This is a genomic window from Ruegeria sp. HKCCA4812 (genome assembly GCF_013034245.1).
GTDB lineage: Bacteria > Pseudomonadota > Alphaproteobacteria > Rhodobacterales > Rhodobacteraceae > Ruegeria.
In genome coordinates this window covers 113,319-170,647 of sequence record NZ_WQFQ01000008.1, presented here as the reverse complement: position 1 = coordinate 170,647, position 57,329 = coordinate 113,319, and the positions used below count along the sequence as shown (strand labels likewise).

Sequence of the window (57,329 nt, the reverse complement as noted above, 5' to 3'; positions counted from 1 at the left end):
TTAAGTTATGCGGCGTGATTCACGGTTCGAAAACGAGCGATTAACATGTCTGATCACTTCTGACTAACGGACACGCAGATGGCGCGTCTTGAGCCTTTCTTCCCGCAGTCCCACGGGAAACCTCGCGTCGATGACAGGCGTGTTCTGAGCAGGATTATATTCATTAATCGTAACGGGTTAAGATGGCGCGATGAGCTCAAGAAATACGGGCCACACAAGACCTTGTACAACCGTTGGAAGCGGTGGAGTGATAAGGGCATCTTCGCGGAAATGATGATGGGCCTGTCCGCCGATCACGGCGAAGAAATGACCGTGGTGATTGATGCGACCTATCTGAAGGCGCACCGCATGGCATCCAATCTTGGGGTCAAAAATGGGGGCGAGGACGACTGATACACTGCCTGGCAGGCGCATCTACAGGATGCTGCCGAGAGGGGACGCACCAAAGGCGGCATGAACACGAAGCTACATGCCATCTGTGACAGCCAGGGGCGCCCGTTGAACTTCTTTATGACCGCCGGTCAGGTCAGTGATGATACCGATGCAAAGGCCCTGCTAAACGGTCTGCCGGACGTGGATTGGCTGCCTGGAGATCGTGGATATGATGCCGATTGGTTCAGAGAAGCGTTACAAGACAAAGGCATAAAGGCCTGCACACCTGGTCGAAGACAGCGAAAGAAGCCCATCCGATACGACAAGCGACGCTACAAACGTCGCAACCGTAATGAGATCATGTTCGGCAGGTTGAAAGATTGGCGGTGAGTTTCAACGCGATACGACCGCTGCCCGAAGACTTTCCTGTAAGCAATCGCACTCGCGGCTATCGTCATATACTGCTTATGAGCTCTGAGGCTAGCGCTTGTAATTCCAACTCTCGAACCTTGCTAAGTTCCACCTCGCGTAACTTAGTCGTGCCGTGACTTTGTGCTAAACACCTCCAAGGCTTCTTGTGATGTTTCGACCAAAAGGTTTACCCGTCTCTGGATCAGTGGTGCCCTTTAAAATCTTGGGCGTAGACATCCTAACCCGCCAAGCTGTACCGGGTCCGCTTGGTTGCTCAAGGTTCCTATCATTACTCATGGCCTACTTTTCGTGTTTTAAATTCGTCGTGTAAGTCCACCACCCCCGTGACACCACGCACGCCAAATGATCACTAAAATAAAGACTTACAAAAACTGGCGACCCCGGCAGGATTCGAACCTGCAACCTGCCCCTTAGGAGGGGGCTGCTCTATCCAGTTGAGCCACGGGGCCGCGCCCGCCTTCTGTAACCGGGAATTTCCGTGTTGTCATCGCCTTTGCACAATTGTTGTACACACCGACCTGTTCGCGCTAGCATCGGACAAAACAACTACGCAGGTGCCTCCCGTGAACAGTGAAACCAAACGCCCGCTTACCCTTCGTGATGTGTCCGAGGCTTCCGGTGTCTCAGAGATGACGGTGAGCCGGGTTCTGCGTAACCGGGGGGATGTGTCCGACGCCACCCGCACCCGCGTTCTGGCCGCCGCAAAAGAGCTGGGATATGTCCCCAACAAGATCGCGGGCGCGCTGGCATCCAGCCGGGTCAACCTGGTCGCGGTAATCATCCCCTCGCTTTCGAACATGGTATTTCCCGAGGTGATGACCGGCATCAATCAGGTGCTGGAAGATACCGAACTTCAACCCGTGGTTGGCGTGACGGATTATCTGCCCGAGAAAGAGGAAAAAGTGCTGTACGAGATGCTCTCGTGGCGACCCTCGGGCGTAATCATTGCCGGGCTGGAACACACCGACGCGGCCCGCGCCATGCTGGATTCGGCGGGCATTCCGGTGGTCGAGATCATGGATACCGACGGCAAACCTGTCGACGCGATGGTGGGCATCTCGCATCGCCGCGCCGGGCGCGAGATGGCGCAGGCGATTCTGAAGGCCGGGTATCAACATATCGGCTTCATGGGCACCAAGATGCCATTGGATCACCGCGCTCGAAAACGCTTTGAAGGGTTTACCGAAGTGCTGGGCAAACACGGGATCGAGATCGAAGATCGCGAGTTCTATTCCGGCGGTTCTGCCCTGGCCAAGGGGCGCGAGATGACACAGGCCATGCTTGACCGGTCGCCCGATCTGGATTTCCTGTATTATTCCAACGACATGATCGGAGCCGGTGGCCTGTTGTACCTGCTGGAGCAAGGCGTGGATATTCCGGGGCAGATCGGTCTGGCCGGGTTCAACAACGTGGAACTTTTGCAGGGTCTTCCGCGCAAATTGGCGACGATGGATGCCTGTCGTCTGGATATAGGACGTCAGGCCGCGCAGATCATCGCTGAACGCCTGAAGGACCCGGATTCCGAAATCGAGACACGGGTCACGCTGACCCCCAAGATCAGCTATGGCGATACCCTGAAACGACGATGAATACGCCCCTGAAGCGGCTCGACAACCGGACGGCCCGCGCCATTTTTCTGGATCGCCATGCTTTGGCCGAACGGCCCGCGGGCGCGGCCAAGGGCGCCGAGCTTCTGGACCTTGTCCAGCGGTTGGGGTTCGTGCAGCTCGACAGCATCAACACGGTTGCCCGCGCTCATGACATGATCCTGTTTTCCCGACGGCCTGCGTATCGAAGCGCCAACCTGAAAAGGCTCTATGAAAGGGAAAAAGCGCTGTTCGAACACTGGACACATGATGCGGCCGTGATCCCGATGTCGTTCTATCCGCACTGGCATCTGCGCTTTCAGCGTGATGCGGATCTGTTGAAGGCCCGTTGGAAGAACTGGCGGCGGGATGGGTTCGAGCAACAGTTCGAGACTGTCTTGCAACACATCCGCGACCACGGGCCCGTGTGTTCGTCAGACGTTGGCAGGGATGAAAAGAAAGGCTCGGGCGGTTGGTGGGACTGGCACCCGTCAAAAACCGCATTGGAGTTTCTGTGGCGTTCCGGGGCCCTGACCGTTGTGGGCCGCGACGGGTTTCAGAAACGGTATGATCTGACCGAACGTGTGATCGAAACCCACCTGTGCCCCGGGAACATGGCCTGTGATGCGACGGCGACCGTGGATTGGCTGTGCAACGCAGCGCTGGACCGGTTGGGGTTTGCCACGTCCGGAGAGCTGGCCGCGTTCTGGGGCACGGTTACCGCCGCCGAAGCCAAAGACTGGTGTGCCACGGCGTTGGCTCAAGGAAATATCGAAGAGATCGAGGCCACTTGCGCCGATGGACGCCTGCGCAAAACCTTTGCCCGCCCTGATTTGATGGATCGGGCAACCGACTTGCCGCAACCGCCCGGTCGGATTCGCGTGCTCAGCCCGTTTGATCCCATGCTTCGGGACAGAAACCGGGCCGAGCGGCTGTTTGGCTTTCACTATCGTATCGAAGTTTTCGTGCCCGAAGCCAAGCGCACATATGGGTATTACGTCTTCCCCTTGCTTGAAGGCGATCGATTGATCGGCCGGATCGACATGAAGGCGCATCGCGATCGCGACCTGCTGCATGTCAAAGCTCTCTGGCCCGAACGCGGGGTGCGCTGGTCTGACGCCCGCACCCGACGCCTGAACGCCGAGCTGGACCGGGTGCGCCGGCTGGCAGGCGTTACCCAAGTGGAATTTGCAAGGGGCTGGCTGAAAGACCCTAAATAGGGCCTATTCCGCGTCCTTCAGGGTCAGTTTGATCGGTTCCAGTCCGTCAATCTCTCCTGTTATGATGTCTCCGGCCACAACCGGGCCTACGCCGGCCGGTGTACCTGTCAGGATCAGATCGCCTGGGCGCAGATGGTAGAAACCGGACAGATGGCTGACGATTTCATCGATCTTCCAGATGAGCTCTTCCAGGGTAGCGTCCTGACGTAGTTCGCCGTTCACGCTCAGCCGGATATGTTTGCCATCGTCCGGCGACCAGTCCGCGGCAGGGGTCAGCGGCGCGAAGACTGCTCCGTTTTCGACGTCCTTACCCAGATCCCAAGGCCGCTGTTTGTCCCGCTCGCGGAGTTGCAGATCGCGGCGTGTCATGTCGAGTGCACAGCCATAGGCATAAACCGCATCCCAAGCCTGCGCACTGGAGGCACGAATTACCGGTTTTCCGATTGCCAGCGCCAGCTCCATCTCGTGATGGTAATTCTTCGTCCCCGTCGGGTACGGAACTGTCGCGCCGGACAGGATCGCGTTTGGCGCGGATTTGGTGAAATAGAAGGGCGCATCGCGATCCACCTCATTGCCCATCTCTGCTGCATGCGCGGCATAGTTTCGCCCGACGCAGAAAATGCGCCCGACAGGGTACCCGGCCGTCTCGCCAACGACAGGAATGGTTATGGGATCGGGAAGGGAAAACAGGCTGTTTGACATTGTGGTTCCTGAATTTTTCATCGCTGCCATCTTACGCCTGCCAGAGCTGCCAGCAAGCCGGGAATGCACGCTGGATTTCGCCAATATCCAAGAGTTGTTTCAGCGCGAACCTGCTCAATTCTGACCTGAACGCCCAGTGCCGTTCCAATGCTGTTTCACATCCGTCTTTATTGATGCACCGGAACTTGGGCAGATCGGAATTTAACTTGGCTCTGGCGCAAGTCGGGCTAGGTCTCAAATAGGAATTGCGGTGCGCATCCAGCTTGAGGGGTGCGATGGCAGCAAATCACCGCGCATGCGGAAACACTCGGACAGAATGACGCCAAGTCATCCCTTGCGGGCCAGGTTTTCCTTCGGCAATTGCCCAAGACTGTTTCGGAGAGCATAGGTGCACGGCCTTTCCCCCAAAGGCCAAAAGGCCCTAATCAGAGCCACATTTCCGGCTCGCCATATACTCCGATGCGCAGGCCGGACCGTCAGGCAAGGCGTGACGCAACCGGCCTCAGGCCAGGCCAAACCCAAATCCAAGTCTGGCCACCCCGTCGGAGATCGCCCCTAAAATCTCCGGCGGGGTCCTTGCAAATGACACCCATGTTCTGCCCCCGGCATCAGGTATCCAGGTCGTTCAACTCGTTCAGAAGATCCAGCAACAATTCGTGTTTTTCCGGCCCCAGGCGGGAACGAATGCGTTCCGCCTGCGCCATGCTGGCGGGCTGATTGGCGTGAATGATCTGAACGCCACGCTCGCCGATCTCGACAATCTGGCGACGCCGGTCAGCCGGGTGGCATCGTCGGGAGATCAGGCCGCGATGCTCCAGTTTTTGCAGTATCCGTGTCAGGCTTGGCAACAACAGACAGGCGCGTTCGGCAATATGCGTCGGTTCCTGCGGGCCTTCTTCGTTCAACACGCGCAACACGCGCCACTGCTGTTCGGTGACACCGGCGTCGGCCAGCATTGCTCGGATGGGTCCCATAACCTTTTCCCGCGCCCGCAAAAGCGCAATGGGCAAAGATCGCGACGTCAGTGGGAGGTCGTCGGTCATGCCAAAATTATCGCCGAAATCCGTGATTTACGCAAGGGAACCCTCGGTCTTCGGTTTGAAGCACAAGAACCGCCGGGACGCCGCCGCCCTTGCGTGACGCGCCTTTGCCGCCGTCAATCCGATGACGCCAAATTGCATTAAAACTGGACAATTTCGCGCCACGTAAGAAGATGTGGAAACGGCCGCTTTCGCGACCACGTGGCGCCGAAGGTTTTGCAACAAAGGAAACAGTATGGCTGCGCAGCAGAACGCGTTCAAACAGGCTCTGAAAAAGGGAAAAATGCAGATCGGGTGCTGGATGAGCTTTGCGGAGCCTATAGCGGCCGAGATGATGGGAACCGCCGGTTTTGATTGGCTGGTAATCGATGGAGAGCATGCCGCAAACGATATCCGGTCGATCCGGGACCAGCTTCTAGCGCTTGCGGCAAGCGACTCTCATGCGGTTGTGCGGGTTCCCGTGGGTGAGACCTGGCTGATCAAGATGGTTCTGGATGCGGGTGCTCAGACCATTCTGGTTCCGATCGTGGAAAGCGCCGAGCAGGCGCAAGAGCTGGTTCGGGCCTGCCGTTATCCCCCTGCCGGTGTCCGCGGCGTGGGCGCGATGGCATCGCGGGCGACGATGTACGGATCGGTCGGAGATTATATTCAGACCGCAGATCAGGAGATATGCCTGTTGTTGCAGGTAGAAACCCGCGCCGGAATTGCTGCTCTGGACGACATTCTGGATGTTGAAGGCGTGGATGGCGTATTCATAGGCCCTGCTGATCTGTCGACCGATATGGGCCATCAGGGCAACAGCGCGGCACCCGAGGTGCGAGCGGTCATCCGGGATGCACTGACGCGGATCAAGGCCGCAGGCAAAGCGCCGGGCATTCTGGCCACAAATGACGAGGCCCGTCAGGCATATCTGGATATGGGCGCACAGTTCCTGGCGGTTGGCATTGATGTGATGCTGCTGACGCAAACGGCACGTGATCTCGCCGCACGATGGAAAGCCAACTAACCGCTCAACGGACCATGGCCGCTGCGGCCTGGGCGTAGCCGCCCGAGGCACCGTCAACGAAATGCACATGATCGTCCCGTGTGGCCGACGGGACGAAACAGGTCATCATCGCCTCGTCCTGCACGTGCAGACCGTATCGGATTTTGCCGCGCCCGCGTGCTTCTTTCAGCAAGTGTTCGATCTGTCGCAAAGTGGCCGGGTCACAATCCAACGTCATCTTCAGGCCGTCATCGAACTTGCGGAAATCGGCATTGCTGCTGACCATCATCCTGTAATGTTCGGGTTCGAACTGTCCCAGCTTCTTGCTTGTTTTGAACAATATCGCGATCAGCAGGTTCTGAAACAGAAGAACGAGCTTTTGCAGAAACAAATTCCGCCCGTTGCGCGAAACATGCGCGTCAATGTCGAGGCCGGGGGGCGGCCACGTCATGGGCGGACCATTCGTCGGCACCGGATGACCTGCGCGCTCCAGCTCTTCTGACGCGGACAGAACCGATTGCGCAAGGTCGGCAAAGTCGCGTTCAGTTGCCGACGCAGTGGGTTCAACGACCAGTGACACGATCTGACCGTGCCGCGCCGGGCTGTTGGACCATCTGCATGACAGGCCTGTCAGGTCAGGTTGCGCACCCGGTTCGGCAGGCGGGATCATATGATGACCCGCTTTCATCTCTGCCTCGGCCCAGGCCAAGCCTCCGCCAGAGAACATGGCATAATCCACCCCGGAAGAGGGCGCAAAACGAGCGACGCGCAAGTCCCTGCCGGCTTTTCGGATATCCGCCACCGACACCAGCGCCGCACGCAACGGCATGGAAAACTCTTCTTCCGCCCAGCGCCGCATGGCTGACAGAGTATCCCGCGCTGCTTCAACTTCGCTGGGGGGGATCGCAAACGCCGCCCCGTCGCCGCCAAAGACATAGGGAAACAACTTGCCGTCCATCGCGTTTATCATCGCCGAGATAACGGCAGCCCCCACGGTGTTGACGGTTTTGTATCGTCCGCGTGCGAGCTCGCCGGTTGAATCGACGATGTCGGCAACCCCCAAAAACCAGTCGTCGGGCACCGGCGAAAACTGCGCCGGGTCCGCCAGACGGGTGAAATCCCTCAACAGGGGCAGGTTTTCGTAAAATGCGGAATGGAGGTCTTTCATTTTCCCCCTCGAAATCAAACTTCTGGCAATAATAGCCGGAATGCGGCCCGAGTCCTCGTTTTGAAACATAGTACACATGCTTGTGCGTTGCATCATTGCGTGCCAAGCATTCCTTTCGGATGAGCGGAAAAGAGGCGGGATATGCAGGCGGGTTTGGTGGTTTTGTGCCTGGGCTATGTGCTCAGCCAGTTTTTCCGTGCATTTCTGGCTGTGCTCAGCCTGGATCTTGAACGCGATATCGGTGCTACACCCGAAGATCTGGCCTTTGCATCCGGCCTTTGGTTTCTGGTGTTCGCTGCAATGCAAATCCCGGTCGGCTGGGCGCTGGACAAGGTTGGGCCCAGGCTGACCGCAGCCGCGCTTCTTCTGGTTGGCGGCGCAGGAGGATCCGCAATTTTTGCGGTCGCGACCTCACCGTTGCATGTCAGTGTTGCCATGGGCCTGATCGGGGTTGGGTGCTCTCCGGTTCTGATGGCTTCCTATTTCATCTTTGCCCGCGAATACCCGCCTGCGAAATTCGCGACGCTGGCCGCCGTCATGCTGGGTGTTGGCTCGGTGGGCAATCTCGTGGCCTCTTATCCGACTGCGCTTGCGGTCGAATGGATGGGATGGCGCGCCACCATGGTTGGGCTGGCCGTGATATCTGCTGCGATTGCTTTGGGTATTTGGCTGAGCCTGCGTGACCCAGCAAAGGTTGATACGGAACACAAGGGTTCACTTCTGGACCTGCTGAAAGAGCCTGCACTGTGGCTGATCATGCCTTTGATGCTGGTGGCCTATGCGCCCTCTGCCGCGCTGCGCGGGCTATGGGCCGGGCCGTATCTGAACGATGTCTTCGGGCTCAGCACCACCCAGATCGGCACCGCGACTCTGGTCATGGGGTCTGCGATGATCGTCGGTACATTTGTCTACGGACCGCTGGATCGCGTCTTCGGCACTCGGAAATGGGTTATCTTCACGGGCAACGCGCTGGGTGTCGTGGCACTGACCCTGCTTTGCGTTTGGATCGACCATGCCACATGGCTGTCCGTTCTGCTGTTGGCCATCATAGGGTTCACCGGGGCCAGTTTTCCGGTCATCATGGCCCATGGTCGGGCCTTCGTTCCCCCCAATCTGGTGGGCCGAGGCGTAACCCTGTTGAACCTTTTCGGAATCGGAGGGGTCGGCATCGCCCAATTCGTCACCGGGCGCATTCATGCCGCCACTACCCAGGCCGGAACGACCGCGCCCTACACCGCGATTTTCGGGTTTTTTGCCGTAACCCTTGCCTTCGGTTGCGTGATATATCTATTCAGCCGGGATAATGTGGATTGAAGCAATTGCGGAGCAAGCCGTGCAGGATATCGAGGTTATAGCGCCGAACCTGAAACACAGCCTCTCCGGCGTCACCACAACCGTCATCCGCCTGTTGCCGATTCAAAAGCATATGATCAGGATCGTCGCCACGGGACCCGGACTGCCGGGTGATCTGCCCCATATCCGGTTGATCAAAATTCCGTTCCTTTCGAACCGAACGCTCCGGGTGTGGCATGCACGGCGCAACACCGAGATGCTGATGGGTTTGTTTCTGAAACATGTGCTGCGACGCAATCTGAAACTTCTGTTCACCTCGGCTGCGCAACGAAATCATTCGGGGTTCACTAAATGGCTGATTTCGAAAATGGATGCGCTGATCGCCACAACGCCGCAAGCGGCGTCGTTTCTGGAACATCCCGCAACCGTCATCATGCACGGTGTGAACACCGAACTGTTTCACCCGGCCGAGGACAAAACCGCCCTGCGGCAGAAGCTGGGGCTGCCAGAAGGGACCTTGATTGGGTGTTTCGGGCGTATTCGACCTCAGAAAGGTGTCGATCTTCTGGTGGATGCGGCGATCGAGGTTCTGCCGAACCATCCCGACGCCAGCATCGTGTTCACCGGGCGCGCCACCAAAGAATTTGAAGCGTTCCAACAGGAACAGGAGGCCAAGCTCAAAGCTGCCGGGCTGTCGGAACGGGTGCACTTCCTGGGCGAGCGTCCTTGGGAGGAAATCGTTGAAACCTACCGCGCTCTGGACCTGTTCGTGGCCCCGGCCCGCCACGAAGGGTTCGGCCTTACACCGCTTGAGGCGATGGCCTCCGGCGTGCCTGCAATCGCCTGCCACGGGGTCGGAGCCTTCAGCGCCCAGATCGAGGACGGGAAAACCGGCCGCTTGATCGAAAAGGACAACGCCGGGGCGCTGGCCGAAGCACTGGAACAGATGTTGAGCGATCCGGACAAGCTGGTGCAATCCGGTCAGGTCGCAAGACAGCGTGTCGAGCAGCATTTTCGAATCGAAGGTGAGGCCGAGGCCATCGTGCAGGTCTATCGGTCTTTGCTGAACACGGGTGAAAACGCGCATTCGGGTTAAAATCGACGTCAATTCGGCCAAATCACCCGTGATAGCCCTTTTTTCTTTGCTGCAACGCGGCTATGAACGCGCGTCCTTAACTTTGGAGACATGAAATGGGCTATCGCGTCGTTGTCGCCGGCGCCACGGGTAACGTGGGCCGCGAAATGCTGAACATTCTGGCGGAACGCCAGTTCCCGGTCGATGAACTTGCCGTGCTGGCAAGCCGTCGTTCGCTGGGTACGGAAGTAAGCTTTGGCGACAAGACACTGACCACCCAGGACATCGACGCCTTCGATTTCACCGGCTGGGACATGGCCTTGTTCGCCATCGGCTCGGACGCAACCAAGACCTATGCCCCCAAAGCGGCTGCGGCTGGCTGTGTGGTGATCGACAACTCTTCGCTGTATCGCTATGACCCCGACATACCTCTGATCGTGCCGGAATGTAATCCGCAGGCGATCCACGGCTACAAGAACAAGAACATCATCGCCAACCCGAACTGTTCGACCGCGCAGATGGTGGTGGCACTCAAGCCGCTGCATGATCGCGCCAAGATCAAGCGCGTCGTGGTGTCGACCTATCAGTCGGTGTCGGGCGCGGGCAAGGAAGGCATGGATGAACTTTGGGATCAGACCAAGGCGGTTTACAACCCCACCACAGACGTGCCGCCGAAGAAATTCCAGAAGCAGATCGCCTTCAACGTCATCCCGCAGATCGACGTCTTCATGGAAGACGGCTCGACCAAGGAAGAATGGAAGATGGTTGTCGAGACCAAGAAGATCGTCGACCCGTCGATCAAGGTCACCGCGACCTGTGTCCGCGTGCCGGTTTTCGTCGGCCATTCCGAGGCTGTGAACATCGAGTTCGAGGAATTCCTGGACGAAGACGAAGCCCGCGACATCCTGCGCGAAGCACCGGGCATCATGGTGATCGACAAGCGCGAAGCGGGTGGCTACGTCTCGCCGGTCGAATGCGCGGGCGATTTCGCCACGTTCATCAGCCGTATCCGCCAGGATTCGACCATTGAGAACGGTCTGAACCTGTGGTGCGTCAGCGACAACCTGCGCAAGGGTGCCGCCCTGAACGCGGTGCAGATCGCGGAACTTCTGGGCCGCGAGGTTCTGAAAAAGGGCTGACATCCCGATTTTCGTCAAAGCTTGAAAACCAGGAAACCCGCTGATCGTTCGGCGGGTTTTTTACGTTTCCCAATAGCCGGTTTACAGACGACGTGACGGTTCGATCAGGTTGCTGATGCCAACGGAAATACTGCATGGTAGGTGTCAAAGATGGGCCGGCCAACATCAACCAAGCACGATCCAATACCCTACGCCCTTGCCGGGGCGGGAGTGTTCTTTGCATCCATCTGTTTTGGCTTTGTACCCTATTTCAGCCGAGGTCTCACTGACCAGGGACTCGCGCCCTACGCAGTTGCGTTATATCGGTACATTTTGACGGCGATCCTATTGTTGCCCACCCTTTTTAAGCATCGTTCAAACCGGCGGGAATTAGTCTGGGGTATGGCTGCGGGGGCAGTCATGGGGCTTGGGTGGGTCGGATATGTTACCGCACTTGAAACAGTGCCTGCATCAACGGTGGGTGTTCTTTACATGACCTACCCGGTGTTTACGATCATCATCGCTTGGGCGATATTCGCCGATCCGCCGACGCGGCGCAGCCTTGTTGCGGCCGGTTTGATTGTTCTTGCGGCAGGCATTGCAGGGTCTCCGGCATCCGTACCGATTGACCAAATTCCAACGTTGCTTGTCTCTTTGGCTGCACCTTTCGGATTTGGCTTCGGCATATGCGTGCTTGTACACCGTCTTTCGCGAATTGCTCCTTTGGCCAGGATAGCGTCGGTTTCGTTGGGATCGGTCGTCGGGCTAACCCCTTTGATTATCTCTTCGGAAATTGACGAGGTCCTGCCAGCAGGCGGCAGTGACTGGTTTCTGATCGTCGGGATCGGTCTTATGACGGCACTGGTTCCCCAGCTGATTTACACCGTCTGTTCCCCTGTCATCGGGGCATCGCGCACGGCCGTTATCGGCAGCATTGAACTGCCGACAATGTTTGCCGTGGGCGTTTTTGCTTTCGGTGAAACAATCACAGGTGCGCAAGCAGTGGCCTGTGCCTTGGTTTTGAGCGCCATCGCACTTGCACAAAGTCGCGCAACACGAACCGTTACCACCGTGATCAGCAGTCAACGTCACAGGTGAGTCCGCGCCCGAGGTGGCCCGTCAATGCGCTCAGCAGAACCGGCTCGGATCACCTCTCCCACCAAACCGGCACCTTCTGGTCCATCACCTGCATCCATCATGGCTGCGCTATGAACCTCAGTTAGGGTACAGTCTTGCGCGCGGTGAAAATCACCAACCTGTTGACAAAACCAGAGCCGCTTGCCACCTAAAACTGAACCTTGTTCGTGGCGGATGCCGGAAGTCCGAATAAAAGTGTCTCGTGCAGGGAAAAAGAGGCAGGGCATGCACATTTCGACCAGACGCAGGATTGCCAGAACCCTGACCATCGGATGCACATGCATTCTGATGATACTGGTCGTCATTGGCTTTACGGGGCAGGTTTTTGCCGTAGGAGATTCAATCGCTCTGCTCCGGCCTCAGGCTGGTGTTTTGCTTCTCCCCTGCGCGGTAATTCTGCTTTTTATGCGCGCCAGATATCTTGCATTGGCCACCTTGCTCTTTTCCGGGGTGGCCATCGGGTCCATCGCGGCCAGCGTTGCCGCGCCCTCGGACGATTGCGACGACTCCTGCCTGACGCTATACCAGAAGAACCTCATGAGCAAAGCCTGGCCCCGGTATTCGCTGGCCGATGATATCCTTGAATCAGACGCTCAGATCGTGACATTGCAGGAAGTCTCCAGCCACAATCGCAAGTACATGAGCAATCTGTTCGAACATTACCCCGAACAGGCGATCTGTGAATTCCGTCCTGAACAAAACGTCGCCATCCTGACGACCTTGCCGATTGTCGAGAGCTCGGAATTCTGTCTGCAAGGTTATGGGCTTGTGGGGTTACAGGTCAAAGCGCCCGGCGGTGACTTGGTCTGGGTTGTTTCAGTTCATCTGAACTGGCCATTTCCTTACGACCAGTCCAGGCAAAGCCAGGTGATTGCCGACCGCATCAGCCAGCTTGAAGGACCGGTTCTGATTGCCGGGGATTTCAATATGGTGCCCTGGGGCGAAAGCGTCAGACGGATCGGAGCGGCCGCAAATAACCAGAGCTTTGGAACCGTCCTGAACACCCACAACCTCGGCAGTTGGAAAATCCCATTGCCGATAGACAACCTTTTGTTCCCCAAAGGCACAACCGGAACGGTTGAGCTGCGCCCCTTCATGGGATCCGATCACCTGGGAAAGCTTGCCCGGTTTCGACTGGGCTAGGACTTCGGTCAAGCACGCCGCCGCATGCTTCCCCACAAACAAGCGGCCTAGCTTTGGTTTTCAACCAGTGCTTTCAGATTGGTCAGACCACGGTCATAATCCTCGCCCACCCACGTATCCACCATCAACCCCATCCAGCGGGACATGGGGTTCAGACCCAGATCCGAGTCAAACCCCCAGGTCACTCTGGTTCCCGCCCCGTCAGGCTCAAGGATGAAGGACGCTGTGGCAGTACCCATCGGGCCGAAATCCAGCGCCGTTTTGACCCGTTGGTTTTCCACGCTCTCGACGATTTCCTGTGATCCCGTGCCGACCTGCGGGTGATCCGACGCCCAGTTCAGAGTGTTTCCGACCCCGGCGGCAGGGCCGGAATAAGTCAATTTGGTTTCGGGGTCCCGGTGCAGCCACGGAGACCACTTTTCGGTTTCCTGCATCGAATTCACGTAAGGAAAGATGGCGCTTGGCGGCGCGTCGATCGCGATGCTACGCGATACTTCCGCCTTTCCCGGCAACAGATAGGAAACCGCGACCAGAACCAGAATACAAACGACCAATCCTGCGAAGATGCGCTTGATGACTTTCATGGCAGGCTCCGATCTTCAGGTGTAATGGGTGGAGTATACCAAAAACGGCCCTGAATCAGAGCCGCCATTGTTGTTTCGGATTTCCAGCTCTGTCGCTTTCAGACAGGGACGAACTTTTTTTGGTAAGGATCATAGCTTTCAAGCCCGCCTGCGCCGATATCCGTCCACAAGCCGTGCAAGCTCAGCGCGCCTTGATCAACGGCTGACGAGACGAAGGGGAAGGTCATCAGGTTTTCCAGCGAAGCGACAACTGATTGACGTTCGAACTGCCGGGCCTGTTCGACACCGTCCTCGATATCCGCGACCAGTTCGAATTTCGGCTTCAGAATATCCATCCAGCGGCCAACAAAGCTGTCCTTGGCATCCAGCTGCGGCGCCTGCCCCTTGCACATGTCGATGCAGCCCTGCACGCCGCCGCATTGCGAATGCCCCAGCACGATCAAATGAGCGACCTTGAGCGCCGTTACGGCATATTCGATGGCGGCGCTGGTGCCGTGGTGGTCCCCGTCCGGAGCATAGGGCGGCACCAGATTGGCGATATTGCGGTGAATAAAGAAATCGCCCTGGTCAGCGCCAAACATGGACGTGACGTGAACCCGGCTGTCGCAGCAGGATATGACCATGGCGCGGGGGCGTTGCCCTTCATCGGCAAGACGGCGATACCAAACCTGGTTTTCCGAATATGTTGTGGCCTTCCATCCGTGATACCGTTTTACAAGGTAGCTCGGCAGAGGTTTGGCAAATTCCATTTCAATGTCCCCGTTCTTGTCGCTGACGGATGATCTAAACCGAATTCAAAGAAAATTCGAGCCATTATCCAGTTTCCCTGCAAGGTTTTGCAAAGGAATTTTCTGCCAGGATCGACACCGCGCCGTGGGGGCGTTTGAACTAGGGTGAATGTGGTGGAAAAGATTATCACGCTTGAACACAAGGAATCCGTCCGTCTGGACTCGGATCAATTAAGCGGGCTGTACCGGCAACTTGGCGACAAGAATGCGCTGGATGTTCTGTGTCGCACGGTCGAAGAGCTTGCCGTGCGCCTGTCAAACTGCGAACGCTACTGGCGTCGGCGCGAATGGGCGGACCTGCGCAAATGCGCCAGGTCACTGGTCGCTATATCCGAACAGATCGGGATGACGGCCCTGGCCCAGGTGGCGGGTGACGTGGCCCACACCGTCGATGCCGGTGACGCCGTTGCGGCGGGCGCGACGCTTGGGCGTTTGATCCGCGTGGGCGAACGATCGCTGACCGCCGTCTGGGACCAGCAGGACCTTTCCGTCTGACAGGGGTTGCGGGCAGATCATGCGCGGCTAGTCTGTGCGCAGAAACCATCAGCCGAGACGCCCATGACCCTGTCCTTCTCCCCATCCTCTGACCCGTCCATACCGCTTCATGTGATTGCGCAGCCGGATTTGGACAGTTGGTTGCAGGACCAGCCGGATACCGTCCGGGCCTGGGTTGCCGCAAACGGGTTTACAGGTGCGATGGGGCAGACCCTGCTGGTGCCAGGCGCGCTTGGCGCGGTTGATTTTGTGCTGGCCGGGTATGGAACAGAAGACAAGCGCGCGCGAAAAAGGTTCCCATTGGCCGCCGCAGCCATGGCATTGACCGAAGGAACCTATCATATCGCGTCCGGCATTCCCGCTGATCGTCTGGAGATGGAGTGTTTGGGCTGGTTGATGACAGGCTACGCCTTCGACCGCTACGCGTCTCAATCCGCTGGAACTGCGGCGCTGGTTGCGCCCGAAGGTGTCGACGCCAACCGTATCGAAACGATGGCCAATGCCGAAGTTCTGACCCGCGATCTGGTGAATACGCCAGCCTCGGATATGGGTCCTGAGCAGTTGCAGCAGGCGGCCGAAGCTCTAGCCAGCGAATTCGGTGCCGCGTGCAGCGTGATCAGCGGCGCGGCCTTGCTGGAACAGAATTTTCCCATGATCCACACCGTAGGGCGCGCCGCCGAACAGGCCCCCCGGCTGATCGAGCTGAATTGGGGCAGCAGCGGCCCCAAGCTGACTCTGGTCGGCAAGGGGGTGTGTTTCGATACGGGTGGATTGAACCTGAAACCGGGCGCATCCATGGGTCTGATGAAGAAGGACATGGGTGGCGCGGCCAATGTATTGGGGTTGGCGCGGATGATCATGCAGTTGGGTTTTCCTCTGCAATTGAGGGTCTTGATACCGGCGGTCGAAAACGCGCTTGCCGGAAATGCCTTCCGCCCTGGTGACATCCTGACCTCTCGCAAGGGACTGACGGTCGAGATCAACAATACGGATGCCGAAGGGCGTCTGGTGCTTGCTGATGCGTTGGCGCTTGCTGAAGAAGGTGAGCCCGATCTGGTGATCTCGATGGCGACGCTGACCGGGGCCGCCCGTGTGGCTGTGGGCCCCGATCTGGCACCGTTCTATACCGATGATCAGCGCTGCGCGTCTGCCCTGTCGCATGCCGCAGAGGCTTCGGCTGATCCGGTCTGGCGCATGCCGTTCCACACGCCCTATGAAGCGATGATTGAACCCGGCATCGCCGATCTGGACAACGCGCCGTCGGGCGGGTTTGCAGGGTCGATCACAGCCGCCCTGTTTCTGCGCAGATTCGTGGGCGCATGCCGCTACATCCATTTCGACATCTATTCCTGGCAGCCCAGCAAAGAACCGGGGCGCACCAAGGGCGGTCTGGGTCAGGGGCCACGTGCCGTTTTGGCGGCCTTGCCAGAGATATTGGGACTGTGACACGCCATCGAGTTTCCGCACCCGTTGTCGATTTGCTGCGCAGCCCAGACGGACCGCGCGACCGGCAATTGTTGTTCGGTGATACGGTTCGGATCGAGGAAACAAAGAGCGGCTGGAACAGGGTCATCGCAGACAAAGACGGGTATACCGGCTGGTTGCGATCAGATCAGCTGACGGCGGATGCGCCTGCGACGCATTGGATCACGGCGCCTGCAACGCATGCCTACCAGGAAGCGGATTTCAAAAGCCGCGATCTGGTGTCGCTGAGTTTCGGAAGCAAAATCCAAGCCAGGACCGAGACGGACCGGTTTGTTGAAACCGAACTGGGATATATCCCAATGGTACACACGGCGCCGATGACCGAAAAGCCTGACGACCCGGTCGAAGTGGCCCAGCTGTTTCTGGGCACACCCTATTTGTGGGGCGGCAACAGCCGGTTCGGCATCGATTGTTCCGGGTTGGTGCAGGCGGCGCTTTTGGCTTGTGGCCTGCCGTGCCCCGGCGACAGCGGCGATCAGGAACGCGCTTTGGGCAAAACCGTGATCGAAGGGACCCCTGCGCAACGGGGTGATCTGTTGTTCTGGAAAGGGCACGTGGCCTGGGTTTCGGGCCAAAACATGCTTTTGCATGCGAACGCCAGCCATATGGCCGTGGTTTTCGAACCAATGGATCAGGCGATCCACCGCATATTGGATCAGGGTGACGGGCCCGTCACGGCCCACAAAAGGCTCTAATCCAGGTTTACGGCCCGGATCAGCTTGCGTTCCAGCACCCGCAGGACTGCCCGCAGATCGTGGCCGCGTTTCAGGATGCGGCCATCCATTCCTATGACGGAATACATTCCCTGCCGGGACCTCAGGCGCGGGTGCTTTTCGACGCGGTAGATCGGATGTTCTGCGGTGCGCCGAAAGATCGAGAACACCGCCATGTCGCGCAGGTTGGAAATACCATAGTCACGCCATTCTCCGGCGGCGACCATCCGACCATAAACGGATAGGATTTGAGACATCTCATGCCGGTCGAAAGCCACGGGCATCTGCGCTGCGCTTGCCGAGAACCGGCTGGGAGGCTGCATATTCATACCTCCAGCCTTGCCGGAAATCGTGTTTGAATCAAGCCTGATGCGCAGTTGTCCGACAATTGCGACACAAGTGTTACCGTCGGCCGACCTGACGGCAGATCAGGATTACAGGCAACAGACCTACCGCCAGAATGACCAGCGAAGGCACGGCGGCGCCCTCCAGCCTCTCGTCCGAGGCCAGCCGATACGCCTGCACCGCCAATGTGTCGAAATTGAATGGGCGCATGATCAGCGTGGCGGGAAGCTCTTTCATCACGTCTACGAACACGATCAGCAGGGCCGTCAGCAGAGAGGGGGTCAGAATCGGCAGGTGAACCCGTCGCAATGTTCCCAAAGGCGTCTGACCCAGTGAACGGGCTGCGGCATCCATATTCGCATGTACAGTGCTTTGGCCCCCCTCATAGGCGCTGAGCGCGGCAGCCAGGAAACGCACCATGTAAGCAGCGACCAGCAGCCAGATCGAACCTGTCACCAACAGCCCCGTGGACACGTCGAAGGTCTGTCGCATCCAGACGTCCAGCGCGTTGTCAAAACTCGCAAAAGGGACGATCAAACCAACTGCAATGACGCCACCGGGAACGGCATATCCCAGACGCGCCATATATGCGGTCGCAGACGAAGCGCGCCCGGGCCTCAGGCGTTGAAAGAACCCGACACTGATCGCTGCAAAGACGGTGATGACCGCCGCCGTACCAGCAAGAATCAACGAGTTCTGGATGAAGCCGATATAACGCTGCGACAGCAGGTTCTGTTCGGAGTCCAGGCCCATCTCGACCAGAATGATGACGGGCAGCAAAAAACCGAAAAGAACGGGTATTGCACACAGCAGAAATGCCCCGCAGGCGCGCAGACCCGTCAGATTTGCCGCCGGTTGCGCCACATGCTGTTTCCCCGCCTGATAGTATTTTGCCTTGCCACGCTGGGTGCGCTCGGCCACGGCCATGATCAGGGCAAAGACCAGCAGGCACAGGGCCAGTTGTGCCGCTGCCGCGCGATCGGCCATGGAAAACCAGCTTGTGTAGATCCCGGTGGCAAAGGTCTGTACGCCGAAATACGACACGGTCCCGAAATCTGCGATGGTCTCCATGACGGCCAGCAGAACACCGCCTGCAATGGCGGGTCGCGCCATTGGCAGTGACACGCGCCGAAAAGCCAGCCATGGATTGTTGCCCAGCGCCCGCGCCGCCAGAAACGCGGTTGCGCTTTGTTGCAGGAACGCAGCCCGCGCAAGCAGATAGACATAAGGGTAAAGCACCAGGATCAACATGACCGCCGCACCCTCGGTCGAGCGGATTTCCGGGAACCAATAGTCGCGCGGGCCCCAGCCCGTTACATCACGCAGCGTGCTTTGAACGATGCCCGGGTGATCCAGAATGAAAGTGTAGGCATAGGCCAGAACATAAGCCGGAAAGGCCAGCGGAAGGACCAGTGCGATCTCTAGAAACCGCACGCCGGGAAAACGGGTCATCGTTACCAGCCAGGCCGCTCCGGTGCCGATGCTGAACGTGCCGGCCGCGACCAGGACCACAAGAATCAGGGTCGTCGCGATATAGCCGGGCAGCACCGTCTCCATCAGGTGCGAGATCGTGTCCGTTCCCCCGGTTACAGCCGCCAGGACCACGGCGATCATCGGCAAAAGGCACGCGGCAGCCACGACATAGGCGATCCCCGCCAGCAGTCGGGTACCGCGTACACCGCGATTGCGCGATCCGTTCTGTGAAAACTCGATTTCGGCCATCATCCCGGCTTGTGATTGGCAAAGGCGAAGGGTTCGCCTTTAATCGACCAAAAAGCTCGGAAACACCAGTGCATCGGTCAACAAATCTGCGGCGCAAACTGCCGCAGACCTGAAAAACACCGCTATTCGTAGACGCGCTGATCCTCGATCACCACCCCGTCCTTGGGAAGGGATCCGGGGGCCACGACCTCGATCGCACCTTTCAGTTTCAACACTTCGGTCACTGACTTGGCGTATGCCGGGTCGTCACCGCGTGGGCTTTCGATCCGGACAGTCATCGTGTCCATCTCACCCTGGCGGGCTGCGATGACGCGGGCTTTGACAATTTCCTCATGCTTGTCGACCAGGGCCGCAACCTGTTCCGGGCGTACGAACATTCCCTTGATCTTGGTGGTCTGATCGGCGCGACCCATCCAGCCTTTGATCCGGGTGTTGGTCCGGCCACAGGGCGAGACACCCGGCATGACGGCAGAAAGATCCCCGGTCGCAAAGCGGATCAGCGGGTAGTCCGGGTTGAGAGAGGTCACGACAACTTCGCCCACCTCGCCCGGCTCTACCGGCGTTCCGGTTCCGGGCGTCACGATTTCGACGATCACGTGTTCGTCGATGATCATCCCTTCCATCGCGGCGCTTTCATAGGCGATGTTACCCAGATCCGCCGTCGCATAGCATTGCAGGCACGAAATACCGCGATCCGCATATTCCTGCCGCAGGGACGGGAACAGCGCGCCACCACCAACAGCGGCCTTGGAGAAATTCAGCGAAACGCCCATCTCGTCGGCCTTGTCCAGGATGACCTTTAGATAATCAGGAGTGCCCGCATAGGCGGTGCAGCCAACGTCACGCGCGGCTGTCACCTGCAGTTCGGTCTGCCCGGTTCCCGCCGGCAAAACGGCAGCACCAACTGCGCGGGCACCGTTTTCAAAGATCATGCCAGCCGGCGTCAGGTGATAGCCAAAGCAGTTCTGAACAATATCGCCAGCTGCAACACCAGCGGCATGCAGGAACCGGCCCATACGCCACCAGTCGTGATCGGTGCTGCCCGGTTCATAGATCGGCCCGGGGGACTGGAACACGTGATGAAAGTGGCGCGCAGGCTTCACGGTGAAACCACCAAAAGGGGGGCGCTCCGCCTGCGCGCGGATCAGGTCCGACTTGCGCAGCACCGGCAGCATCGGCAAATCATCTGCCGAAATCACCTTGTTAGTGTCTGAATCAGAAAAATGTGCAGCAAACCCGGGTGCAGATGCAGCACGCTTGATCTGCTCTACCAGAGCTGCAGCCTGATCCGAAGCGCGTTCGTCCGCCGAGCGTGTTTCGAGTGCGTCGAAATAGGTCATCGCGATATCCTCCATCCGCTCACAGCCACCTCTTGCGGCGACGATAGGACCGCACATCGCGAAAACTCTTGCGGCCTTCGTCAGACATGCCGAGGTAGAATTCTTTGACATCCGGATTCTCGCGCAGTTCTGCGGCCGGGCCATCCATCACAACGCGCCCGGATTCCAAAATGTATCCGTAATGCGCGAACCGAAGGGCAACATTTGTGTTCTGCTCGGCCAACAGGAAGGAAACGCCCTCTTTCTCGTTGAGATCCTTCACGATACCGAAAATTTCTTCGACCAACTGCGGCGCCAGTCCCATCGAAGGTTCGTCCAGCAGGATTGTCTCGGGGCGCGACATCAGTGCCCGGCCCATGGCGACCATCTGCTGTTCACCACCCGACGTATAGCCTGCCTGCGAGCGGCGGCGCTCTTTCAGGCGGGGAAAGTAATTGTAGACCAGCTCCAGATCCTGCTGGATCGCTGCGCTGCCGTCCTTGCGGGTATACGCGCCCGTCAGCAGGTTTTCTTCAACCGTCAGGTGTTCGAAACAGTGACGGCCTTCCATCACCTGAATCACGCCTTTTTCAACCAATACGGCGGGGTCGCTTTCGTGTACGCTTTGGCCACGATACTTGATCGTGCCTTTCGTGACCTCGCCGCGTTCTGAATGCAGCAGGTTAGAGACTGCTTTGAGCGTGGTCGTCTTGCCCGCGCCATTGCCCCCCAGCAAGGCCGTGATACCGCCCTTGGGCACAGTCAGGCTTACGCCCTTCAGCACGAGGATCACGTGGTTGTAGATCACCTCGATATTGTTGACCTCAAGCAGGGTTTCCGCCTGCACGTCAGTGGTTTGTGCCGCATCAAGCATCAGCGCGTGTCCTCATGCCTGTCCCCTTCGGGACTGTTCGTGAGGAGCGGCGGCAAACCGCCGCTCCGGTTGTCTGCACCGCCCCGGGATTCCGGGGCGATCAGCTTGTCATTCACACCGCGGAGAGATGTTGTTTTCAGCCGCATATGCGCCCGAGTCTTCTTCGATCAGCGCGCTGATCACCTCGACATCGGTCGGTTTGAAATCCTGAACCGGGTTCCAGGTTCCTGCTGCCGCATCCCACTGAACGACGCCCACAAGACCGGGTCCGCCATGGTTTTCACAGCTTACCGCGAATTCGGGTCCAAAACCTGCCATGCCCAGACCTTCCATCTTGGCATTGGTGATCTCCAGCGCTTCCATTCCGTCACGCATCATCGATGCGTCGATATCGGCGGTTCCGTGCATCTCCTGCGCGGTCTTCACGGCTTCGGCCGCCAGCATCGCGGCATAGAGACCACGGTTGTACTGAACCGTTCCCAGCTGATCACCTGCGCCAGCGGCTTTGCCCGCATCCACAACGTATTTCTTCAGATCGTCGTAGACCGGATAGTCCATACCCAGGCCGGTGAAGGTCAACGCTTTGTAGCCATTGGCTTTTTCGCCTGCCGGCTCAACGTCGAATTCCGCGCCCGACCACCAGACACCGATGAAATTTTCCATCGGGAAGCGGATGTTGGCGGCTTCCTGAACCGCAACCTGGTTCATGACGCCCCAGCCCCACATGATGACATAGTCAGGCTTTTCACGGCGGATCTGCAACCACTGCGACTTTTGCTCCTGACCGGGATGGTCAACCGGCAGCAAGGTCAGTTCATAGCCATGCTTTTCGGCCAGGGTTTCAAGTGTGCGGATCGGTTCTTTGCCGTAGGCAGAATTGTGATAGACCAGCGCAATCTTCTTGCCGCTCAGATCTCCGCCATTTTCGTCCAGCAGGTAATTGATCGCGCCGGACGCACCGTTCCAGTAGTTAGCCGGATAGTTGAACACATGGCTGAACACCTTGCCGTTGGCAGCCGAAGTCCGGCCATAGCCCATCGTGTGCAGCGGGATACCGTCTGCCGTTACTTTCGGGATCAGCTGATAGGTGATGCCGGTCGACAGAGGCTGATAGACCAGGGCGCCTTCACCCTTGGTCGATTCATAGCATTCAACACCTTTTTCGGTGTTATAGCCGGTTTCGCACTCAATAACCTTGGCCGGAACGCCACCGATACCGCCATCGCGTTCGTTTAGCAGGGTGAAATAGTCCGCATAGCCATCCGCGAACGGAATGCCGCCCGCTGCGTATGGGCCAGTCCGGTAGCTGAGCGATGGGAACACCAGGTCGGCCATGACCGGACCTGCGGCCATCACGGCGCCCAGCGCCAGGGTTGCCAGTTTCTTGTTCATCGGGTGTGTCCTCCCTTGATTGATCCGATGTTGAGTTTCGGGCTTCGCACCCGTCTTTTCCTTGGGCCTGCCCCTTAGTGCGGGAACGGCCAGAGTCTGAGTTTCTCTTTCGCCACGCGCCACAGCTGTGCCAGCCCGTGTGGTTCTAGGATCAGGAACATGATGATCAGCGCACCCACGATCACCAAGTTAAGATGCGCGACGATGTCAGTGGGCCAGCCCAGCAAATCAACGCCGACAAGTTTCAGAACCACCGGCAGTAAAACCAGGAAAGCGGCCCCGGCAAAGGATCCGAAAATAGACCCTAATCCGCCGATAATGACCATGAACAAAACCAGGAACGATTTCTGGATTCCGAACACCTCGCCGACCTCGACCGCGCCCAGATAGACCGCGAAAAACAGCGCGCCCGCGATGCCCACGAAGAACGAGCTTACGGCAAACGCGGTCAGTTTCGCCTTGAGAGGGTTCACCCCGATGATCTCGGCGGCGATGTCCATGTCGCGGATCGCCATCCATGTCCGCCCTGTCGTACCGCGTGTCAGGTTGCGCGCAACGATGGCGCAGGCGGTCAGGAAAATCAGACAGAACAGATAGGTGGCCCAGGCCGATGCATTCGGACCGGTGATGATGATGCCGAACACATCGCGTTCCGGCGCGTTGATCTGCCCCGAAGCCGAGTAGTTGTAGAACCACGGCACCCGGTTGAACAGCCAGACCAGAAAGAACTGCGCCGCCAGCGTCGCCACCGCAAGATAAAACCCTTTGATCCGCAAGGATGGCAAGCCGAACAGCACGCCCACGATGGCGGTGATGCCACCGGCCAGGATCACGTGGATGAACATCGACACGTCTGGAAAGGCGGTCATCAGCTTGTAGCAGGCATAGGCCCCAACGGCCATGAACCCCCCGGTACCAAGGCTGACCTGCCCGCAATACCCCACAAGAATGTTCAGCCCAATGGCCGCGATCGCATAAATCAGGAAGGGCAGCAGAAGTGCATTGGCCCAGTAGTCGTTGATTATGAACGGGATGATCCCGAAGGCCACCGCCAGCACCACATAGTACCGATACCGATCGAACTTGATCGGGAAAGTCTGGCTGTCATCCACGTAGGAGGTTTTGAAATCTCCGGCCTCACGATAGAACATGTCTTACTTTCCCCATTGTTCCTGCGCCCGGTTCCGGGCTTCGGCGTCCAGTTGATTGGACCCTTTGGCATATCCGCTCGCCTCTGAGGCGCGCACCAGCTTCAAGTAGGCCAGAACCCCCATAATCAGCCCTGCAAAGGCCAGGATCGCTGCAATCGTCAGTTGGCCTTCGGTCAGATCGTCTGATGTGAGGGCGATGTAGCCAAAGGCCCAGAACCCCGCCCATGCGATCACGTTGATGATGGCGATCAGCTTGGTCATGCCCTATACCCTCTCGATGATCTTTTCTCCGAACAGGCCCTGCGGCCTGAACACAAGGAAGATCAGCGCCAGCACATAGGCAAACCAGTTCTCGGTTGCGCCGCCGACCATCGGTCCGATTGCGAATTCGAACAGCTTTTCACCCACGCCGATGATCAGACCGCCCACGATGGCACCGGGGATCGAGGTGAACCCGCCCAGCATCAGCACCGGCAGCGCCTTGAGCGCGATCAAAGACAGCGAGAACTGGACGCCTGATTTGGTGCCCCACATGATCCCCGCGACCAGCGCGACAAAGCCCGCGACCGACCAGACCATGATCCAGATAAAGTTCAGAGAAATGCCCACCGACAGTGCCGCCTGATGGTCATCCGCCACCGCGCGCATGGCCCGGCCCTGCTTGGTGTACTGGCTGAACGCCACCAGAGCGGCCACCAACAGCGCCGCAATGATCGTTGCCACGATGTCCAGATTGTCGATGAAGAAGCCATAGCCGAAGATGTTATAGGTCGTTTCGTCAATCCACAGGTTGATCCCTTGTGGCAGGCCCACATCCAGCGGCTTGATTTCAGACCCCCACATCAGGTCGGCCACGCCTTCAAGGAAGTACGCCAGACCAATGGTCGCCATGAACAGAATGATCGGTTCCTGCCCCACCAGATGGCGCATGACGAACCGCTGCACGGCCCAGGCCAGCAATACCATCACACCCATCGTCAGAATGATCGCGAACAGCGCGGGCACATTCCACCCGAAATAATGGATATGGGTGCCGAAAGTCGCGTTGATCAGATGGGCAAACGGCACTTGCCCATTCATGATCCCGACCAGCGTCATCGCCGCAAACAGGGCCATAACCCCTTGCGCATAATTGAAAATACCGGACGCCTTGTAGATCAGCACAAAGCCCAGCGCGACCAGCGCATAGAGCACCCCGGCCATCAGACCATTGAGGATGACCTCCATCGCGAAGATAAGTTGTTCAGGCATCCCAGCCCCTCCCCAATTCTGCCCAGAGCTTAATCATGGCTGACCCCCAGATAGGCGTCGATGACTTCCTGGTTGTTGCGCACCTCATCGGGTGTGCCGTCGCCGATCTTCTTGCCGTAATCCATCACGACCACCCGGTCGCTGAGATCCATCACAACGCCCATATCGTGCTCGATCAGGGCAATCGTGGTCCCGAACTCATCATTCACGTCCAGGATAAAGCGGCTCATGTCCTCTTTCTCTTCGACGTTCATGCCCGCCATCGGTTCATCCAACAGCAGCAGCTTGGGCTCCGCCGCCAGCGCCCGCGCCAGTTCGACCCGCTTTTTCAGGCCATACGGCAAGCGCGACACAGGCGTCTTGCGAATGTGCTGGATTTCAAGAAAGTCGATGATCTTCTCGACCGCCTCGCGGTTTTGCACCTCTTCCGCTTCGGCCTTGCCGCGCCAGATCGCCTGCTGGAGGATGTTGGTCTTCATAAAGTTCAGACGACCCGTCATCACGTTGTCCAGAACGCTCATACCCTCGAACAGGGCGATGTTCTGAAACGTCCGCGCGATTCCCTGCTGGGCGACTTCAAAAGGCCGCATCGGCGGGCGCCTGGACCCATGGAACCAGACCTCGCCTTCCTGCGGAACATAGAAGCCCGAGATCACGTTCAGCATCGAGGATTTCCCGGCGCCGTTCGGCCCGATGATGGCGCGGATCTCGCCCTCGCGGATATCGAACGAGATATCCTTGATCGCCACCACACCGCCAAAGCGCAGAGTGATGTTCTTCATTTCCATCACCACACCGCCGATCTTGCGACCGTCTTCGGTCACATATCCTTCGGAATTATCCAGCATCGGTCACTCCCTGACTTGCGCGAAAACGGGACGGCGGGCGGGGCGATGACCGCAGGTCGAGCGGCGCTCGTACGGCCCTCATTCTGCGGCAACCTTGTGTTGGGCGACGGGAACAACCGGCGCGTCAACGATCTCCAGCGTCGCCGAGATCGATCCCTTGCGACCATCCTCATAGGTCACCTCGGTCGTGGTCGAAACCGCCTTGGACCCGTCATAAAGCGCGGCAATGATGTCGCTGAACTTGTCCTCGACAAACCCGCGCCGCACCTTGCGGGTCCGGGTCATCTCGCCATCATCGGCATCCAGTTCCTTGTGCAGCACCACAAAGCGGTGCACCTGACAACCCGATAGCATCTCGTCAGCGGCGACCGACTTGTTCACCTCTTCCACATGGGCCTTGATCGTCTCTAACACGCGCGGATGTCCCGCCAGTTCCTGATACGAGGCATAGGCCACGTTGTTGCGTTCGGCCCAGTTGCCGACCGCGGTCAGATCGATATTGATGAAGGCCACGCAACGATCCTTGCCATTGCCGAACAGCACCGCCTCCAGAATATCCGGATAGAACTTCAGCTTGTTCTCGACATATTTCGGAGCGAACATCGACCCGTCTGCCATCTTGCCCACGTCCTTGGCGCGGTCGATGATCCGCAGATGACCCGAGCTTTCCTCGATGAACCCCGCGTCGCCCGTGGCCACCCAGCCTTCAGGGTCCTTGGTCGATGCGGTCGAGTCCGGGTTCTTGAAATATTCGACGAACACACCGGGCGAGCGGTAATGTATCTCGCCCTTGTCGTCGATCCTGATCTCGACATCGGGGGCCGGGACGCCAACGGTGTCGGCGCGCACCTCGCCGTCGGGCTGGACGGTGATGAACACGGTCGCCTCGGTTTGGCCGTACAACTGTTTCAGGTTGATGCCTAAAGAGCGATAGAAATCAAAGATCTCCGGCCCGATCGCCTCACCCGCCGTATAGCCCACCCGAAAGCGCCCATATCCCAGCGTGTCTTTGAGCGGCCCGTAAACCAACAGATTGCCCAGCGCATATTTCACCTTGTCGCCCAAGCTCACCGGCTTGCCATCCAGCAACCGGCCGCCGACCTTCTTGGCATGCGCCATGAAGTAGTGGAACATGCGCTGCTTGAGCTTGCTGGCATCCTCCATTCGGATCATCACATTGGTCAGCTGGGTCTCGAAGACCCGCGGCGGCGCGAAGAAATAGGTCGGCCCGATCTCGCGCAGGTCGGTCATCATCGTGTCGGCGCTTTCGGGGCAGTTCACGCAGAACCCGCACCAATAAGCCTGACCGATGGAAAAGATGAAATCCCCGACCCAGGCCATCGGCAGATAGGACAGGATGTCCTCGTTGCGGGTCAGGTGGTCGAATTCGGCTGAGTTCTTGGCACTTTCGATCACGTTGCGGTTTGACAGCACCACGCCCTTGGGCTTGCCCGTGGTACCCGAGGTATAAAGCATCACGCAGGTGTCGTCATAGGTGATCTCGCCGATGCGCCTGTCCAGTTCGGCGTCGAAACGCGCATGACCGGCGCTGCCCTCGGCCTTGATGTCGTCAAGGGCATTCATCTGGCTGTGGTCGTATTTCCGCATACCGCGCTTGTCGGTATAGAGGATGTGTTTGACCTGATGCAGGTTTTCCTGAATCTCGATGACCTTGTCGACCTGTTCCTGATCGCCGCAGACGACATATTTCGCCCCGCAATGCTCCAGCACATAGGCCATCTCTTCGGCAACCGCGTCTTGATAGAGAGGAACCGGAATGGCACCGACCATCTGCGCCGCAACCATTGACCAGTAATGTGCCGGACGGTTGCGCCCGATTACGGCGATGTGGTCACCCTTTTCAACGCCAAGTTCAAGAAATCCAAGCGCCAGCGCGCGGATCTCGGCGGCCGTTTCCGCCCAGGTCCAGCATTGCCAGATCCCGAATTCCTTTTCGCGGTAAGCCGGGGCATCCCCGAACTGCGTCGCATTGCGATGTAGCAGCGCCGGAAGGGAGTGCATCCCTTCGGCGCCCGACTGCGTCTGAGCCAATTCTATCTCTCCTCCCCATCCGGCGCCGGGTCGGGCCGGAACGGCGTCGCCGGGTCAGACCGGAACGCTGCTGCCCCGATTAAGGACAAGGAGGACGATCAGCGTCAACTTTTTCGTGATGTTTTCTCAATTCTTACGAATTGTAACAATGGAGGGGTGATCGTCTGATCCTGTTTCAAACCGCATATTCTAGTCGTGTTTTGTACTTTAACTGTCCGCTTTCAAACAGTCTTGGGCCAATGGGCGTGCCAATACAAATTGGCAAATGAACAAGGAGCTTGACATGACAACGCGAGGCAATTGCCTGTGCAAAAACACGAAATGGGAGTTTATCGGGGATGTGACATGGGCGTGCTACTGCCATTGCGATGATTGCCGTCGAAACTGTGCCGCACCCATAGTTGCATGGTTGGGTGTTCCGCTTCGGAACTTCAAATGGACTGCCCAAGCACCCAAAACACTGGAAAGCTCAAAAGGTGTATTTCGGCATTTCTGCCGCGATTGTGGTTCTCCAGTTGGTTTTGAAGCAGACCACTACCCTGGTGGGATGCATTTATATGCCGCTTCAATGGAACACCCAGAGGACTTTGTTCCGACCTTCCACGTCAACTACCAAAGCAAACTTCCATGGCTGCGTATCGAAGACGGTCTGAAGAAGTACGAGGGCACACTCCTTCACGCCCCAGAGGATTTGAGTGCTTATGACGATTAGGCCGCTTCAGGGTCTAAGTAGCGCCTAAAGCCAATCCCGTAAAATCGGAATCAGCGGCACATCGGCAGCCGGCATCGGATAGTTCCGCAAGTCATTCGCGCGCACCCATTTCAGCGCCTGACCCTCTTTCGACTGCGGGATGCCGTCCCATTTGCGGCAGGCAAACAGGGGCATCAGCAGGTGGAAATCATCATAGCTGTGGCTGGCAAAGGTCAGCGGTGCAAGACACGAGGCCCAGGTGTCGATGCCCAGTTCCTCGTGCAACTCGCGGATCAGGGCGGCTTCGGGGGTTTCGCCCGGCTCGATCTTGCCGCCGGGGAATTCCCACAGTCCGGCCATGGATTTGCCTTCGGGACGTTGGGCCAGCAGCACGCGGCCCTCGATGTCGATCAGGGCAACAGCAGAGACTAACACGGTTTTCACGAGCGATAATCCGCGTTGATCTCGATATAGCCGTGGGTCAGATCACAGGTCCAGACGGTGGATTTCCCCTCGCCCAGCCCCAGATCGACCGCAATCACGAGGTCCTGCCCTTTCATATAGGCGGCGGCGTCCTCTTCGCGGTAGTTGGGACTGACCCAGCCGTTCTCGGCCACAAGAATATCACCGAAGGAAATGCTGAGCTTGTCGCGATCGGCCGCCGCGCCCGACTTGCCGATGGCCATGACGATGCGGCCCCAGTTCGGGTCCTCACCGGCGATGGCGGTTTTCATCAGAGGGGAGTTGGCGATGGCCAGACCGTGGGTCTTGGCATCAGCGTCCGAGGCGGCTCCGGTCACGCGGATTTCCACGAATTTCGTGGCGCCTTCCCCGTCACGCACCACTTGTTGCGCAAGGTCCAGCATCACCGTTTCCAAAGCCCTTGCAAAAGCGGCATCGCCGGTGGCATCAACGCCCGAAGATCCGGTCGCACACAGAAGCAGACTGTCCGATGTCGAGGTGTCGCTGTCCACAGTGATGCAGTTGAAGGTGCGATCTGTCTGGGCACTCAGCATTTCCTGCAACGCCGATTGCTCAACCCGTGCGTCGGTGAAGATATAGACCAGCATCGTCGCCATGTCTGGCGCGATCATTCCAGAACCCTTAGCAATCCCTGCAATAGAGACTGTTTTGCCACCGATTTCGACCTGTGCGCTCGCCCCTTTCGGGAACGTGTCCGTCGTCATGATCGCCCGCGCGGCGTCTTCGATTGCGTGGCGGCTGAGGCCGGATTTCAACGCCTCAAGCTGCGAGATGATGCGATCATGCGGCAGCGGTTCACCGATGACACCGGTGGACGAGGTAAAGACCCGTTCGACCGGGACACCGGTCGATTTGGAAACGGCCTGCGTCACCTCGGCAACCGATGTCTGGCCATAATGCCCGGTAAAGGCGTTGGCGTTGCCCGAGTTCACAAGGATCGCCGCAGGTCCATCGCTGGGGCCGCCGATTTTCTCCTGACAATCCAGAACCGGTGCCGCGCGGGTGGCCGAGCGGGTGAAGACACCCGCCACCGACGTGCCCGGATCAAGAACAGCCAGCATGACATCCGTGCGACCCTGATAGCGCACACCCGCTTCGACGGTGGCAAAACGCACACCGTCAATCGCAGGCAGTTCAGGGAAAGACGCCGGCGCCAGCGGCGAAACCTTCGTGATCGTGGCCACTGGTCTTTACTCCTGAATCAGGTCCAGCTGGCGCATGATCTCGGGGCCTGCGCCTTCCAGCGCGGGGCGTTCGATCTGTGCCTGCTGCGTCAACTCGTCGATCCGCGCCTGAATGGCATCTTGCTGGATCGTTTGGGCCAGCTCATCGCGCACCGCGTCCAGTTCGGGGGCTTCGGTTTTGCGCTTGTCGTTCAGCTTGACCAGATGCCAGCCAAATTGTGTTTGCACCGGAGCCGACACCTGCCCTTTTTCAAGCGCGATCACTGCTGCCTCGAATTCAGGTACCATCTGGCCTTTTCCGAACCATCCCAGCGCGCCACCATTCGGGCCGGACGGACCGGTCGAGTTCTCGCGGGCAAGTTCCGCAAAGTCGGCGCCATCATCAAGCTGTGCCTTGAGCGCTTTGGCTTCTTCTTCCGATTCCACCAGAATATGGCTGGCGTCGAATTCGTCTTCACCCGCAAAATCATTGAAACGCGCATCGTAAGCGGCCTGAATGGCTTCCTCTGTGACGAGATCGTTGGTCAGAGCCGCGACCGTCTGAACCGCCTGAAGCGACCGCTTTTCATTGTCGAGTGTCAGCGCGTTTTGCTTGTTCAGGCCATCCTGTTGCTGTCCCAGCAATTGCTGCTGGATCAGCTGTTCCAGAACGAAATCGAACAGCACGTCGTCTTCCGCCTGCTGATATTGCGGTGGCAGAGAAGCGACGGTGGCGATCACGTGACCCAATGTGATCTCATCCCCGTTTACCCGAGCGACAACGGTCGACGCATCCGGCTGGGTTTCGGCGGCCAGCGGCAGGGCCATCACGGCGGCGAGGGCCAGCGATGGCAGAAAAGTGAGACCTTTGGGCATTGAATCATCCTATTTTCTTGCCGCGACAGGGCGCGGCGTTGACACTCTGGAACCTGCCGCTTACATCGCTTTGAAGCCTTGGACAGGGCCGCCTTTCACCCCCCGTATCTATGGGTTGCGCGCAAGGTGGGCAAGCCTGTCGCAACCACGAAAAGAACAGATCCTCTGGAGTGAACATGCTGGGACTCGGAACGCTCGCCAAAAAGGTGTTCGGAACACCGAACGACCGCAAGATCAAGGCGACCCGCCCTCTGGTCGAAAAGATCAATGCGCTGGAACCAGAGTTTGAAAAGCTTTCAGATCAAGATCTGATCGACAAGACCGAAGACCTGCGCAAGCGCGCACTGGATGGCGAAAGCCTGGACGACCTGCTGCCCGAGGCCTTTGCCAACGTACGCGAGGGCGCCAAGCGCGCACTTGGCCTGCGGGCCTTTGACGTGCAGCTGATGGGCGGCATTTTCCTGCATCAGGGCAACATCTCGGAAATGAAGACGGGCGAAGGCAAGACTCTGGTCGCCACCTTCCCGGCCTATTTGAACGCGCTGACCGGCAAGGGCGTGCATGTCGTCACGGTGAACGAATATCTGGCCAAACGTGACGCGGAATGGATGGGCAAGGTGTTTGCGGCCGTAGGCATGACAACTGATGTGATCTGGTCCGGCCAGCCCGACGCGGAAAAACTGGCCGCGTATTCCTGTGACATCACGTATGCCACCAACAATGAGCTGGGCTTCGACTATCTGCGCGACAATATGAAGGCGGATCTGGAGCAGGTTTACCAGAAACATCACAACTTTGCGATTGTGGACGAGGTCGACTCGATCCTGATCGATGAAGCGCGGACGCCGCTGATCATCTCGGGTCCTGCGCAGGACCGGTCGGATTTGTACACCGCCATTGATGCCCTTATCCCGACGCTGAGCGATGATCATTACACCCTGGACGAAAAATCGCGCAATGTGACCTTTACCGATGAAGGCAACGAATTTCTTGAGGCGCAGTTGCTTCAGGCCGGCCTGATTCCCGAAGGCCATTCCCTGTATGATCCGGAAAGCACCACCGTCGTGCATCACGTCAACCAGGCGCTGCGTGCACACAAGCTGTTCCAGCGCGACAAGGATTACATCGTGCGCGACGGCAACGTCGTTCTGATCGATGAATTCACCGGCCGCATGATGCCGGGGCGTCGCCTGTCCGAAGGTCTGCATCAGGCGATCGAAGCCAAGGAAAAGGTTCAGATCCAGCCGGAAAACGTCACATTGGCCAGCGTGACATTCCAGAACTATTTCCGCCTGTACGACAAACTGAGCGGCATGACCGGCACTGCTTTGACCGAGGCTGAAGAATTTGCCGAGATCTACGGTCTGGGCGTGGTCGAAGTTCCGACCAACCTGCCGATTGCCCGTATCGACGAAGATGATCAGGTTTATCGTACGGCCGCCGAAAAATACAATGCGATGATCGCCGAGACGAAAAAGGCGCAGGAAAAGGGCCAGCCGGTTCTGCTGGGGACCACGTCGATCGAGAAATCCGAACTGCTGAGCCAGATGCTGACCAAGGAAGGTATCAAGCACAACGTTCTGAACGCCCGCCAGCACGAACAAGAGGCACAGATCGTTGCCGATGCCGGTCGTCTGGGTGCGGTAACCATCGCCACCAACATGGCCGGTCGTGGCACCGACATTCAGCTTGGCGGCAATGTCGAGATGAAGGTGCTGAAAGCGATTGCCGATAATCCAGACGCAGATCCGTCCGAGCTGCGGGCCGCCGAAGAAGCACGCCACGCCGAAGAAAAAGAAAAGGTTCTGGCTGCTGGCGGCCTTTACGTCATGGCGTCGGAACGCCACGAAAGCCGCCGCATCGACAACCAGCTGCGCGGTCGTTCCGGCCGTCAGGGCGACCCGGGCCGAACGGTATTTTATCTGAGCCTCGAGGATGACCTGATGCGCATCTTCGGCTCGGAACGGCTGGACAAGGTATTGACCACGCTGGGCATGAAAGAAGGCGAGGCGATCATTCACCCCTGGGTGAACAAGTCGCTGGAACGCGCGCAGTCCAAGGTCGAAGGCCGCAACTTTGACATGCGTAAGAACGTTCTGAAGTTCGACGACGTGATGAACGACCAGCGGAAGGTGATCTTTAGCCAGCGCCGCGAAATCATGTCTGCGAACGACCTGTCCGAGATCGTCTCGGATATGCGCGAACAGGTGATTGACGACCTGATTGACGAATACATGCCGCCGAAATCCTATGCTGATCAGTGGGATACTGAGGGTCTGCACGAGGCGATAAAGGACAAGCTGAATTTGGACGTCCCGGTTCAGGACTGGGCCGCCGAAGAAGGCGTGGATGACGAGCAGGTGCGCGAACGTCTGATCAAGGCCGCGGATGAGATGATGGCCCAGAAGGCCGTCGCCTTTGGCCCTGAAAACATGCGCAACATCGAAAAACAGGTTCTGCTTCAGACCATCGACAGCAAATGGCGCGAGCATCTGCTGACCCTGGAACATCTGCGCTCGGTCGTGGGTTTCCGCGGTTATGCCCAGCGCGATCCTCTGAACGAATACAAGAACGAAAGCTTCCAGCTGTTCGAAAGCATGCTGGATTCCCTGCGCGAAACCGTGACACAGCAATTGTCACGCGTACGTCCGCTGACGGAAGAAGAACAGAAAGAAATGCTGGCGCAGATGGCAGGGCAGCAGGCTCAGGCGCAGGAGGCCGTGGACAAGGCCGCGAAGCAGGCCGAAGCCAAGGCCGAGGCTGCGGCTTCGGGTGATGCGCTTCCGGGGTTCGACGAAAGCGACCCGTCGACCTGGGGCAACCCGTCGCGAAATGATCCGTGCCCGTGTGGCTCGGGCAAGAAGTTCAAACACTGCCATGGCCGACTGACCTAACGTCACCCGCCGAATCCACAATGTGTTCGTCTCGCGGCCACAAATTGGCCGCGATTCGTGGCGAATGTGCGATTTGCTCCTTCAACTGGGGAGGGTGTCTTGTTTGTAGTTCGAAACTACGTGACCATGTGCGGCACGGTCGCTTGTGCTTTGGGCATAGGCTACCTGATGCAGAACGGACCAACCGCGCAGCCGGCGAACGCGGGGGATAGTGTTGATGTTGCCTCGGCATCTCAGCAATCTTCGGTTTTGTCGGGGTTGGATGCTATCGTACTGACTTCGGCTCCGGCGTCTGACGCAGATTCCGGGGCGGCAGCGCCCGAACCTCGCGCAGTTCCGTCAGCCCCGAAAACGACGGATTGCAACATCAGCGCGCGCGCCGTCGCCGTCCCCGGCGCCATGGCACAGCTGTCGCTGCGGGCACCCTGCCACCGAAACGAACGCGTTGAAATTCATCACAGCGGCCTGACGGTCAGCCAGAACACCGACGATTCCGGCGCCTTGGAAATGACCATCCCGGCACTGTCGGAATACGCGATTTTCCTGATTTCGTTCGAAGATGAAACGGGTACGGTCGCCACCACTCACGTGACCGACATTGCCGAATATGACCGCGTCGTCCTGCAATGGCAGGGTGAAACCGAGTTGCAGATTCACGCGCTGGAATTCGGGGCAAGCTATGGCAGCAGCGGCCACGTGTGGGATGATTCCTCGGCAAATGGCGCAGGAGAGGTTCTGCGCCTGGGCCAGACGGGTCTGGGTCGTGCCAAGAATATCGAAGTATATTCCTTTCCGACGGGCGCGTCGGATCGGTCCGGCAGCATCGACCTGACGGTCGAAGCCGAAGTGACCGAATCCAACTGTGGGCAAACGCTGAATGTGCAGGCGCTGGAACTTCTGTCAGATAGCCGCCTGCGGTCGCGCGACATGTCCCTGACCCTGCCGGATTGTTCACAGGCCGGTGAGTTTCTGGTGTTGAATAATCTGCTCTCAGACCTGACAATTGCGGCAAAGTAATCCGCAGGCAGGCTCGACGCTCTTATGACTTTCTTTCGTGCGGCTGTGACCGCGCTGTTTACCGTTGCAGGTGCGACCTGTGCAATGGCGCAGGACATCACGCTGACGTCTCATGACGGCAAGGTCGAAGTAACAGGCAACCTGCTGGGCTTTGACGGCGAATTCTACCGCGTCGATACGCAGTTCGGTGAGTTGACCGTTGATGGCTCGGGCGTCACCTGCGACGGACCTGCATGCCCCAGCCTGACGGATTTCGTAGCCGAGTTGCGGTTTTCCGGATCGTCTGTCATGGCCGAAACGGTCTTGCCCGCCCTGATCATAGGGTTTGCGCGGCAGGAAGGCCTGACCGCAACGCCTGCTCGCGTGGATGCGGACACCTTCGTCTATGAGCTTTTTCAGTCAGGCCGTGACGCCCCGTTGGCGCGGTTCTACTTTGACGTTGGGACCACGGATCGCGGCTTCGCCAAGCTGATCGGGGATCAGACAGATATCGTGATGGCCCTGCGCGAACTACGCGAGGCAGAGCGGGATGCAGCCGAAGCCGCGGGGCTGGGTGATCTGAAACGGGCCCGGCGATCCAGGGTTGTTGCATTGGACGCCATGGTTCCGGTGGTGGCACCCGATAGTGTGATGCGTCAGATTTCGCTGGCCGATTTGGCGCGCATTCTGTCAGGTGAAGTAAAGAACTGGGTGGACCTGGGCGGGCCGGATGCTCCGATCGCATTGCATGTGCCGGATCCGGGATCGGGGCTGGCGCAGGCTGTCGAGGATCAGGTATTGAAGACCGCTGGTGTGGAACTGACCGATACCGCAATCCGTCACATTCGAACGAGCGATCTGACCAAGGCCGTGGCCAGGGACCCGTTTTCCATCGGAATCGCCAGCAAGGCGACAGCCGGCGATACCCGAGCCCTGCCGTTGACCGGAGGCTGTGGGCATCCGCTGGCCGCCACTCGTCAATCGATTAAGACCGAAGACTATCCGCTGAATCTGCCGATGTTCCTGTATCTGCCCGAACGCCGCCTGCCACGGATCGCACGGCAGTTTCTGGCCTTTAGCCTAAGCCCCGGGGCCCAGATGGCCATTCGTGACGCAGGTTACGTGGATCAATCGCCCGAAACCTTGCCGGTTGGCATACAGGGCGACCGGCTTGCCAACGCCATCGCCACCGGAGGGCCCGAGGTTGGGCTGGGCGAGCTTCAGCGCATGATGGAAACCCTGCGCCCGCTGTCGCGCCTGTCCCTGTCGGTTCGGTTCGAGCCCGGATCATCCCGTCCGGATGCGCAGTCACGTTCCAATATTCAGCAACTGGCACATATGCTTGACGCCGGCACATTGAAGGCGCGCAAGCTGGTGTTCGCCGGATTCAGCGACGGGGATGGTGGGGCCGCCGCCAACGCCCGCATTGCCCTGCGACGTGCACAGACGGTACGAAACGCGGTTCTGGCCGCGGCCGAGACATCGATATCAGACAGTATCGAGGTGGTCGCGGAAGGGTTTGGCGAAGCAATGCCGATGGCCTGTGACGACACCGAGTGGGGCCGCAAGGTCAACCGCCGGGTTGAAATTTGGGTGCAGTGAAGCTCACAGATACCCTTCGGACCGAAAGCTCAACTCGGTCGATTTTCCAATGATCAGGTGGTCGTGCAGGGTCAGGCCCAGGGCCGAACAGGCATCCTGAATACGGTTGGTCATGTCGATATCCGACTGCGAGGGCGTCGGATCACCCGACGGGTGGTTGTGCACCAGAATCAGGGCCGAGGCATTCAGTTCCAGCGCTCGTTTGGCAACCTCGCGCGGGTAAACCGGCACGTGATCCACGGTGCCTTTGGCCTGTTCCTCATCCGCGATCATTACGTTCTTGCGATCCAGATAGAACACGCGAAACTGTTCGATTTCACGATGCGCCATGGTGGTGTGGCAATAATCCAGCAGCGCATCCCAGCCCGAGATCACATGCCGCTGCATCACCCGGGCGCGGGCCATCCTGTGGGCGCAGGCCTCAAGAATTTTCAGGTCGGTAACCACGGTATCGCCAACGCCCTTGATCTGGCGCAGCCGTTCCTCGGGCGCGGTCAGGACACGATTGAAATCACCAAAAGTGTCCATCAACGCCCGCGCCAGTGGCTTCACATCCTGCCGGGGAATGGACCGAAACAGGACCAGTTCAAGCAGTTCATAATCCGGCATCGCCGCCGATCCGCCGGTCATGAACCGTTCGCGCAGCCGCTTGCGGTGGTCTTTTATATAGGAGGGTAGCCGACCAGAGGGCAGCGGCTGCGCCGGGGCTTCGTCCGTATCAAACAGCATCGGGGCTTCGGCAAAGGCGTCCTGTGTCATGAGCGCACCCTGACCCAGAATCGGTTTCTGATTGGTTAACGCACCTCACCCGCCATGCGTGCCGTGGCCCGGCGGACAATCATGTGCAGAAGAATCGAGAATACGCCCAGGGTCAGCATCGCGGCAAACATGAGATCGGTCTTGGCACGTCCATTGGCCAGCAGCATCAGGTATCCCAACCCCTGCGACGAGCCGACCCATTCGCCGATCACCGCTCCGATCGGGGCATAGACCGCCGCCAGCCGCATCCCCGACGCCAGCGACGGCAGAGCGGCCGGAATACGGATATGCCACAGCACGGCGCGCTTGCTGGCCTGCATCGTTCGGGCCAGATCCAGATACCCCGACGGGGTGCGCATAAGCCCGTCAAAAAAGGATGAGGTGATCGGGAAATAGATGATCAACACCGCCATGGCGACCTTGGACCACAGCCCATAACCCAGCCACAGCGTCAGCAACGGCGCCAATGCGAATACCGGCAGAGCCTGCGTGAACACGAGCATCGGCTGCACCAGCACTCGCGCCGCCCGCGAATTCGCCAGTTGCAGCGCAGTAACGACACCCAGCAGTGTTCCGCATGCCAGACCGATCACCACTTCGATCGCGGTGATCCAGGTATGCTCGGCGATCACCCAGCGGTTCTGCCACCAGGTCTCGGCCACGACGGCGGGCCCAGGCAAGATGAACTTCGGCAGCCCGGTCAGGGTCACGATGCCCTGCCAGATCAGCAAGGCAAACAAAGTTGCGGCCAATGCAGAAAAATACTTCATGCCGCGCCCTCGCGGAGAAGACGCAGCAAGGCACCCTGGGTTTCCAGTGTCTCCAGATCATCCACGCGCCGCGGGGCCGGGGCCCGGGGCGGATCGCAGGGCGTCAATCCGTGCTGCGTCATCACTACGATGGATTGCCCCAAACGCGCAGCTTCGGCCGGATCATGGGTCACAAGAAGGACGGTGCGCCCGTTCAAAGCTTCGGCGGCAAGATCCTGCATGTCAGCTCGGGTGCGGGCATCAAGCGCCGAAAAGGGTTCGTCCAGCAAAACAACGGGACGATCTTCCATCAAGGTCCGGGCCAAAGCGACACGCTGGCGTTGCCCACCGGACAACGCGTTGGGCTTCTTGTTCATGTGATCCTGCAACCGCATACGTTTTATAAGGCGGTCGCGTCGATCAAGATCAACGGTTTCACCACGCAAACGCGCGCCCAGCGAGACATTCTGCGCGACGGTCGCCCAAGGCAACAGAAGATCATCCTGCGCCATGTATGAGACACGCTCGGATACCGGCAAGCCATCACTGGCCGTGATATGGCCAGCGAAGGCGGCCCCGGTCTCGAGCCCCGCAATCAACCTCAGAACCGTGGTTTTTCCCACGCCCGAACCGCCCAGCAGGCATGTCCACGCCCCGGCCCCAAGGGTCAGGGTCAGCGGCGCAAACAGGGTCGCGCCGTCGATTGTGGCAGTGCCGTTGATGGTCAGTTCGGGCGCAGGGGTCATGGCGTCAAACCCATCTGCCAGAAGTCAATCTCAAGCTCTGTCGCCTTGCGGAAGGTCTGGCACAGTCGATCCCAGCGTGGCGAACCCTGATAATCTGCCCCAATACGTCTTGTTAGAGCCTGATCCAGCAACTCGCCGACCGCCACACATGCGCCTTGGTAATCTTCACCGGCATATGTGTCGATCCAGCCGCGATATGTCCCGGACGTTGCCTCGGCGGACAGCCGCGTACCAATCTCGCCATATCCCATGACGCAAGGAACAAGCGCCGCCAGCAGATCCAGAAGGTCTCCGCTGTAGCCTGCTTCCAGGACAAACCGGGTATAGGCCAGATTCTCGTGACGCTCTGGCGTGTCAAACAGCTCTGCCTGCGAGATGCCTTCTGCCGCGCAGATACCGATATGCAGTTTCATCTCTTCGCTGATCAAACCGTTCACGGTTCGCGATGCGGCAAGCATTTCTTCATGCGTTTCCGATTTCACCACCGCCAGGGCCCACGCGCGGCTGAAGTGGATAAGGAACACATAATCCTGCCGCAGATAATGCAGAAACGCCTCGCGTGGCAGCGTTCCGTCTTTCATGCCCTCTACGAAGGCGTGGCGGGTATAATCCCGCCACGGCTCCGCCGCAGCATCGCGCATCAGCGCAAAGGCTTTGCCATAATTGCTCATTGCGCGGTCACGTCGATGGTGATGTCACTGACCGGAAGGACGCTGTCGATCATCCCGCTTTCGTTCAGGAAGGTTTCGAACCGGGCATAACGACCGGCATCAAAACCTGCCGGGCGCAGCGCAAAGCGCGGCAGTGTATCGACCCAGGCGCGGGCATTCAGCTCGTCCTGAAGTTCCGGCGAGGTCGCCGCGAAGATTTCCCAGCTTTTTTCCGGGTTGTTGACGATATATTGGGTCGCTTTTTCAGTCGCGGCGAGGAACCGGGCGATCTTGTCCTTGTCCATCGTTTCAGGATTGGCGACATAGATCAGTTCATCGTAGGACGGAACGCCCTCTTCCTCGATATAGAAGCAAGTGCCGGGACGACCTTCGATATCCATCTGGTTCAGTTCGAAGTTGCGATAAGCGCCAATCACCGCGTCCACCTGACCGGTCATCAGCGACGGCGAGAGGGAAAAGTTGACGTTGATCAGCTCGACATCGCCCAGCGCAACATCATATTTGCCCAGAACGGTGCCAAGGATGGCTTCTTCGACCCCCGCGACCGAGAAGCCGATTTTTTTACCCTTGAGGTCAGCAGGCGACTTGATCGGCCCGTCTTCCAGCACCAGAAGGCAGTTCAGCGGCGTCGCAACCAATGTGCCGACGCGCTTCAGCGGCAGGCCCTCGTGAATCTGCAAGTGCAATTGCGGCTGGTAAGACACCGCCAGGTCGGCTTGGCCGGCAGCCACCAAACGGGGCGGGGCGGACGGGTCGGCGGGTGGAACGATCTCGACCTCAAGCCCTTGTTCGGCAAAGTAGCCGTTTTCCTGCGCCACGATGATGGGACCGTGGTCAGGGTTGATAAACCAGTCCAGCAGGACGGTCATTTTGTCTTCGGCCCATGCCGGCCCGGCGGCCAGAAGGGCGATGGCTGTCATCAGCTTTTTCATGTCTCGCGTTTCCCTTTTCTTCACGAGGTTGAGGCCGCGACGAGGACAATTTCGCCCGGCCAATCTGGTTGAATCTGTTCGGCGGCACGCCATGCCCGCAAACCGGTGGCACAGCAAAGAGCCAGCCTTTTTCCTTTGTTAGGATCTATTCTACGCAAGTTATCCGGTGAAATGCGCGTCGCGTTCGAATGGATGGGAACAGGGGCTTCCTGCGAACTGCGCAGCTCGATGATCTGATCCGTGTCCTTCAGCTGGCTTGCGGACAGAAAGCGAAAGCAGTTGCCGGGCTCGGGTGCGTCATCAAAGCGAAACCCGGTGCTGCGCAGGGTTCTTGCGTCATATTGAACCAACTGCCCAAGGGGCGAGGGATCAAGTCCAAGGATCAAGCTGAGCGCCATCTGCGCCTGCATCGCCCCCATCACGCCAACCACGGGGCCCAGAACCCCCGCAGTGGCGCAGCTGGCACCACTGTCCGGTGCATCGGGAAATACAGCGCGCAGCGATGGGCTCCCGCCGCAGAACCCGCCCACATAACCCGAAAGCCCCAGCACCGAGGCGCTGATCAAAGGCTTGCCCTGCGCCAGACACGTGTCCGACAGGATGTAGCTGGCTGCGTAGCTGTCGGCACAATCCAGAATGATATCGGCTTGCGACACCGAGCCAGGCGCATTTTCACTGGTCAGAGCCTGATTCAGACCGATGACATCAGTTTCACCATTCAGCGCGCGGCAGCGCGCGGCGGCGGTTTCCGCCTTGGAGTGCCCGCAATCGGCCTCGGAGAAAAACGTTTGACGGTGCAGGTTCGACAGATCGACAGTATCACCGTCCATGACCGTGATCCGCCCTACCCCGGCCCCTGTCAAAAGTGGCAGAACCGGTGCAGCCAGACCGCCCGCCCCGACGACCAGAACACGGGCCGCCGACAGGCGAGCCTGCCCCTGCGCCCCGACTTCGGGCAGAAGCGTCTGTCGGGCATATCGGCTCATCGTGTGACCTCGATCCACGCGCGCACCCGTGCTTCGGGGTCGGGGTTCAGTGTGATATCCGTGACCGCCGAGACGATGTCCGCCCCGGCCTTCAGCACACCGGTCGCGCGCTCGACACTCATCCCGCCAATACCGACCAAGGGAATATCACCAACCCGCGCCTTCCATTCCGTTACGCGGGGCAGGCCCTGCTGATGCCATTTCATCTTTTTCAGAATAGTGGGGTAGACCGGGCCCAATGCCACGTAATCGGGATCCATGGCCAGCACACGCTCAAGCTCATCATCGTCATGGGTGGAAACGCCCAGTTTCAGACCCGCTTTTCGGATGGCTTTCAGGTCGGCGTCGTCCAGATCTTCCTGCCCCAGATGTATCCAGTCGCAGCCCAGATCGATCGCGTGTTGCCAATAGTCATTGACCACCAGAACCGCCCCATGGTCGCGGCACAATTCGCGTGAGACGGCAATCTGGTCGCGCACCGCATCGTCTGGCTGATCCTTGATGCGCAGCTGCACCAGTTTGACACCCAGCGGCAACATCCGCCGCAGCCAGTCCGAGTGATCAAAGATCGGATAGAAACGGTCCAGCGTCATGACAGGAAGGCCTTTCCAACAACAGGGGTAGAGGGTTCCGCCATATCGCGCGGCTCGATCGGGTCGGCCTGATGGGCCAATTGCCCGGCAAGGGTTGCCTGCGCCATTGCCTTGGCCATCAGAACCGGATCTCCGGCACGGGCCACAGCGGTGTTGAGCAGAACCGCGTCAAAGCCCAGCTCCATCGCGCGGGCCGCGTGGCTGGGCAAGCCGATACCGGCATCCACCACCAGGGGAATGTCAGGAAATTCGGCCCGCATCGCACGCAGAGCGTATTCGTTGTTCAGCCCTCGTCCTGACCCGATCGGTGCGCCCCAGGGCATCAACACCTCGCATCCCGCTTCCAACAGGCGTTCGCCCACGATCAGGTCATCGGTGGTGTAGGGAAACACCTCGAACCCATCCTCGGTCAGAATGCGGGCGGCTTCGACCAGTTGGAAGACATCCGGTTGCAGGCTGTCCGTATGTCCGATGAGTTCCAGTTTGATCCATCGGGTCTCGAACACTTCGCGTGCCATATAGGCGGTCGTCACGGCCTCTTTCACCGTATGGCAACCGGCCGTATTGGGCAGGATCAGAACTCCCAGGTCGCGGATCATGTTCCAAAAGGTCTGGCCCGCACCCGCTTCGCGCCGCAAGGATACAGTGGCAACGCCTGCACCGCTTTCGCGAAACGCCTGTTCCAGAATGGCCGGGCTTGGATATTGCGCCGTGCCCAGCATCAGCGGGTTGGGCAGTTCAGTGCCGTAAAACGTCTTCATCTTCAGCCCCCCTGCATCGGTGCGACGACCTCGACCCGGTCGCCTTCGGCCAGCTTGTGAGCGACGCGCAGGCTTGAGGGCACGAAATCTTCGTTCACGGCGGTGGCCACACGGCCCGAGAAACCGCATTCATCCAACAATTCCGACAGGGTTTCGGCGCGCACCTCGCGCGTCTCGCCGTTAAGCACGATCTTCATCGACCATCTCCGAATGTGTGTTGTTCAGCGCCAGATCTGCAACACCCCGCGCCAGCGCCGGTGCCAGCAGATATCCGTGGCGATAAAGCCCGTTGGCATAGATCGTCCGGCCCAAACGCCGGATGCGCGGCAAGTTGTCGGGAAAGGCGGGGCGCAGATCGACGCCTATCTCCAACACTTCGGCTTCGCCAAAAGCCGGGTTCACGGCATAGGCCGCGCTGAGCAATTCCAGCATCGAACGGGCGGTAATGCGGCTGCTGTCCTCGGATTCGATCATGGTCGCACCCAACATATAGACGCCGCCGCCGCGCGGAACGATATAAAGCGGCATCCGCGGGTGCAGCAAACGAACCGGGCGCGTCAGTTCCACGTCAGGGCATCGTATCACAAGCATCTCACCCTTCACGCCGCGCAGATCATGCAGGTATTCGCGGGCGTGAAGGCCACGGCAGTCAATTGCATTCTTCAACTGGGCGGGCGCCAGCTTCCGGTGGAACGCGACACCCTGGCTTTGCAATTGACGACACAGATCTTGCAGCGCCTGACGCGGATCAACATGGGCTTCGCGTTCGAAGAACAGGCCTTGGCCAAACCCTGCCAGATCAGGCTCTAATTCAGATATTTCTGCCCGTTCGACCTTGGTGAACTCTTTTGTCCGACGCGCAAATCGGCGCAGGTCCGGCACATCACGGGCACTTGCGACAACAAGCGTTCCCCGACGGGTCACTTTGGTACGTTGGGCCCACCATTCAATCGCTGACTGCCCAAGGCGCAGCACCGGTTCTTCCGCGTTTTCATATTCGCACCAAGGTGCCAGCATTCCCCCGGCCCACCACGAACACCCATGCGGGCCCGGTGGCCCGCCGGGGTCGAATATCTGCACTTTTGCACCGCGCGACACCAGTTCGCTGGCAACGGCAAGACCGGCAACCCCTGCCCCTATGACAGACCAAAGCGTCACGAGGGCCAAACCCGGTGGAAATGATGCACCGGGCCGTGCCCAGCGCCGACATTCAACTCATCCGCGCGCGCGATGGCCCCTTGCAGATAGTCATGCGCCTGCGCAACCGCGTCCCTCAGGGTCAGCCCCGTGGCCAAACCTGCGGTGATGGATGACGACAGGGTGCATCCTGTTCCATGGGTGTTTTTCGTATCCTGACGCGGGGCCTGAAACTCGGCCATGACACCCGACCGATCGATCAGCAAATCGTGGCAGATTTCACCTGACCCGTGTCCGCCTTTCATCACGACTGCACCCGCACCCAAGGCGCACAATGCCCGGCCCTGTTCAGCCATCTGCTCACGCGTTTCTGCCGCTGGCATGTTCAGCAGGCACGCCGCCTCAGGCAGATTCGGCGTAAGAACCGTCGCCGTTGGCAACAACACATCGCGCAGCGTCCGGACCGCCTCTTGCGCCAACAAAGCGTCGCCGGATTTGGCGATCATGACCGGATCAAGAACCACGGGACCCTCGAAAGCCGCCAGCCCCCTGGCGACCGTATGAATGATCTCAGGTGTGCCAAGCATGCCGATTTTGACGGCCGTGACGTCAAGATCGTTCAGAACCGCGTCAATTTGGGCGGAAATCACATCCAGCGGAATCCCATGCACCGCGGTAACAGCTCGCGTGTTCTGCGCGGTAACGGCGGTGATGACACTTGCGCCAAAAACACCCAGCGCCGACATTGCCTTCAGGTCAGCCTGAATGCCCGCGCCGCCGCCACTGTCGGATCCTGCTATGGTCAGGGCAATTGCCGCCATGTCGTTGCTCCATCTTCTATGGGCAACGGAGTAGAGAAAACGTCTGTGTTCAAGAGACCGTTCCCTACGCCGGAATTGCCCGGATCAGGTTCGATGGGTTAACGCGGTTGCGTCTCTCAGCCCTGTCAAAGGGCACCCCAACGGTTGAGGCGGACAATCTCAGGGTCGAGGGCCGGAATCAAGACTCAATTTTCCAGATATATTGCCACTTTCAGCTTTCTGCTAAGGCCAAAACTGCATGCGTATGACAGTGAAATGCGAGGCTCTGCCTCGCGCTCCGGGATTTTTTGGGCCAGATGAAGAACGGATCCCATGCTTCATCTGGCTGAAAATATCCCGGGGGAGTCGCCCGAAGGGCGGCGGGGGCAGAGCCCCCGTTCCTGGTCATTCAGCCTTTCATACCGTCCCAGAAAGACTTGACGGACGAGAAAAAGCTTTTTGATTCCGGGTGGTTGTCTTCACCCAGATCATCAAACTCGCGCAGCAGTTCTTTCTGGCGGCTGGTCAGGTTGACCGGGGTTTCCACGGCCAGTTCAATGAACATGTCACCCACACCTCCGCCGCGCAACGCAGGCATGCCTTTTCCGCGCAGGCGCATTTGCCGACCCGACTGACTTCCGGCCGGAATCTGAACGCGGCCGCGACCGCCATCGATGGTCGGAACCTCGATCGATCCGCCCAGCGCCGCCTTGGCCATGCTGACCGGCACGCGGCAGTAGAGGTTCACGCTGTCGCGTTCGAACAGTTTGTGCTCGGCCACTTCGACGAAAATATACAGATCGCCCGGAGGTCCGCCGCGCATTCCCGCCTCACCTTCGCCTGCCAGACGAATTCTCGTACCGGTTTCGACACCGGCAGGAATGTTCACCGACAAAGCGCGGTCCTTTTCGACCCTGCCGGCCCCTTGACAGGATTTACAGGGGTTCTTGATGATCTGCCCCAATCCCGAACAGGTCGGGCAAGTCCGTTCCACCGTAAAGAAGCCCTGTTGTGCCCGCACTTTCCCCATGCCCGAACAGGTGGGGCAGGATGTGGGTTCAACGCCACCTTCAGCCCCGGTACCTTCGCAGGACGAACACGCCACGGCCGTTGGCACATTGATGGTTTTTTGCAGGCCCGAGTAGGCTTCTTCCAGCGTCACACGCAGGTTGTAGCGCAGGTCCGAGCCGCGCGCGGCGCGACGCCCGCCGCCGCCCCTTTGACCACCCATGAAATCGCCGAACAGGTCGTCGAATACATCCGAAAATGCACTGGAGAAGTCGCCTTGACCGCCAAAGCCGCCACCGGGGCGGCCACCGCCGCCCATGCCGTTTTCAAATGCGGCATGGCCAAAGCGATCGTAAGCCGCCTTCTTTTCGGCATCGCGCAGCACGTCGTAAGCCTCGTTGGCTTCCTTGAACTGCGCCTCGGCATCCGGGTTGTCCTTGTTGCGGTCAGGGTGCAGCTCTTTGGCTTTCCTGCGAAAACCCTTCTTGATCTCATCCGACGAAGCGCCCTTGGACACGCCGAGCACTTCGTAATAGTCGCGCTTTGACATTTGTTATTCCTTCGTGCCGCCGGACGCGGTGCTTTCATTGAGCCTGTACACGCCGTTGGTGTTGATTGCAAAACTGGCCACGTAACCTGCCTTATTCAAGACCTCGTCAAGCCCGTCATCCGAATGCTTGATTTCTATCAGCAGCACTTCGGGCCAAATCTCCCGCGGTGCGTCTTCGAAAAAAGCGCGCAATACGCGGGTTTCCTGACCTTCGATATCCATTTTCATTGCATCAACCTTGGTCAGCCCGGCATCGCGTATCGCGTCCAACAACGGAATCGCCTGAACGCACAGATCGCCCGACTCGGCAACTTTGGCATGACCCCGATCGCCAAGGTTCGCGGATTCGAACCACACCTCACCCGGTTTGTCAGACAAGGCCTTGTCGCAATGGATGACTTCACTGGCTTGATTGGCAGCCAGATTGGTACCAAGGCGAGCCTTGTTGACCGGATCCGGTTCAACAGCCAGGGCTTTCAGGTTGCGCCCCAACTTCTGCGCAACTGATCTGACCCACAGGGTGTACAGCCCGACATTTGCACCGGCGTCGACAAAGACATAATCGCCAGAGCCCTGCGAAATATGGTTGGCCAGCGATTGACGCTCATCCAGATCAAAGAACTGCGAGCCGGTTATGACGCGACGTTCGGCCCAGTTGTCAGATGGGTGCAATCGGCATTTCTGTCCGCCAAACACCTCAAAATCGTAAGGCTCTCGCTGAGAGGCCATTACTATCCTACGAATTCCGGACGACATCCATTGACGCGGCATGCCCTCAGACCACCGGCGCAATATTTCCATCCGATGTGAGAGAGCGTAGGTGCCAAAAGAAGGTTTCGGAGACGCGTGCTGCATGGTGAAGACCGTTCCGGCAGGCCCGAACCAGGCCTGCCGGAACCGAGTAACGCGTTAGGCGCGCTTGTCGTCGTCGAGGTCTTCGAACTCGGCGTCGACGATGTCATCGTCGCCTGGTGCAGCGTCTGCGGCAGCTGGTTCCTCTTCGCCTTCTTCGGCTTGCGCCTTATAGATGGCTTCGCCCAACTTCATCGCGGCTTCGGTGACGTTCTGGATGCCCGACTTGATCTTGTCGGCATTTTCGGTTTCCAGCTCGTCCTTCAGCGCGGCGATCGCCAACTCGATGGCTTCGATCGTGGTCGGGTCGACCTTGTCGGAATGCTCTTCCATCGACTTTTCGGTCGAATGGATGAGGCTTTCCGCCTGGTTCTTCGCCTCGATCAGCTCGCGGCGTTCCTTGTCGGCTTCCGCGTTCTCTTCGGCGTCCTTGACCATCTTTTCGATATCCTCGTCGGACAGTCCGCCCGATGCCTGGATGGTGATCTTCTGTTCTTTGCCAGTGCCTTTGTCTTTGGCCGAAACCGAGACGATGCCGTTGGCGTCGATGTCAAAAGTCACCTCGATCTGAGGCATGCCGCGCGGTGCCGGCGGGATGTCTTCAAGGTTGAACTGACCCAGGATCTTGTTGTCCGCAGCCATTTCACGCTCACCCTGGAACACGCGGATGGTCACGGCGTTCTGGTTGTCCTCGGCGGTCGAGAAGACCTGAGACTTCTTGGTCGGGATCGTGGTGTTGCGGTCGATCAGGCGGGTGAACACGCCACCCAGCGTTTCGATACCCAGCGAAAGCGGGGTCACGTCCAGCAGAACAACGTCTTTGACGTCGCCCTGAAGAACACCGGCCTGGATGGCGGCGCCCATGGCAACCACTTCGTCCGGGTTCACGCCCTTGTGCGGCTCTTTGCCGAAGAACTTGGTGACCTCTTCGATCACTTTCGGCATCCGGGTCATACCACCGACCAGAACAACTTCGTCCACGTCAGCAGCCGACAGACCAGCGTCTTTCAGAGCGGCCTGGCAGGGCTTCAGCGACTTCTTGATCAGGTCCGACACCAGCGATTCCAGCTTGGCACGGGTCAGTTTCATGACCATGTGCAGCGGCTGACCGTTGGCGCCCATCGAGATGAAGGGTTGGTTGATCTCGGTCTGCGAGGTCGAGGACAGTTCGATCTTGGCTTTTTCCGCGGCTTCTTTCAGACGCTGCAGGGCCATCTTGTCCTGAGACAGATCGACACCGTGTTCCTTTTTGAACTCATCCGCCAGGTAGTTGACGATGCGCATGTCAAAGTCTTCACCACCCAGGAAGGTGTCACCATTGGTCGATTTGACCTCGAACAGGCCATCGTCGATTTCCAGGATTGTCACGTCGAAAGTACCACCACCAAGGTCATAGACCGCGATGGTTTGGGTTTCTTCCTTGTCCAGACCATAGGCCAGCGCAGCAGCTGTCGGTTCGTTGATGATCCGCAGAACTTCCAGACCGGCGATTTTACCGGCATCTTTGGTGGCCTGACGCTGGGCGTCGTTGAAATATGCCGGAACGGTGATGACCGCCTGGGTGACATCTTCGCCCAGATAGCTCTCGGCGGTTTCCTTCATCTTGCCCAGAATGAAAGCAGAAATCTGGCTGGGGGAGTATTTTTCACCGCGGGCTTCAACCCACGCGTCACCATTGCCGCCATTCACGATGGAATACGGCACCATTTTCTTGTCTTTTTCTACTTCGGCATCATCCACGCGACGACCGATCAGACGTTTGACGCCAAAGATCGTGTTGTCGGGGTTGGTGACCGCCTGACGTTTTGCAGGCTGACCGACCAGTCGCTCATCTTCGGTGAAGGCGACGATCGAAGGCGTGGTCCGCGCCCCTTCAGCGTTTTCGATGACCTTCGGCTGCGAGCCTTCCATGATGGCTACGCAGGAGTTCGTGGTTCCGAGGTCAATCCCGATTACTTTTCCCATTTTTGCAATCCCTTTCTCTTCAAGGCGATGTCCCGAGGGTCGGACCCTTTATGGCATCCCACTCCCGATCTGATGTGCGCGACAGCACTACCATCGCGCGTCCCGGCGTATATAAGGGCGAGGCAAGAGGCCTGCAAGCACCGTAGAGTGCAGGTTTTCGGGAATTTGAGGTCTTTTTTGGCAAGAAATTGGAAAGGTTTGGGGTTTCCGGAATGACGCGGGTGGTCTTGCGAGGGTTCGAAATCAGGAAAGGCTATATTGACCCTGCTTCCCAGGCACGGCTGATCGCGGCCCTTCGACCGATTCTGAAAGCGGCACCCTTGTTTCGACCCGTCACGCCGTCGGGCAAAGAGATGTCGGTAAGAATGACCTCGGCCGGGGATCTGGGATGGGTGACCGACAAGGCAGGCTATCGCTATCAGGATAAGCACCCGAAAGGCGGGGTCTGGCCTGAAATCCCCCCGGTCATTCTTGATATCTGGCACGATCTGGTCAGCACCGAGCGCGCGCCGGATTGCTGTTTGATCAACTACTACGGGGAAGGCGCCAAGATGGGCCTGCATCAGGACAAGGACGAGGCAGATTTTTCCTGGCCCGTTCTGTCGGTTTCCCTGGGCGATGACGCCCTGTTCCGAATTGGCAACACGACCCGTGGCGGCAAGACCGAGTCGATCTGGCTCGGCTCGGGCGACGTGGTGATCATGGGCGGTCCGGCACGATTGGCCTATCACGGAATCGACCGGATCAGATACGGATCATCCCGGCTGTTGCCAAAAGGTGGACGGATCAACTTGACGCTGCGGGTCGCATGTTAGCGGCGCGCGTTCCAGCTTTGCGAAACATGCTGGCGCGTGAAAAACTCAGCCATCAAACCGATCATCAACAAAGCTATCCCGACCCATAGCGCGTATTCCCAACTTGTGTTTCGCGGAAAGTAGTTTCGGAAGATGAAGCCCCGGCACTGGTCGATAATATGAAACAGCGGGTTCCAGGCGAACATCATCAGCAATCCGCCGCCCAGTGTGTTTGCAACGAACATCTTTCCCGAAAACACCATGTTCAGGCGACGGTAGATATTGGTGAGCATTCCCACAGTCGTCGGAAACCATGGTTTCATCGCCATGAACACCAAACCTACCGCGCATCCGGTAAACCAGGCCATTATCAGCATCGCGAAAGCACCGCCGGGATCCTGCACCTCGATCGGGGCGACCGCGACACTGTAGATGAACAGGATCACGAACATGGCCAGCAGTTGCTTGTAAAGAATACCGAGCGCCGCAGACAGGATCGTCACCATCACATTCATCGGCGAATGGAGCATCATCGGATTGTTCGCGGACCCAACCCCTGAAATCGCGCCTATCGACTGGATGTGCAGCATGAAGGGGAACACGCCGGACAGAACATACAGCAGAAATTCGCCCCTGATCTTCGGTATTCCACCCCGGCCCATCAGTGACATGAGCAGGTAGAAAGTGGTTCCCATCACCACAAGCTGCAAAACATTGATCAGGATGGCGACTATTGCATTCGGATGTTGCGAGCGCACCTTTCGCACGGTGGCATGGAATACCAGCTCAGCCGTCGTGAAAGCGCCGCCCAGCAGCGTTTGGTTGCGCTTGAAATAGAACATTCAAAGGGTCTTTTCTGCTTCGTCGCCTCTAAACTGGCATGAATATCTTGCCGTTCCGTAACCGCCGCATCATAAGTCGATCGCGATTTTGGATCAACAAAACACAGGAACGGAGCTTTTTTGTGACCTACGACGCGCTTATTCCCGTCATCCGGCGACTGGCTCTGGAGGCAGGCGACAAGATCATGGAAATCTACGAGGCGGATGATTTCGATGTCAAAGTCAAATCCGACTCCAGCCCTGTGACCGAGGCAGACGAAGCCGCTGATGCATTGATTTCGGCAGGCTTGCGTGCGGCATTCCCGGATATTCTTCTGGTCACCGAAGAACAGGCCGCTTCCCATTCTGAAAAAGGCGACACTTTCCTCATTGTTGATCCGCTGGACGGCACCAAGGAGTTCATCAACCGTCGCGGCGACTTTACCGTCAACATCGCACTTGTCGAAAACGGAGTGCCAACCCGGGGAGTGGTCTATGCCCCGGCGCGGGGTCGTATGTTCTTCACGCTGGCTGATGGCCGCGCGGTCGAGGAAACAGGCGCTTTCGACAAAAACGAGACCGGTCCTTTGACACCCGTATCAGTCTCTGAACCGGATAATTCCGGGCTTTTGGTCGTGGCGTCGAAGTCCCACAGGGATCAGGCCACCGAGGACTACATCAACAAATATCACGTGAAGGACAGCAAAAGCGCGGGGTCGTCACTCAAGTTCTGTCTGGTTGCCACGGGCGAGGCGGACATCTATCCGCGCGTCGGGCGCACGATGGAATGGGATACGGCGGCAGGCCATGCGGTACTGGCCGGAGCCGGTGGCCGGGTTGTGCGTTTTGACGACCATACTCCGTTGCTTTATGGCAAGGATGGCTATGCAAATCCGTTCTTTATTGCCTACGCTCCGGGTGTTGAGTTGAAGGAAGCCTGATGTCTGTACTGATTGCCATTCCCGCCCGTTACGCTTCGACCCGCTATCCCGGCAAGCCGCTGGTTCCCCTGACCGGCGCAAAAGGCGCGTCCATGACACTGATCGAACGGTCCTGGCGTGCAGCCAGGTCAGTCTCGGGTGTCGATCGCGTTGTTGTTGCGACGGATGATGAGCGCATTCGCGACGTGTCCGAGGGCTTTGGGGCCGAGGTCGTGATGACCTCGGAAACCTGTCAGAACGGCACCGAACGATGCGCCGAAGCGCATGAGGTTCTGGGTGGCGGGTATGACATCATCGTCAACCTGCAAGGCGACGCTCCGCTGACCCCGCATTGGTTTGTCGAAGATCTGGTTTCCGGCCTGCGCACCGCCCCGGATGCCGGTGTTGCGACCCCTGTCCTGCGCTGTGACGGCAGTGCGTTGAACAGTCTTCTGAACGACCGCAAGCATGGCCGTGTAGGTGGCACGACGGCAGTGTTCGGACGCGATCACAGTGCGATGTACTTCTCGAAAGAGGTCGTCCCCTTCACGTCCCAGACATACGCTGGCGATGAAGCGACACCCGTGTTTCATCATGTCGGCGTTTACGCCTATCGGCCCGATGCCCTTGCAGCGTATCCGGGCTGGCCAGCCGGGCCTCTGGAACAGCTGGAAGGCCTGGAGCAGCTCAGGTTCATGGAAAACGGGCGCAAGGTTCTGTGCGTCGAGGTCGAGGCAAGGGGCCGTCAGTTCTGGGAGCTGAACAACCCGCAGGACGTGCCCAAGATTGAAGAGATGATGGCAGCCATGGGGCTGGAGTGACGTCTTTTCCCCATGACTCTGACGGCGCCTTTGGCGAAACTGTTCCTCAACCAGCCCCGATGGATATGCCATGAAGACAATTCTTGTCACCGGTGGTGCCGGGTATATCGGCTCACATGCCTGCAAGGCGCTTGCGCAGGCAGGTTATCTTCCCGTGACCTACGACAACCTGATCACGGGTTGGCAGGATGCGGTGCAATTTGGCCCTTTTGAACACGGCGATCTTTTGGATCGGGACCGCCTGGATGAGGTGTTCGCGAAACACAAACCAGATGCCGTGATGCATTTCGCGGCGCTCAGCCAGGTTGGCGATGCCATGCGTCAGCCCGGCATGTATTGGTCGAACAATGTCACGGGTTCACTGAATCTGATTGAAGCAGCCGTTGCGGCCGGTTGTCTGGATTTCGTATTTTCGTCCACATGTGCCACATATGGCGAGCACGACAATGTGGTTCTTGATGAATCCACGGCGCAGTATCCCCTGAACGCCTACGGGGCATCAAAACGCGCGATCGAAGATATCCTCAAGGATTTCGAGGCGGCTCATGGGCTGCGCCATGTCATTTTCCGGTATTTCAACGTTGCAGGTGCAGACCCCGAAGGGGACGTGGGCGAGTTTCATCGCCCTGAAACCCATTTGATCCCGCTGATGTTGGACGCGATTGACGGCAAGCGGGACGGTCTGACCGTCTTTGGCACGGATTATGATACGCCCGACGGCACCTGTATCCGCGATTATGTACATGTTTGCGATCTGGTAGATGCGCATATTCTGGGGCTGGGCTGGCTGGAACAGGGCAAAGGCAGCCGTGTCTTCAATCTGGGCACCGGGTCCGGGTTTTCCGTTCTTGAGGTGATCGAGCAATCCAGGTCCGTCACCAACCGTCCCGTTCCGTATACAGTGGGCCCTCGTCGGGCAGGAGATTGCACCAAGCTGGTATCCGGTTCTGTGCGGGCTGAAAATGAACTGGGCTGGAAGCCCAAAAGATCCACGTTAGAGACGATGATCGCAGATGCCTGGCGCTGGCACCAGAACGGCCACTACGAAAAATGAGGACCCGGTGACATCCAGCACTGCTTTGACACTTCCCCGGATCGGATGGGCACGGAAGTACAGGTTGCGCTGGAAACGCCGGCGGCTGCTCTGGAGGTCGCTGCGCAGCCGACATCAGTTGACCTGCCAGAAGGATCAGACATCCCGAATCCAGCGGGGTGAAATATTGGCCTTTGTCACCTTACGCAATGAAATCATCCGCCTGCCCTGGTTCTTTCGTCACTATCGCGCCTTGGGCGTCGATCATTTTCTGATCGTCGACAACGGCAGCGACGATGGATCGTCCGAGTATCTGCAAGATCAACCGGATGTCTCGGTGTGGAGAACCCATTCCAGCTATCGTGGATCGCGGTTTGGACTGGACTGGTTGACCTGGTTGCAGATGCGCTATGGCCACCGCCACTGGTGTCTGATGGTGGATGCGGATGAACTGCTGGTCTATGCCCACTGCGACACCCGGTCCCTGCATGACCTGACAACCTGGCTGGACCGGCACGGGAAGATCGGGTTCGGGACGCTGATGCTGGACCTCTATCCCAAGGGTCCTTTGGGTGATGCGGCTTATGACCCGGACACCGACCCCACAAATCTGCTGTGCTGGTTCGATGCAGGACCGTATCGCGCGCAGCGGCAAAGCCCGATGGGCAATCTGTGGGTGCAGGGTGGCGCGCGGGAACGGATGTTCTTTACGCAAACCCGGCAAAGATCGCCCACACTGAACAAGATCCCGCTGATGCGCTGGTCGCGGCGCTATGCCTATGTAAACTCATGCCATTCCGCACTGCCGCGCCGTCTGAACGAAACCTATGATGGACCGGGCGGCGATAGCCCGTCAGGCGTGTTGCTGCACACGAAGTTCCTGCCGGACGTTATCGAGAAATCCAACACCGAAAAGCAGCGACGCCAACATTTTCATGATCCGGACCAATTCGGGCCATACTACGATGGGATAATCAACCAGCCGGACATGTGGACCCCACAGTCGGTGCGCTACACCGGGTGGAGCCAGCTGGAACAGTTGGGTCTGATGAACGGCGGAGGCTGGGATTGAAAACGAAAACAAGGGCATCAACCGCACGTTTACAGTTTGCGGGTTTTAAAGACGTTGCTTCAGAAGATGCAAAGATGGCATAAACCGGTAATGCCATGTCGTGCCAACGGTCACGGCTGGTTCGGGGAAAGCTCGCGTTATAAAAAGGTTGGGCAGTCACGTGAGCCTGTTTGAATCCTACAAAATGAGATTGCGGCGCAAGCGCCGTATTCTGCGCTGCCTCAGACGACGCCGTGAGCTCAAGCCAGTCAGCAACAACACACAGGCTATACGGCGTGATGATATCCTGCTGATGAGCGTTGTGCGGAACGAGAAAATTCGCCTGCCCTTCTTTCTTGAATATTATCGCAAACTGGGCATCAACCATTTTCTGTTTGTCGACAACAACAGCGATGATGGCAGTTTTGAATTTTTGAAAGAACAGGCTGACGTTTCGGTCTGGCGGACGACGACCAGCTACAAACGGGCAAGCTATGGTCTGGACTGGTCGAACTATCTGCTGCGCAAATACGCGCACGATCACTGGGTGCTGAGCGTCGATCCGGACGAATTCTTCATCTATCCGTTCTGCGACACCCGTCCAATCCGAGCCTTGACGGATTGGCTGGATGGCAGTGCCGTGCGCAGTTTTGGCACGATGCTGATCGACATGTACCCCGAAGGTCCGGTGGACGCCGACCCCTATGCCGAAGGTCAGAACCCGTTCGAAATCGCGCGCTGGTTCGATCCCGGGAATTACATGATCACCAAGAACCCCGAGTACAAGAACCTTTGGATTCAAGGGGGCCCACGGGCGCGCGTGTTCTTTCAGGACAACCCCTCCAAAGCACCGGCGCTGAACAAGATTCCGCTGGTAAAATGGAACCGGCGCTATGTCTATGTCAGCTCGACCCATTCGCTTTTGCCACGCGGGCTCAACCAGGTTTACGACGAATGGGGCGGCGAAAAGGCCAGCGGGTCACTGCTTCATGCCAAGTTGATCAATACTCTTGGGGAAAAAGCCCGCGAGGAATTGCTGCGTGGCCAGCATTACCGGGGCTCGGGCGAATACAAGGCCTATGCCACTCAGCTTGAGGACAAGCCTGTTTTCTGGTGCGAGTGGTCCGAGGCCTATATCAACTGGCGACAGCTTGAGATCCTGGGCCTCATGTCGAAAGGAAACTGGGCATGAGCGGTCTAGGTATTGTCATGTTGGTTCATACCTCACTGGACCGTGCCGAGCAGGTCGCGCGCCACTGGACAGCAGCGGGATGCCCGGTGGTCATCCATGTGGATCGCAAGGTGCCAGACACTGTCTATTCCCGGTTTGTTGCGTCCTGTTCGAACAATCCATCGATCGTGTTTTCAGACCGACATCGGTGCGATTGGGGGGGCTGGGGTATCGTTGCCGCCTCGCAAAGCGCGTCCGAGTTGATGCTGGAGCGTTTCCCCGAAGTTCGGCATGTATTTCTTGCCTCGGGGGCCTGCCTGCCATTGCGACCGGTTCAGGAACTGATCGATTACCTGTCTGACCGGCCGCGTGTCGATTTCATCGAAAGCGCGACGACATCCGATGTCAGCTGGACCATCGGCGGGCTGGATCATGAACGGTTCACCCTGCGGTTTCCGTTTTCGTGGCGCAAACATCGCAAACTATTCGACGCATATGTAAAACTTCAGCGTCTGATGGGGTTTCGCAGAAAAATCCCCGACGGACTGGTTCCGCATATGGGAAGCCAATGGTGGTGCCTGACCCGCCAAACGCTGTCGGCAATCCTTCAAGACCCCAGGCGCAAGCTGTATGACAAGTATTTCCGTCATGTCTGGATTCCGGATGAAAGCTATTTCCAGACGCTGGCACGCTTGTATTCCACGCATATTGAAAGCAGGTCCCTGACCCTATCCAAATTCGATTACCAGGGCCGCCCGCACATCTTCTATGACGATCATCTGCAATTGCTGCGCCGATCGGATTGTTTTGTCGCCCGAAAAATCTGGCCCCGCGCAGAGCGATTGTACCAGGCATTCCTGACAGATCAGGCCGGGGCGATGAAACCGGCGGAACCCAATCCGGGCAAGATCGATCGCGTATTTTCCAAAGCGGTGGAACGGCGAACTCGTGGGCGCGACGGGCTGTATATGCAAAGCCGGTTTCCCCGCCATGGCAGTGAAAACGGTCTGACATCGTCACAATATTCCGTATTCCAAGGCTTTTCGGAATTGTTCGAGGATTTCGAACCTTGGTTGGCCGCAACCACCGGAGCCAGAGTCCACGGGCATCTATTCGGGCCGGAACGCGCCGAATTTTCGCAAGGAGAAGCCATAACAAATGGTGCCCTCAGCGACAGTGCGGCGCTGCGGGACTATAACCCGACCGCCTTTCTG

55 protein-coding genes, 1 tRNA gene, 1 pseudogene and 1 riboswitch (1 of these 58 only partly in view) are annotated in these 57,329 nt (G+C 58.5%); of the genes and pseudogenes, 23 read left to right on the top strand and 34 right to left on the bottom strand.

Going from position 1 to position 57,329, the window contains the following annotated elements:
• Positions 1-78: 78 nt before the first annotated feature.
• Positions 79-804, top strand: a pseudogene (locus tag GOW04_RS18610) (IS5 family transposase).
• A gap of 372 nt (positions 805-1,176) precedes the next feature.
• On the opposite strand, the gene GOW04_RS18605 reads toward GOW04_RS18610, so the two are convergent.
• Positions 1,177-1,253 (bottom strand) — tRNA-Arg (locus tag GOW04_RS18605).
• Positions 1,254-1,367: 114 nt separating this feature from the next.
• On the opposite strand from GOW04_RS18605, the gene GOW04_RS18600 reads away from it, so the two are divergent.
• Entirely contained in the window at positions 1,368-2,393 is a 1,026-nt protein-coding gene (locus GOW04_RS18600) for a LacI family DNA-binding transcriptional regulator (RefSeq protein WP_152459531.1), read from the top strand.
• On the top strand, positions 2,390-3,610 hold the full coding sequence (locus GOW04_RS18595; RefSeq protein WP_171233578.1) for a winged helix-turn-helix domain-containing protein: 1,221 nt from the start codon (positions 2,390-2,392) through the stop codon (positions 3,608-3,610). The genes GOW04_RS18600 and GOW04_RS18595 overlap by 4 nt, the downstream gene beginning before the upstream one ends.
• Before the next feature lie 3 nt (positions 3,611-3,613).
• Here GOW04_RS18595 and GOW04_RS18590 read toward each other — a convergent pair whose 3' ends face one another.
• Together GOW04_RS18590 and hpaR are read right to left on the bottom strand one after the other, a co-directional pair.
• A complete protein-coding gene (locus GOW04_RS18590; RefSeq protein ID WP_171233577.1) occupies positions 3,614-4,312 on the bottom strand; it encodes a fumarylacetoacetate hydrolase family protein in 699 nt (232 codons plus the stop codon).
• A gap of 608 nt (positions 4,313-4,920) precedes the next feature.
• Positions 4,921-5,355 carry a homoprotocatechuate degradation operon regulator HpaR gene (gene hpaR, locus GOW04_RS18585; protein ID WP_170345758.1) on the bottom strand — a complete coding sequence of 145 codons (435 nt, stop codon included), beginning with the start codon at positions 5,353-5,355 and terminating at the stop codon, positions 4,921-4,923.
• 232 nt (positions 5,356-5,587) lie between these two features.
• On the opposite strand from hpaR, the gene GOW04_RS18580 reads away from it, so the two are divergent.
• Positions 5,588-6,358 carry an HpcH/HpaI aldolase/citrate lyase family protein gene (locus GOW04_RS18580; protein WP_152459535.1) on the top strand — a complete coding sequence of 257 codons (771 nt, stop codon included), beginning with the start codon at positions 5,588-5,590 and terminating at the stop codon, positions 6,356-6,358.
• A gap of 4 nt (positions 6,359-6,362) precedes the next feature.
• On the opposite strand, the gene GOW04_RS18575 is transcribed toward GOW04_RS18580, so the two are convergent.
• Positions 6,363-7,505 carry a DUF3095 domain-containing protein gene (locus GOW04_RS18575; protein WP_171233576.1) on the bottom strand — a complete coding sequence of 381 codons (1,143 nt, stop codon included), beginning with the start codon at positions 7,503-7,505 and terminating at the stop codon, positions 6,363-6,365.
• Positions 7,506-7,646: 141 nt separating this feature from the next.
• Here GOW04_RS18575 and GOW04_RS18570 point away from each other — a divergent pair, with 141 nt between their 5' ends.
• From GOW04_RS18570 to GOW04_RS18550, 5 genes are all read left to right on the top strand, one after another.
• The gene (locus GOW04_RS18570; RefSeq protein WP_171233575.1) at positions 7,647-8,819 is read left to right on the top strand and encodes an MFS transporter; all 1,173 of its coding nucleotides are present in this window, start codon (positions 7,647-7,649) and stop codon (positions 8,817-8,819) included.
• Positions 8,820-8,838: 19 nt separating this feature from the next.
• Positions 8,839-9,894, top strand: a complete 1,056-nt coding sequence (locus GOW04_RS18565; protein ID WP_171233574.1) for a glycosyltransferase family 4 protein — start codon at positions 8,839-8,841, stop codon at positions 9,892-9,894.
• Positions 9,895-9,989: 95 nt separating this feature from the next.
• Complete coding sequence (locus GOW04_RS18560) at positions 9,990-11,012, top strand: aspartate-semialdehyde dehydrogenase (protein WP_171233573.1); 1,023 nt, start codon at positions 9,990-9,992, stop codon at positions 11,010-11,012.
• A 150-nt stretch (positions 11,013-11,162) separates the two neighbouring features.
• Positions 11,163-12,089 (top strand): DMT family transporter, encoded by a 927-nt coding sequence (locus GOW04_RS18555; protein WP_171233572.1) that lies wholly within the window; start codon positions 11,163-11,165, stop codon positions 12,087-12,089.
• Positions 12,090-12,353: 264 nt separating this feature from the next.
• Positions 12,354-13,271, top strand: coding sequence for an endonuclease/exonuclease/phosphatase family protein (locus GOW04_RS18550; RefSeq protein WP_171171423.1), 918 nt, complete (start codon positions 12,354-12,356; stop codon positions 13,269-13,271).
• Between the two features lie 47 nt (positions 13,272-13,318).
• Here the strand turns inward: GOW04_RS18550 and GOW04_RS18545 are convergent, their stop codons facing one another.
• Both GOW04_RS18545 and GOW04_RS18540 read right to left on the bottom strand, forming a co-directional pair.
• A complete protein-coding gene (locus GOW04_RS18545) occupies positions 13,319-13,855 on the bottom strand; it encodes an SRPBCC family protein (protein ID WP_171233571.1) in 537 nt (178 codons plus the stop codon).
• Positions 13,856-13,953: 98 nt separating this feature from the next.
• On the bottom strand, positions 13,954-14,604 hold the full coding sequence (locus tag GOW04_RS18540; protein ID WP_152459543.1) for a carbonic anhydrase: 651 nt from the start codon (positions 14,602-14,604) through the stop codon (positions 13,954-13,956).
• A 144-nt stretch (positions 14,605-14,748) separates the two neighbouring features.
• On the opposite strand from GOW04_RS18540, the gene GOW04_RS18535 reads away from it, so the two are divergent.
• The 3 genes from GOW04_RS18535 (at position 14,749) to GOW04_RS18525 (ending at position 17,318) form a co-directional block, all read left to right on the top strand.
• A complete protein-coding gene (locus GOW04_RS18535; protein WP_171116810.1) occupies positions 14,749-15,138 on the top strand; it encodes a hypothetical protein in 390 nt (129 codons plus the stop codon).
• 63 nt (positions 15,139-15,201) lie between these two features.
• Positions 15,202-16,584, top strand: coding sequence for a M17 family metallopeptidase (locus GOW04_RS18530; protein WP_171233570.1), 1,383 nt, complete (start codon positions 15,202-15,204; stop codon positions 16,582-16,584).
• Positions 16,581-17,318: a C40 family peptidase gene (locus tag GOW04_RS18525; RefSeq protein ID WP_171233569.1), complete on the top strand. Its 738-nt coding sequence runs from the start codon at positions 16,581-16,583 to the stop codon at positions 17,316-17,318. Before GOW04_RS18530 ends, GOW04_RS18525 begins: the two co-directional genes overlap by 4 nt.
• Here the strand turns inward: GOW04_RS18525 and GOW04_RS18520 are convergent.
• The 10 genes from GOW04_RS18520 to GOW04_RS18475 all read right to left on the bottom strand — a co-directional run bounded on the left by GOW04_RS18520 (position 17,315) and on the right by GOW04_RS18475 (position 28,260).
• Positions 17,315-17,665 carry a DUF2794 domain-containing protein gene (locus tag GOW04_RS18520; RefSeq protein WP_171233568.1) on the bottom strand — a complete coding sequence of 117 codons (351 nt, stop codon included), beginning with the start codon at positions 17,663-17,665 and terminating at the stop codon, positions 17,315-17,317. The two genes, GOW04_RS18525 and GOW04_RS18520, sit on opposite strands and share 4 nt — an antisense overlap.
• Positions 17,666-17,738: 73 nt before the next feature.
• Positions 17,739-19,403: an iron ABC transporter permease gene (locus GOW04_RS18515; protein ID WP_171230091.1), complete on the bottom strand. Its 1,665-nt coding sequence runs from the start codon at positions 19,401-19,403 to the stop codon at positions 17,739-17,741.
• A gap of 122 nt (positions 19,404-19,525) precedes the next feature.
• Positions 19,526-20,743, bottom strand: coding sequence for a phenylacetate--CoA ligase family protein (locus GOW04_RS18510; RefSeq protein ID WP_171233590.1), 1,218 nt, complete (start codon positions 20,741-20,743; stop codon positions 19,526-19,528).
• A 19-nt stretch (positions 20,744-20,762) separates the two neighbouring features.
• Positions 20,763-21,596 (bottom strand): ABC transporter ATP-binding protein, encoded by an 834-nt coding sequence (locus GOW04_RS18505; protein WP_171171432.1) that lies wholly within the window; start codon positions 21,594-21,596, stop codon positions 20,763-20,765.
• 108 nt (positions 21,597-21,704) lie between these two features.
• Positions 21,705-22,988 (bottom strand): ABC transporter substrate-binding protein, encoded by a 1,284-nt coding sequence (locus tag GOW04_RS18500; RefSeq protein WP_152459550.1) that lies wholly within the window; start codon positions 22,986-22,988, stop codon positions 21,705-21,707.
• Between the two features lie 74 nt (positions 22,989-23,062).
• On the bottom strand, positions 23,063-24,139 hold the full coding sequence (locus GOW04_RS18495; protein WP_152459551.1) for a branched-chain amino acid ABC transporter permease: 1,077 nt from the start codon (positions 24,137-24,139) through the stop codon (positions 23,063-23,065).
• 3 nt (positions 24,140-24,142) lie between these two features.
• Complete coding sequence (locus GOW04_RS18490) at positions 24,143-24,400, bottom strand: hypothetical protein (protein ID WP_170345775.1); 258 nt, start codon at positions 24,398-24,400, stop codon at positions 24,143-24,145.
• A 3-nt stretch (positions 24,401-24,403) separates the two neighbouring features.
• Positions 24,404-25,390 (bottom strand): branched-chain amino acid ABC transporter permease, encoded by a 987-nt coding sequence (locus GOW04_RS18485; RefSeq protein ID WP_171233567.1) that lies wholly within the window; start codon positions 25,388-25,390, stop codon positions 24,404-24,406.
• Between the two features lie 29 nt (positions 25,391-25,419).
• Positions 25,420-26,238, bottom strand: coding sequence for an ABC transporter ATP-binding protein (locus tag GOW04_RS18480; protein WP_171116793.1), 819 nt, complete (start codon positions 26,236-26,238; stop codon positions 25,420-25,422).
• Positions 26,239-26,316: 78 nt separating this feature from the next.
• Complete coding sequence (locus GOW04_RS18475; protein WP_171233589.1) at positions 26,317-28,260, bottom strand: AMP-binding protein; 1,944 nt, start codon at positions 28,258-28,260, stop codon at positions 26,317-26,319.
• A gap of 313 nt (positions 28,261-28,573) precedes the next feature.
• Between GOW04_RS18475 and GOW04_RS18470 the strand changes: the two genes are divergently transcribed.
• Positions 28,574-29,002 (top strand): GFA family protein, encoded by a 429-nt coding sequence (locus GOW04_RS18470; RefSeq protein WP_254430204.1) that lies wholly within the window; start codon positions 28,574-28,576, stop codon positions 29,000-29,002.
• 24 nt (positions 29,003-29,026) lie between these two features.
• Here the strand turns inward: GOW04_RS18470 and mutT are convergent, their stop codons facing one another.
• The 3 genes from mutT to GOW04_RS18455 are packed head-to-tail and all read right to left on the bottom strand — an operon-like array spanning position 29,027 to position 31,503.
• On the bottom strand, positions 29,027-29,425 hold the full coding sequence (mutT, locus tag GOW04_RS18465; protein ID WP_171171438.1) for an 8-oxo-dGTP diphosphatase MutT: 399 nt from the start codon (positions 29,423-29,425) through the stop codon (positions 29,027-29,029).
• On the bottom strand, positions 29,422-30,648 hold the full coding sequence (gene argJ, locus GOW04_RS18460; RefSeq protein WP_171233565.1) for a bifunctional glutamate N-acetyltransferase/amino-acid acetyltransferase ArgJ: 1,227 nt from the start codon (positions 30,646-30,648) through the stop codon (positions 29,422-29,424). Before argJ ends, mutT begins: the two co-directional genes overlap by 4 nt.
• 6 nt (positions 30,649-30,654) lie before the next feature.
• The gene (locus GOW04_RS18455; protein WP_171233564.1) at positions 30,655-31,503 is read right to left on the bottom strand and encodes a peptidylprolyl isomerase; all 849 of its coding nucleotides are present in this window, start codon (positions 31,501-31,503) and stop codon (positions 30,655-30,657) included.
• Between the two features lie 176 nt (positions 31,504-31,679).
• Between GOW04_RS18455 and secA the strand changes: the two genes are divergently transcribed.
• The 3 genes from secA to GOW04_RS18440 all read left to right on the top strand — a co-directional run bounded on the left by secA (position 31,680) and on the right by GOW04_RS18440 (position 36,995).
• Positions 31,680-34,397 (top strand): preprotein translocase subunit SecA, encoded by a 2,718-nt coding sequence (gene secA, locus GOW04_RS18450; protein WP_171233563.1) that lies wholly within the window; start codon positions 31,680-31,682, stop codon positions 34,395-34,397.
• Positions 34,398-34,496: 99 nt separating this feature from the next.
• On the top strand, positions 34,497-35,414 hold the full coding sequence (locus GOW04_RS18445) for a hypothetical protein (RefSeq protein WP_171233562.1): 918 nt from the start codon (positions 34,497-34,499) through the stop codon (positions 35,412-35,414).
• A gap of 24 nt (positions 35,415-35,438) precedes the next feature.
• A complete protein-coding gene (locus GOW04_RS18440; protein ID WP_171233561.1) occupies positions 35,439-36,995 on the top strand; it encodes a phosphate ABC transporter substrate-binding/OmpA family protein in 1,557 nt (518 codons plus the stop codon).
• Positions 36,996-36,998: 3 nt separating this feature from the next.
• On the opposite strand, the gene radC is transcribed toward GOW04_RS18440, so the two are convergent.
• The 14 genes from radC to dnaK all read right to left on the bottom strand — a co-directional run bounded on the left by radC (position 36,999) and on the right by dnaK (position 49,504).
• Positions 36,999-37,754: a DNA repair protein RadC gene (gene radC / locus GOW04_RS18435; RefSeq protein ID WP_152459563.1), complete on the bottom strand. Its 756-nt coding sequence runs from the start codon at positions 37,752-37,754 to the stop codon at positions 36,999-37,001.
• A 35-nt stretch (positions 37,755-37,789) separates the two neighbouring features.
• Positions 37,790-38,524 carry an ABC transporter permease gene (locus GOW04_RS18430; RefSeq protein WP_152459564.1) on the bottom strand — a complete coding sequence of 245 codons (735 nt, stop codon included), beginning with the start codon at positions 38,522-38,524 and terminating at the stop codon, positions 37,790-37,792.
• Positions 38,521-39,249: an ABC transporter ATP-binding protein gene (locus tag GOW04_RS18425; protein WP_171233560.1), complete on the bottom strand. Its 729-nt coding sequence runs from the start codon at positions 39,247-39,249 to the stop codon at positions 38,521-38,523. The genes GOW04_RS18430 and GOW04_RS18425 overlap by 4 nt, the downstream gene beginning before the upstream one ends.
• The gene (gene tenA / locus GOW04_RS18420; protein ID WP_171233559.1) at positions 39,246-39,920 is read right to left on the bottom strand and encodes a thiaminase II; all 675 of its coding nucleotides are present in this window, start codon (positions 39,918-39,920) and stop codon (positions 39,246-39,248) included. The genes GOW04_RS18425 and tenA overlap by 4 nt, the downstream gene beginning before the upstream one ends.
• Positions 39,917-40,852, bottom strand: a complete 936-nt coding sequence (locus GOW04_RS18415; protein WP_171116773.1) for an ABC transporter substrate-binding protein — start codon at positions 40,850-40,852, stop codon at positions 39,917-39,919. Before GOW04_RS18415 ends, tenA begins: the two co-directional genes overlap by 4 nt.
• A gap of 20 nt (positions 40,853-40,872) precedes the next feature.
• The gene (locus tag GOW04_RS18410) at positions 40,873-41,838 is read right to left on the bottom strand and encodes a HesA/MoeB/ThiF family protein (protein WP_171233558.1); all 966 of its coding nucleotides are present in this window, start codon (positions 41,836-41,838) and stop codon (positions 40,873-40,875) included.
• The gene (locus tag GOW04_RS18405; protein WP_171171457.1) at positions 41,835-42,431 is read right to left on the bottom strand and encodes a thiamine phosphate synthase; all 597 of its coding nucleotides are present in this window, start codon (positions 42,429-42,431) and stop codon (positions 41,835-41,837) included. The genes GOW04_RS18410 and GOW04_RS18405 overlap by 4 nt, the downstream gene beginning before the upstream one ends.
• Positions 42,428-43,192 carry a thiazole synthase gene (locus tag GOW04_RS18400; protein WP_171233557.1) on the bottom strand — a complete coding sequence of 255 codons (765 nt, stop codon included), beginning with the start codon at positions 43,190-43,192 and terminating at the stop codon, positions 42,428-42,430. Before GOW04_RS18400 ends, GOW04_RS18405 begins: the two co-directional genes overlap by 4 nt.
• A gap of 2 nt (positions 43,193-43,194) precedes the next feature.
• The gene (gene thiS / locus GOW04_RS18395) at positions 43,195-43,389 is read right to left on the bottom strand and encodes a sulfur carrier protein ThiS (RefSeq protein WP_152459571.1); all 195 of its coding nucleotides are present in this window, start codon (positions 43,387-43,389) and stop codon (positions 43,195-43,197) included.
• Positions 43,373-44,350 (bottom strand): FAD-dependent oxidoreductase, encoded by a 978-nt coding sequence (locus GOW04_RS18390; protein ID WP_171233556.1) that lies wholly within the window; start codon positions 44,348-44,350, stop codon positions 43,373-43,375. The genes thiS and GOW04_RS18390 overlap by 17 nt, the downstream gene beginning before the upstream one ends.
• Entirely contained in the window at positions 44,347-45,150 is an 804-nt protein-coding gene (gene thiD / locus GOW04_RS18385) for a bifunctional hydroxymethylpyrimidine kinase/phosphomethylpyrimidine kinase (protein ID WP_171233555.1), read from the bottom strand. The genes GOW04_RS18390 and thiD overlap by 4 nt, the downstream gene beginning before the upstream one ends.
• A gap of 44 nt (positions 45,151-45,194) precedes the next feature.
• Positions 45,195-45,300, bottom strand: a riboswitch (TPP riboswitch).
• 238 nt (positions 45,301-45,538) lie between these two features.
• The gene (dnaJ, locus tag GOW04_RS18380) at positions 45,539-46,687 is read right to left on the bottom strand and encodes a molecular chaperone DnaJ (RefSeq protein ID WP_171233554.1); all 1,149 of its coding nucleotides are present in this window, start codon (positions 46,685-46,687) and stop codon (positions 45,539-45,541) included.
• A 3-nt stretch (positions 46,688-46,690) separates the two neighbouring features.
• The gene (locus tag GOW04_RS18375) at positions 46,691-47,416 is read right to left on the bottom strand and encodes an FkbM family methyltransferase (RefSeq protein WP_171233553.1); all 726 of its coding nucleotides are present in this window, start codon (positions 47,414-47,416) and stop codon (positions 46,691-46,693) included.
• A gap of 180 nt (positions 47,417-47,596) precedes the next feature.
• Complete coding sequence (gene dnaK / locus GOW04_RS18370) at positions 47,597-49,504, bottom strand: molecular chaperone DnaK (protein WP_152459576.1); 1,908 nt, start codon at positions 49,502-49,504, stop codon at positions 47,597-47,599.
• A gap of 212 nt (positions 49,505-49,716) precedes the next feature.
• Between dnaK and GOW04_RS18365 the strand changes: the two genes are divergently transcribed.
• Positions 49,717-50,319, top strand: a complete 603-nt coding sequence (locus tag GOW04_RS18365; RefSeq protein WP_171233552.1) for an alpha-ketoglutarate-dependent dioxygenase AlkB — start codon at positions 49,717-49,719, stop codon at positions 50,317-50,319.
• Here GOW04_RS18365 and GOW04_RS18360 read toward each other — a convergent pair.
• On the bottom strand, positions 50,316-51,140 hold the full coding sequence (locus GOW04_RS18360; RefSeq protein WP_152459578.1) for an ABC transporter permease: 825 nt from the start codon (positions 51,138-51,140) through the stop codon (positions 50,316-50,318). The two genes, GOW04_RS18365 and GOW04_RS18360, sit on opposite strands and share 4 nt — an antisense overlap.
• A 122-nt stretch (positions 51,141-51,262) precedes the next feature.
• Between GOW04_RS18360 and cysQ the strand changes: the two genes are divergently transcribed.
• The 6 genes from cysQ to GOW04_RS18330 all read left to right on the top strand — a co-directional run.
• Entirely contained in the window at positions 51,263-52,060 is a 798-nt protein-coding gene (gene cysQ, locus GOW04_RS18355; protein WP_171233551.1) for a 3'(2'),5'-bisphosphate nucleotidase CysQ, read from the top strand.
• Positions 52,060-52,860 carry a 3-deoxy-manno-octulosonate cytidylyltransferase gene (locus GOW04_RS18350; RefSeq protein WP_171233550.1) on the top strand — a complete coding sequence of 267 codons (801 nt, stop codon included), beginning with the start codon at positions 52,060-52,062 and terminating at the stop codon, positions 52,858-52,860. The genes cysQ and GOW04_RS18350 overlap by 1 nt, the downstream gene beginning before the upstream one ends.
• A 70-nt stretch (positions 52,861-52,930) precedes the next feature.
• On the top strand, positions 52,931-53,914 hold the full coding sequence (galE, locus tag GOW04_RS18345; protein WP_171233549.1) for a UDP-glucose 4-epimerase GalE: 984 nt from the start codon (positions 52,931-52,933) through the stop codon (positions 53,912-53,914).
• Positions 53,915-53,921: 7 nt separating this feature from the next.
• A complete protein-coding gene (locus tag GOW04_RS18340; protein ID WP_371814420.1) occupies positions 53,922-54,965 on the top strand; it encodes a glycosyltransferase family 2 protein in 1,044 nt (347 codons plus the stop codon).
• A 184-nt stretch (positions 54,966-55,149) separates the two neighbouring features.
• Entirely contained in the window at positions 55,150-56,136 is a 987-nt protein-coding gene (locus GOW04_RS18335; protein ID WP_152459939.1) for a glycosyltransferase family 2 protein, read from the top strand.
• Positions 56,133-57,329, top strand: the 5' portion of a protein-coding gene (locus tag GOW04_RS18330; protein ID WP_171233547.1) for a beta-1,6-N-acetylglucosaminyltransferase. The gene runs 504 nt beyond the window's last position; the window shows 1,197 of its 1,701 coding nt (coding positions 1-1,197); it begins with the start codon at positions 56,133-56,135; its stop codon lies beyond the right edge, outside the window. The genes GOW04_RS18335 and GOW04_RS18330 overlap by 4 nt, the downstream gene beginning before the upstream one ends.

Coding starts and splice junctions, on each gene's coding strand:
- GOW04_RS18540 (WP_152459543.1), bottom strand. CDS start 14,604: ATGGAATTTGCCAAACCTCTGCCGAGCTACCTTGTAAAACGGTATCAC.
- GOW04_RS18580 (WP_152459535.1), top strand. CDS start 5,588: ATGGCTGCGCAGCAGAACGCGTTCAAACAGGCTCTGAAAAAGGGAAAA.
- hpaR (WP_170345758.1), bottom strand. CDS start 5,355: ATGACCGACGACCTCCCACTGACGTCGCGATCTTTGCCCATTGCGCTT.
- GOW04_RS18440 (WP_171233561.1), top strand. CDS start 35,439: ATGACTTTCTTTCGTGCGGCTGTGACCGCGCTGTTTACCGTTGCAGGT.
- dnaK (WP_152459576.1), bottom strand. CDS start 49,504: ATGGGAAAAGTAATCGGGATTGACCTCGGAACCACGAACTCCTGCGTA.
- thiS (WP_152459571.1), bottom strand. CDS start 43,389: ATGAAGATCGTGCTTAACGGCGAGACGCGCGAGGTGCGCGCCGAAACC.
- GOW04_RS18530 (WP_171233570.1), top strand. CDS start 15,202: ATGACCCTGTCCTTCTCCCCATCCTCTGACCCGTCCATACCGCTTCAT.
- GOW04_RS18410 (WP_171233558.1), bottom strand. CDS start 41,838: ATGAGCCGATATGCCCGACAGACGCTTCTGCCCGAAGTCGGGGCGCAG.
- GOW04_RS18520 (WP_171233568.1), bottom strand. CDS start 17,665: ATGAATATGCAGCCTCCCAGCCGGTTCTCGGCAAGCGCAGCGCAGATG.
- GOW04_RS18480 (WP_171116793.1), bottom strand. CDS start 26,238: ATGCTGGATAATTCCGAAGGATATGTGACCGAAGACGGTCGCAAGATC.
- GOW04_RS18485 (WP_171233567.1), bottom strand. CDS start 25,390: ATGCCTGAACAACTTATCTTCGCGATGGAGGTCATCCTCAATGGTCTG.
- GOW04_RS18490 (WP_170345775.1), bottom strand. CDS start 24,400: ATGACCAAGCTGATCGCCATCATCAACGTGATCGCATGGGCGGGGTTC.
- GOW04_RS18375 (WP_171233553.1), bottom strand. CDS start 47,416: ATGGCCTCTCAGCGAGAGCCTTACGATTTTGAGGTGTTTGGCGGACAG.
- GOW04_RS18475 (WP_171233589.1), bottom strand. CDS start 28,260: ATGCACTCCCTTCCGGCGCTGCTACATCGCAATGCGACGCAGTTCGGG.
- galE (WP_171233549.1), top strand. CDS start 52,931: ATGAAGACAATTCTTGTCACCGGTGGTGCCGGGTATATCGGCTCACAT.
- GOW04_RS18550 (WP_171171423.1), top strand. CDS start 12,354: ATGCACATTTCGACCAGACGCAGGATTGCCAGAACCCTGACCATCGGA.
- GOW04_RS18455 (WP_171233564.1), bottom strand. CDS start 31,503: ATGCCCAAAGGTCTCACTTTTCTGCCATCGCTGGCCCTCGCCGCCGTG.
- GOW04_RS18505 (WP_171171432.1), bottom strand. CDS start 21,596: ATGCTTGATGCGGCACAAACCACTGACGTGCAGGCGGAAACCCTGCTT.
- GOW04_RS18545 (WP_171233571.1), bottom strand. CDS start 13,855: ATGAAAGTCATCAAGCGCATCTTCGCAGGATTGGTCGTTTGTATTCTG.
- GOW04_RS18415 (WP_171116773.1), bottom strand. CDS start 40,852: ATGAAAAAGCTGATGACAGCCATCGCCCTTCTGGCCGCCGGGCCGGCA.
- GOW04_RS18360 (WP_152459578.1), bottom strand. CDS start 51,140: ATGTTCTATTTCAAGCGCAACCAAACGCTGCTGGGCGGCGCTTTCACG.
- radC (WP_152459563.1), bottom strand. CDS start 37,754: ATGACACAGGACGCCTTTGCCGAAGCCCCGATGCTGTTTGATACGGAC.
- dnaJ (WP_171233554.1), bottom strand. CDS start 46,687: ATGTCAAAGCGCGACTATTACGAAGTGCTCGGCGTGTCCAAGGGCGCT.
- GOW04_RS18560 (WP_171233573.1), top strand. CDS start 9,990: ATGGGCTATCGCGTCGTTGTCGCCGGCGCCACGGGTAACGTGGGCCGC.
- GOW04_RS18500 (WP_152459550.1), bottom strand. CDS start 22,988: ATGAACAAGAAACTGGCAACCCTGGCGCTGGGCGCCGTGATGGCCGCA.
- GOW04_RS18405 (WP_171171457.1), bottom strand. CDS start 42,431: ATGACGCTGGACCGTTTCTATCCGATCTTTGATCACTCGGACTGGCTG.
- GOW04_RS18350 (WP_171233550.1), top strand. CDS start 52,060: ATGTCTGTACTGATTGCCATTCCCGCCCGTTACGCTTCGACCCGCTAT.
- tenA (WP_171233559.1), bottom strand. CDS start 39,920: ATGAGCAATTATGGCAAAGCCTTTGCGCTGATGCGCGATGCTGCGGCG.
- GOW04_RS18575 (WP_171233576.1), bottom strand. CDS start 7,505: ATGAAAGACCTCCATTCCGCATTTTACGAAAACCTGCCCCTGTTGAGG.
- thiD (WP_171233555.1), bottom strand. CDS start 45,150: ATGGCGGCAATTGCCCTGACCATAGCAGGATCCGACAGTGGCGGCGGC.
- GOW04_RS18510 (WP_171233590.1), bottom strand. CDS start 20,743: ATGACCTATTTCGACGCACTCGAAACACGCTCGGCGGACGAACGCGCT.
- GOW04_RS18400 (WP_171233557.1), bottom strand. CDS start 43,192: ATGAAGACGTTTTACGGCACTGAACTGCCCAACCCGCTGATGCTGGGC.
- GOW04_RS18365 (WP_171233552.1), top strand. CDS start 49,717: ATGACGCGGGTGGTCTTGCGAGGGTTCGAAATCAGGAAAGGCTATATT.
- GOW04_RS18425 (WP_171233560.1), bottom strand. CDS start 39,249: ATGACCCCTGCGCCCGAACTGACCATCAACGGCACTGCCACAATCGAC.
- secA (WP_171233563.1), top strand. CDS start 31,680: ATGCTGGGACTCGGAACGCTCGCCAAAAAGGTGTTCGGAACACCGAAC.
- GOW04_RS18335 (WP_152459939.1), top strand. CDS start 55,150: ATGAGATTGCGGCGCAAGCGCCGTATTCTGCGCTGCCTCAGACGACGC.
- GOW04_RS18430 (WP_152459564.1), bottom strand. CDS start 38,524: ATGAAGTATTTTTCTGCATTGGCCGCAACTTTGTTTGCCTTGCTGATC.
- GOW04_RS18595 (WP_171233578.1), top strand. CDS start 2,390: ATGAATACGCCCCTGAAGCGGCTCGACAACCGGACGGCCCGCGCCATT.
- GOW04_RS18570 (WP_171233575.1), top strand. CDS start 7,647: ATGCAGGCGGGTTTGGTGGTTTTGTGCCTGGGCTATGTGCTCAGCCAG.
- GOW04_RS18555 (WP_171233572.1), top strand. CDS start 11,163: ATGGGCCGGCCAACATCAACCAAGCACGATCCAATACCCTACGCCCTT.
- GOW04_RS18470 (WP_254430204.1), top strand. CDS start 28,574: ATGACAACGCGAGGCAATTGCCTGTGCAAAAACACGAAATGGGAGTTT.
- GOW04_RS18515 (WP_171230091.1), bottom strand. CDS start 19,403: ATGGCCGAAATCGAGTTTTCACAGAACGGATCGCGCAATCGCGGTGTA.
- GOW04_RS18590 (WP_171233577.1), bottom strand. CDS start 4,312: ATGTCAAACAGCCTGTTTTCCCTTCCCGATCCCATAACCATTCCTGTC.
- GOW04_RS18495 (WP_152459551.1), bottom strand. CDS start 24,139: ATGTTCTATCGTGAGGCCGGAGATTTCAAAACCTCCTACGTGGATGAC.